General features: G+C 60.1%; 51 protein-coding genes (2 of these 51 only partly in view). 31 read left to right on the top strand and 20 right to left on the bottom strand.

Features of this window, described 5'->3' with window-relative positions:
* Window positions 1-749, top strand: the 3' end of a protein-coding gene (locus ACILSL_RS08465; RefSeq protein WP_395731570.1) for a GTPase domain-containing protein. 790 nt of this gene lie to the left of the window's left edge; only the last 749 of its 1,539 coding nucleotides appear in the window; its start codon lies beyond the left edge, outside the window; its stop codon occupies window positions 747-749.
* Here ACILSL_RS08465 and ACILSL_RS08470 read toward each other — a convergent pair.
* The 4 genes from ACILSL_RS08470 to ACILSL_RS08485 are packed head-to-tail and all read right to left on the bottom strand — an operon-like array spanning window position 671 to window position 3,398.
* Entirely contained in the window at window positions 671-1,477 is an 807-nt protein-coding gene (locus ACILSL_RS08470) for a hypothetical protein (protein WP_395731571.1), read from the bottom strand. The two genes, ACILSL_RS08465 and ACILSL_RS08470, sit on opposite strands and share 79 nt — an antisense overlap.
* Before the next feature lie 20 nt (window positions 1,478-1,497).
* Window positions 1,498-2,394, bottom strand: a complete 897-nt coding sequence (ispH, locus tag ACILSL_RS08475) for a 4-hydroxy-3-methylbut-2-enyl diphosphate reductase (protein ID WP_395731572.1) — start codon at window positions 2,392-2,394, stop codon at window positions 1,498-1,500.
* Between the two features lie 48 nt (window positions 2,395-2,442).
* Window positions 2,443-2,745, bottom strand: coding sequence for a transcriptional regulator (locus ACILSL_RS08480; RefSeq protein WP_395731573.1), 303 nt, complete (start codon window positions 2,743-2,745; stop codon window positions 2,443-2,445).
* On the bottom strand, window positions 2,745-3,398 hold the full coding sequence (locus ACILSL_RS08485; protein WP_395731574.1) for a hypothetical protein: 654 nt from the start codon (window positions 3,396-3,398) through the stop codon (window positions 2,745-2,747). The genes ACILSL_RS08480 and ACILSL_RS08485 overlap by 1 nt, the downstream gene beginning before the upstream one ends.
* Window positions 3,399-3,607: 209 nt before the next feature.
* On the opposite strand from ACILSL_RS08485, the gene ACILSL_RS08490 reads away from it, so the two are divergent.
* The 13 genes from ACILSL_RS08490 to ACILSL_RS08550 all read left to right on the top strand — a co-directional run bounded on the left by ACILSL_RS08490 (window position 3,608) and on the right by ACILSL_RS08550 (window position 14,800).
* Entirely contained in the window at window positions 3,608-4,660 is a 1,053-nt protein-coding gene (locus ACILSL_RS08490) for a CAP domain-containing protein (protein ID WP_395731575.1), read from the top strand.
* A gap of 6 nt (window positions 4,661-4,666) precedes the next feature.
* Entirely contained in the window at window positions 4,667-5,719 is a 1,053-nt protein-coding gene (locus ACILSL_RS08495) for a peroxiredoxin family protein (protein WP_395731576.1), read from the top strand.
* A 163-nt stretch (window positions 5,720-5,882) separates the two neighbouring features.
* A complete protein-coding gene (locus tag ACILSL_RS08500) occupies window positions 5,883-7,652 on the top strand; it encodes a GspE/PulE family protein (protein WP_395731577.1) in 1,770 nt (589 codons plus the stop codon).
* Between the two features lie 3 nt (window positions 7,653-7,655).
* A complete protein-coding gene (locus ACILSL_RS08505; protein ID WP_395731578.1) occupies window positions 7,656-8,909 on the top strand; it encodes a type II secretion system F family protein in 1,254 nt (417 codons plus the stop codon).
* Window positions 8,910-8,933: 24 nt separating this feature from the next.
* Window positions 8,934-9,371, top strand: coding sequence for a type II secretion system major pseudopilin GspG (gspG, locus tag ACILSL_RS08510; protein WP_395731579.1), 438 nt, complete (start codon window positions 8,934-8,936; stop codon window positions 9,369-9,371).
* A 26-nt stretch (window positions 9,372-9,397) separates the two neighbouring features.
* On the top strand, window positions 9,398-9,898 hold the full coding sequence (locus ACILSL_RS08515) for a Tfp pilus assembly protein FimT/FimU (protein WP_395731580.1): 501 nt from the start codon (window positions 9,398-9,400) through the stop codon (window positions 9,896-9,898).
* The gene (locus ACILSL_RS08520; RefSeq protein ID WP_395731581.1) at window positions 9,895-10,308 is read left to right on the top strand and encodes a type II secretion system protein J; all 414 of its coding nucleotides are present in this window, start codon (window positions 9,895-9,897) and stop codon (window positions 10,306-10,308) included. The genes ACILSL_RS08515 and ACILSL_RS08520 overlap by 4 nt, the downstream gene beginning before the upstream one ends.
* Complete coding sequence (locus tag ACILSL_RS08525; RefSeq protein WP_395731582.1) at window positions 10,280-10,948, top strand: type II secretion system protein; 669 nt, start codon at window positions 10,280-10,282, stop codon at window positions 10,946-10,948. Before ACILSL_RS08520 ends, ACILSL_RS08525 begins: the two co-directional genes overlap by 29 nt.
* A gap of 92 nt (window positions 10,949-11,040) precedes the next feature.
* Window positions 11,041-11,868, top strand: a complete 828-nt coding sequence (locus ACILSL_RS08530) for a general secretion pathway protein GspK (protein ID WP_395731583.1) — start codon at window positions 11,041-11,043, stop codon at window positions 11,866-11,868.
* Complete coding sequence (locus tag ACILSL_RS08535) at window positions 11,852-13,069, top strand: hypothetical protein (RefSeq protein ID WP_395731584.1); 1,218 nt, start codon at window positions 11,852-11,854, stop codon at window positions 13,067-13,069. The genes ACILSL_RS08530 and ACILSL_RS08535 overlap by 17 nt, the downstream gene beginning before the upstream one ends.
* Window positions 13,066-13,647: a hypothetical protein gene (locus ACILSL_RS08540; RefSeq protein WP_395731585.1), complete on the top strand. Its 582-nt coding sequence runs from the start codon at window positions 13,066-13,068 to the stop codon at window positions 13,645-13,647. The genes ACILSL_RS08535 and ACILSL_RS08540 overlap by 4 nt, the downstream gene beginning before the upstream one ends.
* Window positions 13,648-13,649: 2 nt before the next feature.
* The gene (locus tag ACILSL_RS08545; protein WP_395731586.1) at window positions 13,650-14,291 is read left to right on the top strand and encodes a hypothetical protein; all 642 of its coding nucleotides are present in this window, start codon (window positions 13,650-13,652) and stop codon (window positions 14,289-14,291) included.
* Window positions 14,292-14,338: 47 nt separating this feature from the next.
* The gene (locus tag ACILSL_RS08550; protein ID WP_395731587.1) at window positions 14,339-14,800 is read left to right on the top strand and encodes a DUF5069 domain-containing protein; all 462 of its coding nucleotides are present in this window, start codon (window positions 14,339-14,341) and stop codon (window positions 14,798-14,800) included.
* A 27-nt stretch (window positions 14,801-14,827) separates the two neighbouring features.
* On the opposite strand, the gene ACILSL_RS08555 is transcribed toward ACILSL_RS08550, so the two are convergent.
* The 5 genes from ACILSL_RS08555 to ACILSL_RS08575 form a co-directional block, all read right to left on the bottom strand.
* Entirely contained in the window at window positions 14,828-17,179 is a 2,352-nt protein-coding gene (locus tag ACILSL_RS08555) for a PSD1 and planctomycete cytochrome C domain-containing protein (protein ID WP_395731588.1), read from the bottom strand.
* Window positions 17,180-17,327: 148 nt separating this feature from the next.
* Window positions 17,328-17,633 carry an EF-hand domain-containing protein gene (locus tag ACILSL_RS08560; RefSeq protein ID WP_395731589.1) on the bottom strand — a complete coding sequence of 102 codons (306 nt, stop codon included), beginning with the start codon at window positions 17,631-17,633 and terminating at the stop codon, window positions 17,328-17,330.
* 225 nt (window positions 17,634-17,858) lie between these two features.
* Window positions 17,859-18,125 carry an EF-hand domain-containing protein gene (locus ACILSL_RS08565; protein ID WP_395731590.1) on the bottom strand — a complete coding sequence of 89 codons (267 nt, stop codon included), beginning with the start codon at window positions 18,123-18,125 and terminating at the stop codon, window positions 17,859-17,861.
* Window positions 18,126-18,271: 146 nt separating this feature from the next.
* The gene (locus ACILSL_RS08570; protein WP_395731591.1) at window positions 18,272-19,735 is read right to left on the bottom strand and encodes a PhoH family protein; all 1,464 of its coding nucleotides are present in this window, start codon (window positions 19,733-19,735) and stop codon (window positions 18,272-18,274) included.
* A gap of 341 nt (window positions 19,736-20,076) precedes the next feature.
* Window positions 20,077-20,520, bottom strand: coding sequence for a pyridoxamine 5'-phosphate oxidase family protein (locus ACILSL_RS08575; RefSeq protein ID WP_395731592.1), 444 nt, complete (start codon window positions 20,518-20,520; stop codon window positions 20,077-20,079).
* A 101-nt stretch (window positions 20,521-20,621) separates the two neighbouring features.
* On the opposite strand from ACILSL_RS08575, the gene ACILSL_RS08580 reads away from it, so the two are divergent.
* Both ACILSL_RS08580 and crcB read left to right on the top strand, forming a co-directional pair.
* Window positions 20,622-21,884 (top strand): AI-2E family transporter, encoded by a 1,263-nt coding sequence (locus ACILSL_RS08580; protein ID WP_395731593.1) that lies wholly within the window; start codon window positions 20,622-20,624, stop codon window positions 21,882-21,884.
* Between the two features lie 19 nt (window positions 21,885-21,903).
* Window positions 21,904-22,281 carry a fluoride efflux transporter CrcB gene (gene crcB, locus ACILSL_RS08585; protein WP_395731594.1) on the top strand — a complete coding sequence of 126 codons (378 nt, stop codon included), beginning with the start codon at window positions 21,904-21,906 and terminating at the stop codon, window positions 22,279-22,281.
* Between the two features lie 5 nt (window positions 22,282-22,286).
* On the opposite strand, the gene ACILSL_RS08590 is transcribed toward crcB, so the two are convergent.
* The 6 genes from ACILSL_RS08590 to ACILSL_RS08615 all read right to left on the bottom strand — a co-directional run bounded on the left by ACILSL_RS08590 (window position 22,287) and on the right by ACILSL_RS08615 (window position 29,305).
* A complete protein-coding gene (locus tag ACILSL_RS08590) occupies window positions 22,287-22,598 on the bottom strand; it encodes a KH domain-containing protein (RefSeq protein ID WP_395731595.1) in 312 nt (103 codons plus the stop codon).
* Window positions 22,599-22,604: 6 nt separating this feature from the next.
* The gene (gene rpsP / locus ACILSL_RS08595) at window positions 22,605-22,856 is read right to left on the bottom strand and encodes a 30S ribosomal protein S16 (protein ID WP_395731596.1); all 252 of its coding nucleotides are present in this window, start codon (window positions 22,854-22,856) and stop codon (window positions 22,605-22,607) included.
* Between the two features lie 98 nt (window positions 22,857-22,954).
* On the bottom strand, window positions 22,955-24,406 hold the full coding sequence (locus ACILSL_RS08600; RefSeq protein WP_395731597.1) for a DUF1501 domain-containing protein: 1,452 nt from the start codon (window positions 24,404-24,406) through the stop codon (window positions 22,955-22,957).
* A gap of 7 nt (window positions 24,407-24,413) precedes the next feature.
* Window positions 24,414-27,758, bottom strand: a complete 3,345-nt coding sequence (locus tag ACILSL_RS08605) for a DUF1553 domain-containing protein (protein WP_395731598.1) — start codon at window positions 27,756-27,758, stop codon at window positions 24,414-24,416.
* On the bottom strand, window positions 27,755-28,459 hold the full coding sequence (locus ACILSL_RS08610; RefSeq protein WP_395731599.1) for a FadR/GntR family transcriptional regulator: 705 nt from the start codon (window positions 28,457-28,459) through the stop codon (window positions 27,755-27,757). The genes ACILSL_RS08605 and ACILSL_RS08610 overlap by 4 nt, the downstream gene beginning before the upstream one ends.
* 69 nt (window positions 28,460-28,528) lie before the next feature.
* A complete protein-coding gene (locus tag ACILSL_RS08615) occupies window positions 28,529-29,305 on the bottom strand; it encodes an SDR family oxidoreductase (RefSeq protein WP_395731600.1) in 777 nt (258 codons plus the stop codon).
* Window positions 29,306-29,408: 103 nt separating this feature from the next.
* Between ACILSL_RS08615 and ACILSL_RS08620 the strand changes: the two genes are divergently transcribed.
* Window positions 29,409-30,128: a hypothetical protein gene (locus ACILSL_RS08620; protein WP_395731601.1), complete on the top strand. Its 720-nt coding sequence runs from the start codon at window positions 29,409-29,411 to the stop codon at window positions 30,126-30,128.
* 1 nt (window position 30,129) lies between these two features.
* On the opposite strand, the gene ACILSL_RS08625 is transcribed toward ACILSL_RS08620, so the two are convergent.
* A complete protein-coding gene (locus ACILSL_RS08625; RefSeq protein WP_395731602.1) occupies window positions 30,130-33,315 on the bottom strand; it encodes a PVC-type heme-binding CxxCH protein in 3,186 nt (1,061 codons plus the stop codon).
* 597 nt (window positions 33,316-33,912) lie between these two features.
* Here ACILSL_RS08625 and ACILSL_RS08630 point away from each other — a divergent pair.
* Entirely contained in the window at window positions 33,913-34,353 is a 441-nt protein-coding gene (locus ACILSL_RS08630) for a DUF5069 domain-containing protein (RefSeq protein WP_395731603.1), read from the top strand.
* Between the two features lie 856 nt (window positions 34,354-35,209).
* Here the strand turns inward: ACILSL_RS08630 and ACILSL_RS08635 are convergent.
* The gene (locus ACILSL_RS08635; RefSeq protein ID WP_395731604.1) at window positions 35,210-35,509 is read right to left on the bottom strand and encodes a hypothetical protein; all 300 of its coding nucleotides are present in this window, start codon (window positions 35,507-35,509) and stop codon (window positions 35,210-35,212) included.
* 26 nt (window positions 35,510-35,535) lie between these two features.
* On the opposite strand from ACILSL_RS08635, the gene ACILSL_RS08640 reads away from it, so the two are divergent.
* The gene (locus ACILSL_RS08640) at window positions 35,536-35,856 is read left to right on the top strand and encodes a hypothetical protein (RefSeq protein ID WP_395731605.1); all 321 of its coding nucleotides are present in this window, start codon (window positions 35,536-35,538) and stop codon (window positions 35,854-35,856) included.
* A 118-nt stretch (window positions 35,857-35,974) separates the two neighbouring features.
* Here ACILSL_RS08640 and ACILSL_RS08645 read toward each other — a convergent pair whose 3' ends face one another.
* A complete protein-coding gene (locus ACILSL_RS08645; protein WP_395731606.1) occupies window positions 35,975-38,362 on the bottom strand; it encodes a serine/threonine-protein kinase in 2,388 nt (795 codons plus the stop codon).
* Between the two features lie 142 nt (window positions 38,363-38,504).
* Between ACILSL_RS08645 and ACILSL_RS08650 the strand changes: the two genes are divergently transcribed.
* Together ACILSL_RS08650 and ACILSL_RS08655 are read left to right on the top strand one after the other, a co-directional pair.
* Entirely contained in the window at window positions 38,505-39,395 is an 891-nt protein-coding gene (locus ACILSL_RS08650; protein WP_395731630.1) for an RluA family pseudouridine synthase, read from the top strand.
* Between the two features lie 231 nt (window positions 39,396-39,626).
* The gene (locus tag ACILSL_RS08655) at window positions 39,627-39,986 is read left to right on the top strand and encodes an arsenate reductase family protein (RefSeq protein ID WP_395731607.1); all 360 of its coding nucleotides are present in this window, start codon (window positions 39,627-39,629) and stop codon (window positions 39,984-39,986) included.
* 28 nt (window positions 39,987-40,014) lie between these two features.
* On the opposite strand, the gene ACILSL_RS08660 is transcribed toward ACILSL_RS08655, so the two are convergent.
* Window positions 40,015-41,217, bottom strand: a complete 1,203-nt coding sequence (locus tag ACILSL_RS08660) for a serine hydrolase domain-containing protein (protein WP_395731608.1) — start codon at window positions 41,215-41,217, stop codon at window positions 40,015-40,017.
* A gap of 89 nt (window positions 41,218-41,306) precedes the next feature.
* Here ACILSL_RS08660 and ACILSL_RS08665 point away from each other — a divergent pair, with 89 nt between their 5' ends.
* The 10 genes from ACILSL_RS08665 (at window position 41,307) to ACILSL_RS08710 (ending at window position 54,615) form a co-directional block, all read left to right on the top strand.
* Entirely contained in the window at window positions 41,307-41,756 is a 450-nt protein-coding gene (locus ACILSL_RS08665) for a cupin domain-containing protein (protein ID WP_395731609.1), read from the top strand.
* 28 nt (window positions 41,757-41,784) lie between these two features.
* The gene (locus tag ACILSL_RS08670; RefSeq protein WP_395731610.1) at window positions 41,785-42,162 is read left to right on the top strand and encodes a hypothetical protein; all 378 of its coding nucleotides are present in this window, start codon (window positions 41,785-41,787) and stop codon (window positions 42,160-42,162) included.
* A gap of 330 nt (window positions 42,163-42,492) precedes the next feature.
* Window positions 42,493-43,509, top strand: coding sequence for an AAA family ATPase (locus ACILSL_RS08675; RefSeq protein ID WP_395731611.1), 1,017 nt, complete (start codon window positions 42,493-42,495; stop codon window positions 43,507-43,509).
* Window positions 43,510-43,565: 56 nt separating this feature from the next.
* Complete coding sequence (locus tag ACILSL_RS08680) at window positions 43,566-43,985, top strand: DUF4288 domain-containing protein (RefSeq protein ID WP_395731612.1); 420 nt, start codon at window positions 43,566-43,568, stop codon at window positions 43,983-43,985.
* Between the two features lie 46 nt (window positions 43,986-44,031).
* Window positions 44,032-44,982, top strand: a complete 951-nt coding sequence (locus ACILSL_RS08685) for a DUF58 domain-containing protein (protein WP_395731613.1) — start codon at window positions 44,032-44,034, stop codon at window positions 44,980-44,982.
* Window positions 44,983-45,118: 136 nt separating this feature from the next.
* A complete protein-coding gene (locus ACILSL_RS08690) occupies window positions 45,119-47,173 on the top strand; it encodes a vWA domain-containing protein (protein ID WP_395731614.1) in 2,055 nt (684 codons plus the stop codon).
* Between the two features lie 40 nt (window positions 47,174-47,213).
* The gene (locus ACILSL_RS08695; RefSeq protein WP_395731615.1) at window positions 47,214-47,873 is read left to right on the top strand and encodes a transposase; all 660 of its coding nucleotides are present in this window, start codon (window positions 47,214-47,216) and stop codon (window positions 47,871-47,873) included.
* Window positions 47,874-48,026: 153 nt separating this feature from the next.
* On the top strand, window positions 48,027-52,178 hold the full coding sequence (locus tag ACILSL_RS08700) for a hypothetical protein (protein ID WP_395731616.1): 4,152 nt from the start codon (window positions 48,027-48,029) through the stop codon (window positions 52,176-52,178).
* A gap of 126 nt (window positions 52,179-52,304) precedes the next feature.
* Window positions 52,305-53,897 carry a hypothetical protein gene (locus ACILSL_RS08705; RefSeq protein ID WP_395731617.1) on the top strand — a complete coding sequence of 531 codons (1,593 nt, stop codon included), beginning with the start codon at window positions 52,305-52,307 and terminating at the stop codon, window positions 53,895-53,897.
* Window positions 53,848-54,615 (top strand): tetratricopeptide repeat protein, encoded by a 768-nt coding sequence (locus ACILSL_RS08710; RefSeq protein ID WP_395731618.1) that lies wholly within the window; start codon window positions 53,848-53,850, stop codon window positions 54,613-54,615. Before ACILSL_RS08705 ends, ACILSL_RS08710 begins: the two co-directional genes overlap by 50 nt.
* A gap of 91 nt (window positions 54,616-54,706) precedes the next feature.
* On the opposite strand, the gene ACILSL_RS08715 is transcribed toward ACILSL_RS08710, so the two are convergent.
* Window positions 54,707-56,803, bottom strand: partial view of a hypothetical protein gene (locus ACILSL_RS08715; protein ID WP_395731619.1) — the 3' portion only. Its footprint extends 978 nt past the window's final position; the window shows 2,097 of its 3,075 coding nt (coding positions 979-3,075); the start codon falls outside the window, past its right edge — the gene reads right to left on this strand; the stop codon is at window positions 54,707-54,709.

Below are 56,803 nucleotides of genomic sequence, written 5' to 3' on the forward strand. Positions count from 1 at the left end.
TCTCAGAGCAGCTCACCGCCGCGCTGTTTGACGGCGTGGATGTTCGCTCTGAAACGTTGCTGGAGCGCGTGGGCTGGCAGCGCGATAACCTGAACCGCGAGTACAACGAGGCACGCCAAAAACTGGCCACGCAGCTCGCGGATCGTACCGAGCAGACAACCAACAATTTGATCGAAGCCCATGGTCTGAAAGGTCAGGCCGGACATGAACTCAACGAGATCGCGCGCGAGCATTTTCATATGCCCCAGGCCGTTTCTGAAAACATCTGGGGTGTGCTTGGAAGCTTCGCCGGTGGTGCCATGGGCGGACTCATTGCCGATCTCAAGCTGGGCGGCATGACCTTCGGTGGTGGTGCGCTGCTGGGCGGCCTTGCTTCCGGCATTGGTGCCTATGCTTTGATCCGCAGCTACAATCTCGTGCGTGGCAGCGACCAGCGCCTGCGCTGGTCACGCGAACATTTTCGTGAGCAGGTCAAACTGGCCTTTCTCACCTACCTTGCCATCTGCCATTTTGGCCGTGGGCGGGGTGAATGGAAGGAAAGTGCACAGCCGCAGCAATGGCAGGAAGTCGTGGATGAAGTGACCGATCTTCACTCCGATGCCTTGGACCATCTGTGGAAGTCCGGCGTGCAAAAAGACACTCAGCCTGCCACGCTTTCACGTCAGTCACGTCAGCTCACCGGAGACTGCATGGTGGCGTTGCTGGAGCGGCTGTACCCGGGTGTTGATCCTTCGTCGTGGCGGGCTTGAGATTCATGCTCATGCAACCGGCGTTCCAGTCGTGACTGGAAGCTCTGCCAGCAGCGCAGGGCGCGGGAGCGGAAGTCGGCGGGAGTGACATTCAAACTGCGCAGGCAGTCGCGGTGATCCCAGGAGACGACACAGGCTGTGGCGAAATGGATGGCCTGAAACTGCCAGCGCCAAAGGCGTTGCACAGCTGGAGTGAGTGTCTTGAGACGTTCGAACAGGAAGTCACGCTGGAAGGAGAGATGACCCATTTCATCGCGCAGGAGTTTTTTGGCGACGGTCTGAACCACGGGATCGCTGCAGCGTAGCGCGAGCAGGCCGAAATAGACTTCGGCAATGAGTTCCGCCGTGAGGAGCACCTGGATGTTGAACTCGAGGTTCACCAGATCGCGCATCCAGCGGAAGATGGAATTGGTCCATTGTTTTTGCAGCAAGGTGCCGCGCAGATGTTTGACGGTGCGGGCCAGCAGCGCGGCATGGCTCTGCTCCTCGGCGACGAAGAGATCGACGGCGCGCTGATAGCCCTGCAGATTTTCCAGCGAGGCGATGCTGCGGGTGTAGCGCCGCAAACGCGTGCCTCCACCGCTTTCGCCCAGTTGGAAAATAGCAAGGGAGCGGGCAAGGGCGCTGCGAACGTGCTCGGGCAGATCGCATGCGGTGTCCGACAGGTGCAGCGCATGATTGAGTCTGGTGTTGGCTTCGAAGTGGCTGATCCAATGTTGAGTGTTCATAAGGATGGCTGGTTTGTGGGTTAGGCGGCGTGGAGCATGGAGCGGAGGAATTCATGGACAGGGTGGCTGCGCATTTCGGCGGCGATCTGGCGGAGGCGTTGCATCACGGCGTCCACCGTTTCATCCAAGGTGGAGGTGCCTGCGGTGACGCCCACGTTGCGGGCTTTGCCAAACCAAGCGGGATCGAGTTCTCCGGCGCCTTCGATCTGGATCGCGGGCAGCCCGTGTGCGGTGGCTTTTTGCAGGAGTTGCCGTGTGTTGTTGCTGTTGCGCCCACCGATGACGACGATGTGATCGCAGCCGCGCAGCAGATCATCCATGGCTGTCTGGCGCTGCTTGGTGGGGTGGCAGATCGTGTCGATGAAACGCACTTCGGAGCTGCGGTGGCGGCGCTTGATCGCATCCACCAGACGCAGGGCGATCTCCACGGGCTGAGTGGTTTGTGAAACGATGCCCAGCCGAGGGTGAACTGGCACACGGTCAAGGTCGGCCTCCTCAAGCACGACCACGGCGGAAGGGAAGTCGCCGATGAGTCCACGCACCTCCACGTGCTGACTCTGGCCGATGACGATGGGCTGGTAGCCTTCGTTCACCAGCATGGCGAGCGCGTGGTGCGCCTTCTTCACAAGAGGGCAGGTGGTGTCGACGACGGTGTGCCCAGCACGCTGCCAGGCCTGTCGATGTCGGTCGGATGCGCCATGGGCGGTGATGGCGACCTGCTGGGTACTGGCGCTGTTCAAATCATCGAGTTCACCGCGCTGCGTACCAAGAGTGGCGAGATGGCGATCAACCAGCGGATTGTGAACCAGTTGACCGAGGATGGTGAGCGGCGCGCGCTGGGCGGCTGCGTGGGTGGTGCGCAGGGCGTCGCGGACGCCGAAGCACATGCCGTGATGTTGAGCGAGGATGATGTTCATGGTGGTGTTAGCTTTGTGAGACAAAGTGAATGGGCAAAAAACGGCGAGTCAGGTCTGCTGAGCGGCTTTGACGATCTCGCCGAGTACTTCGACGTAGTTTTTAAAAGCCGTGCGTCCGGCGGGGGTGAGCTCATAACTGGTGCGCGGGCGGGTGCCGGATTCGTCGCGGGTTTCCTTGATGTACCCGGCCGTGCCGAGGGTGCGGAGATGGGAGATGAGGTTGCCGTCGCTCATGCTGAGTTCTGCCTTGAGGTCCTGAAAGGCCCATTCGCCGCGTGTGGAGAGCAGCGTCATGATGGAGAGCCGGCCCTTTTCGTGAATGAGCTTGTCGATTTGATCGAAGTCGATCATTACGGCTGCACCTCCGCAGGTTGGGCGCTGAAGAAAACGGCCAGGGCGTAAACGACATGCAGCAGGCCGAAGGTGAGCCCCATGACGAGAGACGCCGGGCCGAGATCACTGGAGAGCAGGCGCACATCACTGCAGGCGGCCCAGCCAAAGAAGGTCAGCAGACCCGTGATCACGAAAGCCCAGCCCAGACGGACCAAAGAGCGCGGCGAAAAGCTGGCCGTGCTGAGCAGGGCCAGACCGTAGCAAAGCGCCCAGATCAGTGCGGCGAGGGTGAGATTGTGCAGGAACACGATCAAACCAATGCCCACACTGCCGCCAACAAGCAACGGCGGAACGAAAGCGCGCAATGCCATGCGCATGCCGGCGGAAACGAAAGGCTGGTTGCGGCGTTTGGCCTCTTTCGCAAGCAGGAAGACATTCAAGGCCGAGGAAATGGCTAGAATGATGAGCCAGGTTTCCAGGAAGCACATGTCACACATCGCGGCCTCGCCTTGCATTTTCACGGCATGCCATACCGGCCACCCGGAAGCGATCAGCGCCAGCATACCGCCGGCGAGCGCCGCAGGAGCGGAAACGGCACGATAGATGTGCGCCTTTTCCATCAGGGAACGAATGATGCGGAGATTCTCCAAGGCGGCTTCGGTCGTGCTCATGTGAGTCACTTTGCGCGCCAAAGTGAATGGTGCAAGTAAAACTTTGCGCTGCAAAGTGATGATTCTGTGGATCATGCTTGGCAGTTTAATATAATTACCAAACGTTAAGGGAGGTGAATCAATCCGCGTCAGTTTTGCGAAAAACGACACACCGCTTTTGGCCAGGCTGGTGCGCGGGCGTGTTGTGTGTTTCAGGGCTTCTGCTTGGAATGGCAGGGGCCGCAGATCCCACGGCCGAGCAGCAGTACATGCTGGAACTGACGAACCGATTTCGGAGTGATCCACAGGGCGAGCTGGCCAAGCTGGTCAATTTTTCCTCGCCGGGTGTGTGGGACACCCCCAAGTCCAACGATCCCACTATCGCCTTTGCGCTGAACTTCTTTGGTACCAGCGCCTCTGACCTCGCCACGCAGTTTTCCACTCTCACTGCGGCACCGGCGCTGGCTTGGAGCAGTGCTTTGAACGTGTCGGCCACGACGTATTCCAACCTCATGGTGACTTCAGACCAGCAGGCGCACTCTTTGGATGGCTTGACTCTCGACCAGCGCATCCAGAACAGCGGATACAGTGCCAACTGGCTGGGGGCGGGTGAAAACCTTTTTGCCTCGGCACAGTCGCCCTTTCATTCGCATGCCGCATTTGTGCTCGACTGGGGGGATGGCAATGGCGCGACGGCCGGTTATGGCAACGGCATTCAGAACCCGGCCGGACACCGCGATCTCCTGCTCGATGCAAGCATGAAAGAAATCGGCATCGGCTTCCAAAGCATCTCGATTCCAGGGAGCAACTCCGTTGCCATCGGTCCCTACGTCATCACCGAGCATCTGGCCTCACAGTTTCGGTTTGATGGCACCACGTACTTTTCAGATGCCATTTTGACGGGCTCTGTTTATCAGGACACCCTTCTGGCAGATGCCTTTTACACCCCCGGAGAAGGGCTGGCTGGTGAGGCGATCAATGTTTATGACGACACGACCGGCATCCTCGTGGCCAGCGGATTCAGCAACAGCGCGGGCGGTTTCAACATCCCCCTCACTGGCCTGACCAATGGTGTCGTCTATCGCGTGGAAGCCCCCGACACCGGCCTTGCTGCCAGGACTTTTACGCTCACCGAGCATACAGACAACTACGGTGTCCCCGTGCTCGTGTATGACAATGTCTACGAGTCGTTCGCCGTTGTTCCTGAGCCAGGGAGCCTGCTGCTGTGCCTTGTTGCAGGCCTGTCGCTGCTTGGGTTCCGCTCACGTCCTCCTCTTTGCTGATTCACCATGAGATCCATCGCCATTCTCCTTCTGTCCGTTGTATCCATCCTGGCCCAGGCTCCATCGACACCACTTGCCACGGAGATTCGTTCGATCATTGATGAGTACGAAAACTCCGTGCGTGCCAACACGCAGAAGCTCATCGCAGCCGCCACGGAAGAAGAGAAGAACAAATTCCGCGCCAGCATTCCCAGCGCCGGACCTTATGCCACGAAAATGCTGAAACTGGTGCAGGCAAACCTGGACCAGCCGGATGTAGTCAAAGGAGTGAACTGGCTCGTCACAGGCGCAGCGAATTTTCCCGAAGGACAGGAGGCGCTGAAGATGCTTGGCACCACCTTTGCAGATCACGCGGGCATCGCCGAAGCGGTGAAGCAGCTCGAATACCACGGCCTGCCAGCCGAGCCGGTGCTCAGGGCTGTGATCGAAAAGAACACGCACCGTGACGAAAAAGCCGCCGCGCTCTATGCCCTGGGTGCCATTCACTTCAAAAACTTCGACGCCTCGTCCGATCGCGACTCCGCCGCTGCTTCAAAGACCAAGGCCCTCGAATGTTTTCAGCAGCTCTATGCCGACTACGAGGATGTCACCATCCAGGGCTTCAAGCTCTCGGATTCTGTCGCCAAAATGTTCTTTGAGATGACCAGCCTGCAGGTCGGCTGTGAGGCACCGGAAATCGAGGGCAAGGACGCCGATGGCGTGAGCTTCAAGCTCAGCGACTACCGTGGCAAATATGTGATCGTCATCTTCTGGGGCGGCTGGTGCCATGCCTGCCACGGCACGCTGCCGTTGATGAACCAAGCGGCTGAACAGCTCAAAGACAAAAACGCCGTCGTGATCGGCGTGAACACGGACATCGAAACCGAGGCCAAAAAGGCGCTGGCCGATTACAAGGTGAGCTTCCGCAACGTGCTCGACAACACCAGCAGCGGCCCCAACACCACGCTCTACAACCTGCGCAATTTCCCCACCCTCTATCTCATCGACCCCAAGGGCCTGATCGCGATCAAAAACGGTTCTCTGGACGCGATGGTGGCACAAATCACCGCTGCCAAATAGGTAGCGGGCGGGGAAAATGGCATCCATTGGAAGTCCGTGCCGACGGACAGAGATCTCAACTTTTCGGCTCTCTAAATGGTTTGGAAGTATTAAAAACTTGCCATTTCTATGAAAAACCATAATTATACGGTATTATAAGGCCGAATTTAGGCGCTCCGTCCTCATGCTTCCACTCATCGATCAAATCCTCAAAGACTCGGGTTGTGCCGATCTTCCTGCTGTGCGGCAGGCGGTGGAAGAGGCGTGCTTCAATCAAACCTCCTTTGTGGATGCGGTGCTGGATTGTGAAGGCGTGCGCGAGCGCGATTTCCTTACGGCCCTGGCCAAAACACTCAGCCTGCCATGGTGGGAACCGAAAGATGAAGACCAGCCGACAGAGCAGGGGATGCGCCGCATGCTGCCGGCGGAGATCGCCCTGCGTCATCGCCTGCTGCCAGTCTTCACGGAAGAAACGAAAAACGAGGATGGCACGGAGTCGGAGCGCACGCTGCACATCGCCACCTTTGATCCGCTCAGTCTCGTGGCACATCAGCGAGTGGCTGCGAGTTTGTCGATGCCGGTCGTATGGCATGTGGGGCAGCGCACCCGCATTGTCGAAGGTCTGCAAAAGCTCTACGGCCTCGGCGCAGACACGTTTGAAAAGATCCTGCGCGGTCGTGCCGACTGGGGCGCGGAGGATTTAAAGGATGAAGTGACCGTGCTCGATGAGCCCGAGGACGAAGAGGCCTCGGTGGTGCGCTTCGTGAATCAAATCATCCGCCGTGGTCTGGAACAACGCGCCACGGACATCCACGTGGAGCCGCAGCAGGATCGCCTGCGCATTCGCTACCGCATTGACGGCCGTCTCGAAGAACTGCCGGTGCCTGAGAACATCAAATCGTTGCAGGCCTCGGTGATCGCCCGCCTCAAGATCATGGCCCGTCTCGACATCGCTGAGAAACGTCTCCCGCAGGACGGTCGCATCAATCTCGAACTCGACGGCCTCGCCATCGACGTGCGCGTGGCCACCATCCCTTCGGTCGAAGGTGAGAGCATCAGCCTGCGTCTTCTCGCGCAGCAGCAGGTCACCGTGAACCGGCTTGGCCTGACCGACAACATTCGTCCCGTCGTCGATGAACTGCTGAAACTGCCCAACGGCATCATCCTCATCACCGGCCCGACAGGCAGCGGCAAATCCACCACGCTGTACGCCTTCCTCACCGATCTCAATCAGACCCATCGCCGCATCGTCACCATTGAAGATCCGGTGGAGTACAAGATGCCCGGCATCGTGCAGATCGCGGTGAAGCCCGAGATCGGCCTGACCTTCGGTGCTGGGCTGCGCAGCATTCTGCGCGGTGACCCGAACGTGGTGATGATCGGAGAAATGCGCGACCTTGAAACCACCGAGATCGCCGTGCGCGCCGCTCTCACCGGTCACTTGGTATTCAGCACACTTCACACGAATGACGCCATCGGTGGCATCACACGTCTCATTGACATGGGCGTGGAGCCCTTCCTCGTCTCCAGCGCGGTGCGCGCCTTCTTTGCCCAGCGTCTCGTGCGCAAACTCTGCCCGGTGTGCAAAACACCCACCGAGGTGGAGGAGAGCTACCTCAAGTCCATCGGCTTTCCGTCCCATTTGCCCGGTAAAATCATGCGTGCCGTGGGTTGTGAGGCCTGCCGTGGCAGCGGCTTCCAGGGCCGGCTCTCCATCTATGAAGTCTGTCTCGTCACTCACGCGTTGCAGCATCTCATCAACAGCCGCGCGCACCCTGCCGAGTTTCACAAGCAGGCCCTCAAGGATGGTTACGTCCCCATGCGCGGTTACGGCTTTCAGAAAGTGCTCAGTGGTGAAACCACCATCGAGGAAGTCCTCAGCGTCACCGCCGCCAGTGACCGCAATCACGCGCCGCAGACGACCTCCATGCCTCCCACTCGTTTAGCCGCCTAACCCATGCCCACCTTCGTTTACAGCGCTCACGGTCCTTCCGGTGTCATCACCGGGGAGCTGTCTGCGTCGGATCGCAGCGAAGCGTTTGCACTGCTGGGAAAAAAGAAAATTCAGCCCATCAAGCTTGAAGCCGCAGGTGCCGCCCAGACATCCGCTAGCACTGCTGCTAAGGCTAAACAAAGTGCCGCAGCCGCCGAAACGATCCCGGGTGGTCCCATCAAGCTCAAGCTGCCTCAGGTCGTGCTCTTCATCGAAGAACTCTCCGACCTCGTCGGTGCAGGCATCCAGCTTGAGCCTGCGCTCGCCACCATGGAGCGTCGCCGTGAACTCTCCGGCATCAAAACACTCGCCACGGTGCTGCGCAGCAAAGTGCGCGATGGCATGGCCTTCTCCAAAGCCATCGCAGCTACGAGCCCTAGCTTTGGCAAACTTTTCTGCGCATTGGTTTCGGCAGGTGAAGCCAGCGGTTCGCTGAGCACCATCTTAAAGCGTCAGGCCCAGTACATGCGCTCCTTGCAGGCGCTGAAGTCCAAGGTGCTCTCCGCTCTGCTTTATCCGGCATTTCTAATCGTCGCCGCTGTTGCCGTCACACTGCTGTTCGTCGTCTATCTCATCCCGAAACTCACGGAGATGCTCGATTCGACTGGCGGCTCGCTGCCCTTTGCAGCGCAGATCATCCTGAAGATCAGCGACACCTTTAAGGCCACTTGGTGGATGGTCATCCTTGGCGGCATCGCCACCTACATCATGGGCAAGGCATGGGTCTCGCGCCCCGAGTCGGCCATTCCGTGGGCGCATTTCAAGCTCCGTCTCCCGCTCTTCGGCGGCATCTTTCGCGCACGCTTCTACGTCCAGTTCCTGGAAACGATGGCCAATCTGCTCGGCAACGGCCTCACCATGGTGCAGGCCATGCAGCTCACCCATCAGGCCATCGACAATCCATATTTGCAGCAGGGCTTCGAAAGCGTCATGCGCAATGTGGGCGAAGGCGTCGCACTTTCCCGCGCGCTGGACCGCAGTGCGCAGTTCCCACCGTTGCTCATCGACATGGTGAATGTGGGCGAGCAAACCGGCGACATGCCTGCCGCGCTCGAACGCGCCGCCGAGCGTTTTGACCGTGAGCTCAGCAAGAAGATCGACACGCTCGCTGCGCTCATCCAGCCCCTCATCGTCTGCCTCATGGCCGGCATGGTCGGCCTCATGGCCTACCTCATGATGACCACCATTTTCCAGACCATTTCCAGCATCAACAAATAGCCGCTTCGTTCCCATCCACACCCAATGAAACATACGCAAACCCAACCACGCCACCCGACGTCCGGCTTCACCCTCGTCGAGATGATCCTCGTGCTCGCCATCGTTGCGCTCCTTGTGGGCGCGGCCATCGTCAATTTCGGCGGTGTGCTTGAAGGCGGCAAAAAAACCACTGCAAAGGGCAACATCAGCAGCATCACCTCGGCGCTGCGTGCCTATGAAGTGGACAACATGTTCCTGCCCACCACGGAACAAGGCCTCTCCTCTCTGGTTGAAAAACCCACCAGCCGCCCCGCTCCGCAAAGCTGGAGCCCCAAGCTCAAGAAACTCCCCATCGATCCTTGGGGCAACGCCTACCACTACCGCCGTCCCGGCGTGAAGGACAAGACCGGCTTCGATGTCTATTCAGCCGGGCCGGATGGCGTCGCTGACAACGCGGATGACATTGGCAGCTGGGATCAATAACGACGAGCGAAGCGAATCAAACGAGAATGACGAATTGCCAGTCCATCACCAAGACCTTGCAAACCACGCTGAATTCTCAGCGTGGTGTTCGTCATTCCCGCGCAGCAGGCTTCACCCTGCTGGAGATCATCGTCGCCATGTCGATCACGCTTTTGATCATTGGCATTGCCACCGTCAGCATTTCCGGCGTGCGCGCTGAAGACAAGCTGCGGCGTGCGGCGGCCATGATCGAAACCACCGCCCGGCAAAACATGCTGCAGGCGCTCAACAGCCAGCAGATCGTACGCATGGAGCTTTCCGCCGGTGCCTTTGGCACGAGCGATGAGTTCAGCGGCATGCTGCAGGTGCGCCGCTATGGCGAAGCAGCCTTCCGCAAACCGAAACGCGGCGAAGCCTGGGAGTTCAGCCCCAGCGGCATCTGCGAGCCCATCGAGGTGCGCATCAGCGGCCCGGCAGGGCTGATCGAGATCGGCTTCGATCCGCTCACCGCGTGTGCGAAACGCAAATCCATTCAGGTCAAAGGATGAAACACACCCGTCCATCCTCATCTGTTCATGGTTTCGCTTTGTTCGAAATCATTCTCGCTCTCGCCTTGTTCTCGCTCGTCGCTGTCAGCATGACGCGCGCGATTGAGGAGATCGCCAAGGCATCCACCTCCGCGCGCCAGGAGGCGCAGGTGCTGCGCGTGCTGGAGTCGGTCCTCGCGGAGGTGGCGCATCAGCCCGAGTTCAAAGCCGCCAGCATTTCGTTCAATCCCACCGCCGATCACATCGACGCCAGCGCCACGATCGAGAAGGTTGAACTCATCAACAAAGACAAGGTCAAACTCGACCACATGTTTCGCATCCGCGCCGAAGCATGGATCAATGACGGGCGCACGCGGCGCATGAAACGCAGCATGGAAACCTATGTGTATTCGCCCCACAGTCCGATCTAAGGCCGCGTTCACGCTGCTCGAAGTCATCATGGCCATGGCGCTCATCGGCTTCATCCTGAGCGCCGTTTATGGCGTGGCCAACGGTGCCATGCAGCTGGGCAAATCCATGAGCACCGCCCGCGTGGCCGAGACGCGCATCAGCAACTTCGTCACTCAATGGCGTGACTATCTGGAAACGATGGACCCCGGCATTCAGCTCTCAGCGGGCCTCGAAAAGGCGGCGCGTGGTGCTTCGGGCAATCTGTTCATTGCTGGAGGTCACATGCCTTTCGCTTGGGAACGTCATTTGAAGCTCGCGGATGCCGTTGAGTTTGGCGTTGTGCGCAACCGGGAGACCAAAGACCTGAGCCTCGTGGTGCGTCACTTCAAGATCAATCCCAAGGCCCGCACGCCGGGTGAATACAACCTCATTGCCGAACTGCCCATCCTCGAAGGGCTCAAGCAGATGCAGTGGCAGTTTTATGAGCCGGAGGAAAAGAAGTGGTTCACCAGCTGGGATCCCAAGAAGCGCCCGCAGCCACCGCTTTTCATGAAGCTCAAGTTTGCCTTCACCGCCGACCCGCGTGAGCACGAGTACACGTTTTGGATCGCCAACGACCTCGCCCAGGTCAGCGTGCCGCAGGCACCTCCGCCACAATGACGAATGAAATTCCAGTAACGCAAGGGCTGCGGAGCCGGTCGGCAAGACCCGGCGGCTTCGTCATTCCTTCGTCGTTCTTTCGGGATGCGTCCTTGCAGCGTGGCTCCGCGCTCATTGTCGTGTTTTGGATGATCGCGGTCCTCGGCATGGTGGTGTTTGCAGGTGCGAAGGCATTGCAGGCGGATTCCCAATACACGCGCATGATGCGCGGCCGCATTTTTGCCAAACGTTACGCTGAGATGGGCATCGAGGTGGCGCGCCATCCCGTCATGCGCGAGGACGATCCTCTTCTGCACTTCAACGCCAACGATGGCGGTGGCTACAACGTCAAGCTCGTGGCCGAGGAGGCGCGGCTGAACGCCAATCATCTCATCCAGACGGGTGACAAGGTGCTGCTGCGCCGGCTGTTCACGAGCTGGGGCTTCAAGGAGCAGTTTGTCTCCGCCTTGTGCGATGCGCTGAAGGACTGGGTGGATGCCGACGGCAATGTCAGCCTCAATGGCGCCGAAAAACGTGACTACGTCAACATCGAGCGGCCCGACTGGCGCGAGTGGTTCACGGTTTTTGGTGATGGCCGCGTGGATGTGAACGACGCACGTCCCGAGCTCATCGCTCTGCTGGCCGATCTGCCATTGGAGCGCGTGCAGCCGCTGCTGAAGCTGCGTGCAGGTCGCGATGGCGCGCTGCATACGCAGGATGATGTGCGGCTCAGCAGCGTGCCGCAGGTGGCGCAGTTGCTGGGCGTCTATCAGCCGCAGATTCTTGCGCAGCTCACCCAATGGATTCAGTTCGCCGGTCCCATCCGCCGCATCGAAAGCGTCGGTTCGCTCGGCCCCTTGCAACGCAAACTCATCCTCATCACGCAGGACGGCAAGGCCGTCTGGCGTGGTGAAATACCCGCCCATGGCAAAAACACGTAAACCACCCTGCGAGCTGCTGCTCCCTGGCGCACAAGTCTGGCAAAGCTGGATGGGTGCGGAGGGCGCCGCCTGCCTGCTGTCTGCCGAGCAAAACGCTGAAGGTGCCCGGTTTGGCAAAGACGCCCAGCGTCGGGTGCTCGCACTTCCGGCCGTGCATTTCTGGGCGCTGCCCGCCTGGCTCAAAGGGCAGCCCGAGCACCTGCGCAGCATGGCGCTGCTGCATCTCGAACGCATGGGCATCAAGGCCGAGGATGAAGAATCCACTGTGCAGGTGCGCAACATGCAGGGAAAGGAAGGCGCGTATCTCACCCGCATCCTCGCGCTCAAGGATCTGCCGACACCGCTCGCCGACACCGCACGGCTGCCCGATGAAGTGACGCTTCACGCGCTGTGCTACCCGATGGTGCAAAACAGCCTCACGATTTTCCGTGAGCTGGGGCGTCTTGTTGTCGCCATCACCAGCGGGGCACAGTTGATCTATTGCACCCCGCTGTCCGCGAACAAACTGGATGCCCATGCACTTGCTGAGCTCAACAACATCTGTCTGCAGCTCGGTTTTCAGGGCGTGCTTGGCAGGCTCGAAAGCATTGTGCTGTGGATTGACGAGGGGGACATCACGCAGATCCAGCGTGTCACCGGCCTGGCCGCCTACCGCTGCGACATGCCGGTGCCGACGATGCCTGAGCGTGGCTCCAGCCTGATCATGCCGCAGGATGTCACGGCCGAGCGTCAAAGCCAGATGCGCCGCGCAAAGACACGCTTCATGGCGCTGGCGGCTGGAACAGTGATCGCCGCGGCCATTGCTCTCGTCGCCACGCTCACCTCACTGGCCGTGCAGGAGCGCAACCTGCTGCGTGAAAAAGTTGCCGTTCTCGCGCCGCGTGCCTCGCGTGTCATGGACCACAAAAAAGCGTGGCAGGAGGTCGCACCAGCCGTGGATCCCACCACCTGGCCGCAGCAAATTCTGCTGCACCTTATGGAGCCGGAATCATCCAAGGAGGTTTCCATCACGCATTGGGAATGGACACCGGAGCGCATGAGTCTGCGTGGGCGCATGCCCAACGCAACCCTGGCATTCGAGTACACCCAGGCTCTCAAATCGATCGAAGCACTCGCTCCTTTCGCATTGAATGGCCCGCCGCCGGTCTTCGCCAGCGACAGCAGCGCCAGCTTTGAACTGAAGGGAGGAGCAGGCGAATGAAGAAGAGCGAGAAAGTTCTGCTCGGCGTCTTCGCCTTCCTGTTCCTCGCCATCATCGGCGGTGGCGGGTTCATGTACGCCTTCAACAACTACACGTCCATTCGCGAGGAGAACGACACCCTGCGCGATCGTCTCGCCGATATGAATCTCGCCATCTCACAGGGCGCGGATTGGGCGGACAAGTACGGCTGGCTTGAGGAGCATTGCCCGAACTTCACTAGCCGGCAGGAGGCTTCGGCCAAGCTGCTGGAAGTCATCACTGCCGAAGCGGAAAAAAAGGGCATCAGCATCGGCGGTAAGGAATTCATCGAAGCCGCACGCGTCCTCGGGCCTGACGGTCTGCCATTGGAGGAAAACCTCGGCTACTTTGACAAGGCCACTGTGAAGATCACCCTCGCGGGTATTCAGGAGCAGGCCTTCTTTGGCTGGCTCCACGCACTGCAGCAGCCGCAGAGCTTCCTCGGCATCACCCGCATGCAGATCAATCCCAGCGGCACCAACAAGACCATCAATGCAGAGGTCGAGTTCACGCAGTTCTACCGTGAGAAATCGGCCCCCAAGGTCAGCAAAGCAAACTAGCCATGAAACTTTTCACGCTATCATTCTCTCTGCTGGGACTGGCGATGTTTGCCACTCACGCATCTGCCCAGGAGCCACAGAAAAAAGACGCCACCCCTGTGCCGTTTCCAAAACTGGCGCATTTCACCCCCTTGTGGGAGCGCTCCATCTTCACCACGAAGGATTTGCCCTCACCCGATGCTCCGACGGGGCCGAACTTCGCCGACAACCTCAGCCTCTCCGGCATCTATGAGATTGATGGCGGTGTCGTCGCCGTGCTGGTGGACCGCACCACCTCTCAGGTCATGGAGGCGCGCATCGGTTCGGAAAATGAAATGGGCATCAAGATCCGCGCGGTTAAACCGGGCGAGAGCGTGGACAAGACCCGCATTCAATTGCAGAAGGGAGATCAGGCCGGCTGGATCAGTTTTGCCGATCTCTCCGCCGCACCACCCGTCGAGGTCAGGAGTGCCATTCCCACGCAGCAGTCTGCAGCGCCTAATCAAGTCCGGGGCCTGCCCCAGCGTCAAAACATGAATACCACGCCTGTGCAGACGGGCCTGCCGCCCAATCCGATTCTTCCCCCACCACCCACTCCGGTTCCCGGTGCTGCGCCCATGCCCGCTGCGCCACGGATCAATGACGTGCCGCTGCCACCGCCCTGAGGGTTCACAGCTTGCCAAACAGGAGCATGATGGACAATAGTGACCTCATGCCCCACGTCCCAGGTCTCCGCAGTTGCTACGCCAAGGTCGGCCGTCTCATCTATTTCGGCCGCATGCTCGACAAGATCCGTCTGCATGCCGCGGCTAAACTCCCCGCCGATTACACGGCTCAGCTGGGTGACACGCAGTTTTATACTCTCGATGGTCGCTGCTGCCGTTTCCTCGGCGTCCCTTATTCAGCACTCCAGACACGCGTCCTCGAAGGCGGCACGGATGAGGAAATCCTGAACTGGGTGCATGCCCGCGGCACGGCCCGCACCGATGAGGAATGCCACATGTGGAACCGTTTCATTGCCAAACTCGGCTGGCGTGACGAGCGCTCCGCCGTGCTTCCCCAGCGCATTCAGGACAGCGGGCTCAGCGGCAAGCCCATCGAGACTCTCATTGACCACATCGAGTACGATGAAGGCCGCGATCCCGTGGGCGAGCGCGCTTGGGAAAGCATCTGAGGAATGGCCGGGTGACCGCCTCTGTTTCTACTCCCGCGTGATGGTCTCATCCAGATTCAGCATCACCCGGGCAACCGCCTGCCAGGCTTGAGGCTCAGTGGCGTTCGCTTGACGTTCGGCGGCGAGCAGCCGGGTGAGGGCCTTTCGCTCGTGATCGAGCGGCGGGCGGGAGAGGCAGAGCTGGCAGGCACGATCAATGCGAGTGTCGTCCGTTTTGGCTTCCTTGATCAGGCGTGCAGCCAGAGCCTGGGCAAACTCCACATAGGCACTGTCATTGAGCAGGGTGAGGGCTTGCAGGGGCGTGTTGCTGCGAATGCGGCGGGTGCAGGTGCTGAAACCATCCGGCGCATCAAAGACGCTCAGCGCAGGCGGCGGAGTGGCACGGAAGATGAAGGTGTAAATGCCACGCCTGTAGCGGTCGCTGCCTTTGCTGAGCGGCCAGGCGCGCTTGACCTGCCCCAAGGACATGACGCCCTCAGGGATGGGCGGATAAACGGGCGCTCCGCCCATCTTGGGCGAGAGCAGACCGCTTGCGGCGAGGCAGACATCGCGCACGACCTCCGCATCCAGCCGCAGGCGGTTCTGCCGCCAGAGCAGGTCGTTGTTGGGATCAATGCGGGCTGATGAAGGCCGAATGGTGGAAGCCTGCTGATACGTCGCGCTGGTGACGATGAGCTTGTGCAGGTGCTTGAGGCTCCAGCCGTGCTCCATGAAATCCACAGCGAGCCAGTCGAGCAGTTCGGGGTGGGTGGGCAGGCGGCCCATGGTGCCAAAATCATTTTCCGTCGAGACGAGGCCGCGTCCAAAATACTGTTGCCAGACGCGGTTGACGATGACGCGTGCGGTGAGCGGGTTCTTCGGATCAATGAGCCAGCGTGCAAGGGCGAGGCGGTCCGCTTTGGCTCCCGCTGGTAGCGCAGGCAGCACGGCGAGCACGCCGGGCTGCACCTCTTCAGAAGGGCGCGTGAAATCACCTTTGATGAAGAGCGTCGTTTTGCGCGGCTGTGGCAGTTCCTTCATCACCAGGGTGGTGGTGCCGTTCTTGAAAATATTATCGAGTTCGAGGTGCCGGTCGTAGAGCGGATTGAAGACGCTGTCAGACGTGCCGGTCATGGCTTTGAAAAGAATGCGCTGATCTGCGGCGGCACGTTTGGCGGCAGGCTTGGCCAGGGACTTCAGCGCCTCGGCATCGACCAGCTTCTTGGACTGGTCACCGAGCGTCTTTTCCCATTCCTGCAGGACAGCGATTCTCGCCTTGATGTGCGCATCGATCTGCTTGAGCACCTGCGCGTGCTCGGCCTTCAGCTTGTCGAGATCCTGACCCGGATCAGGCACGGGCAGGGTGGGTTCGTCCTGGTTGTTGAGGAAGGCGAAGAGCTGATAATACTCGCGCTGGCTGATGGGATCAAACTTGTGGTCGTGACACTGCGCGCAGCCGATGGTGAGTCCCAGCCAGACCGTGCCGGTGGTGGCCACGCGATCAAAGATGCTCTCAATGCGGAACTGCTCTTTGTCGATGCCGCCTTCCTGATTGATCTGCGTGTTGCGATGGAAACCCGTGGCGATGAGCTGCTCACGCGAAGGCTTCGGCAGCATGTCGCCCGCGAGTTGTTCCAGCGTGAACTGGTCAAAGGGCTTGTCTTGGTTCAAGGCGTTGACGACATAGTCGCGATACGGCCACATGCTGCGCGGGGCGTCGATGCTGTAGCCATTGCTGTCGCCGTAGCGCGCCTGATCGAGCCACCAGCGGCCCCAGCGTTCGCCATAATGTTTGGAGGCGAGCAGCCGTGCGGCCAGATCCGCAATGGAGGATGCAGACTGTTTGAGAAAAGCAGCCACTTCAGCAGGTGTCGGCGGCAGGCCGGTGAGGTCCAGATGGAGACGGCGGATGAGTGTGGCAGGCGCCGCAGGAGGCGAGGGCTCCAGCCCTGCTTTGCTGAGACTTGAGCGAATGAAGGCATCAATGGGATGCTTGGTGTCACTCTGCGGCAGCGGTGCTTTGACCGGCGCGATGAACGCCCAGTGCCTATCATCGCTCGGAGCTTCCTCCGCGGGAGCCTGCGCGCCCTCGGCAACCCACTGCCTGATGAGCGCGATCTGCGCAGAATCCAGCGGTCCGCGTTTGTAGGGCATCTGCGGGATTTCAGCGTGAGTCCCAGAGACGACCTGCACAAGGAGATCTGGCAATGCCGTGCCATGCTTGCCGCCGGTGCGGGCAGCAGCGGCGGTGTCGAGCTTGAGCTGGGATTTCTGCGTGGTTGCGCCGTGGCATTTCACGCAGTGCTGTTGCAGCAGCGGTTTGATCTGCGTGGTGTAATCCACCGCCGCATGGCTGGAAGCGACGAAAAGCAGGAATGTGATGAAGGTGCAGCGGAGCATTCGAAAAAGGCAAAGCGGGCCGGTCAGAAGGTACGTTGCAGGGCAGGGGGCTTCTTCCGCGTTCTGGCAAACGCATCCACAAAAAAGCCGCACACGCGCGGGGCGGGTGCGGCCTTGATGACTGTGGGAAGTCAAAGAGTCAGACGGCTCAGGCGTCCTTCTTTTTCTTCGGGGTCAGTTCTTCCAGCGTGAGGGAACCGTCGCTGTTCTTGTCCATCTTGCCAAAGCGCTCGGTGGCCTTGGCTTCGTCCTTCTTGGCATTCGGAGAAGCCAGGAATTCTGCTTTGGAGACCTTGCCGTCTTTGTCGGTGTCGAGTCTCTTGAGCATTTCTGCAGGATTCATCTTGGGCTTGCCCTTGTCACCTTCTGGCTTTTTGGGGGCATCACCATCAGCAGCAAAGGTGGTCACTGCGGAGAGCGCCAGGATGGCGAGGAACGAGGTAATAGCTTTCATATGGATCTGTATTGGGTTGTTGACTTAGAGTTCAGGATGCTGGGGACCAGTCCCGTTCGCGCCGGGTTAAACTAGAAGCCGCCCATTTCGTTTCGATAAAAGATGGTTCTTTTTTATTAACCGTATCGGGGACCTCCCTGATGCAGACATAAAAACGCCGCACTCGCGCTGGGCGGGTGCGGCGTGGTGACTTGTGAGAGTCAAAAGTCAGGCGACTTGGTCGCCCTACTTCTTCTTGGGAGCAGCGGTGAACTCTTCCTTGGAAAGGGAGCCATCCTTGTCCTTGTCTTTTTTGGTGAACGTGGCTTCGGCCTTGGCCGCGTCCTTGGCTCCCTTGAGGAATTCTTCCTTGCTGAGCTTGCCGTCCTTGTCGGCGTCTTTCTTGGCGAACATTTCTTCGGGGGTCATCTTGGGCTTCTTGGGGGCGTCAGCTCCGAAGGAGGTGACTGTGGAGATGGCAAGAATGGCCAGGAATGAGGCGATAACTTTCATGTGAGTTAATTTTGAGTTGTGGATATTGAGCGCTGGTTTCTGGAATGCCCAGTCCGGCGTGTGGCGTGTTAAACGAGGCCGTGGCCATTCCATTTCAAAAAATCTCAGAGGAATTTTTTAAGTGCTATTTTCCGTAATCAATGAAGCTACAGCAACCTCGCCGCAGCTTCAGCCAGGGCGCTGCGCTCGCCTTTGACCAGCGGAACGTGGGCCGCAAATTTCTGCCCGCGCATGCGCTGGCGTGTATAAACGAGCCCATTGCTGCGGCTGTCCACGTAGGGATTGTCGATCTGCGCCGGGTCGCCGACGAGGACGAGCTTGGAGCCACGTGACATGCGGGTGACGATCGTCTTGGCCTCCAGCGGCGTGAGCTGCTGCGCTTCGTCTAGGATGAAAAAGCGATCTGGAATGCTGCGGCCACGAATGTAGCAGAGCGCCTCCACTTCAATCACGCCCTGCTGAATCAGCGGATCATAAGGCGCGGCTGGCGTAGCCATCTGCTGCTGCGGTTCGGGCATGAAGCGGTTCTTTTTGCGGGCCGGGCCCTGCTGCGTGCCTTCCATGGGTCGCATCAGGAGATCCAGAGCGTCATAGACGGGCTGCAGCCAGGGGCGCATTTTTTCCTGCAAGGAGCCGGGCAGGAAGCCAACGGTCTGACCCATGGCAACGATGGGACGGCTCACGGTAACACCGTGGTAGGTGCGGTTAAACACCTGCTGCAAGGCAGCCGCGACAGCGAGCAGGGTCTTGCCCGTGCCTGCCTGACCGTAGCAGGTGACGAGGCTGATCTCAGGGTCAAGCAGCGCATCCAGGAAGCAGGCCTGACCCAGATTCATCGGCTTGATGGCACGGCCCTGACCGACCTTGATCGACTCCGGTGTGTGGTGCAGGCGGACGAATTCACCATTCGTGCTCAGCTTCGCAGGCATCGTGGCTTTGTCTCCGGCGGTGAGCAGCGCGTAGTCGTTCACGACCATCCCCACGGTGCGGGTCTCCGGCACGGAAAGACAGCCGCTGCTCGCGAAGCGCTGCAGTTCATGCTGACTGACTTCCACACGGGCGATGTCAAAGTTTGCGACCTCACGCGGCTCCACTTTGTCATGCAGGTAATCTTCGCACTCGATGCCCACGGCTCGTGCCTTGAGCTGCATGTTCAGGTCTTTGCTGACGAGAATGACCGGTGGTGAAACCTGCTCGCTGAGCCAGAGTGTGCAGGCCAGGATGCGGTGGTCGGCTTTGTCCAGATCGTGAAAAATGCGCTCAAATCCCTGCACGCTGGCGTGCTTGCGCGCCTCGGCAGGATCATAGACTGCCACGCGGATGCTGCCGCCACCGTCAGTCGGCACTCCTGTGGTGACGGACGCGCCCTTGTTGGAGAAAATTTTCATCAGCGCCCGATGCACTTCGCGGGCATTGGAGCCGCGCTCAGTCATCTCGTTTTTGAAGCGGTCCAGTTCGCTCAAGACATCGACAGGAATGCAGATGTGATGCTCGGCAAAGCGGTGAATGCAGGCGGGGTCGTGCAGCAGGACGTTGGTGTCGAGGACGAACGTCTTGGTTGCAGTGGGGGCGTTGGCGCGGCGGCGGCGGGAGGAGGAGGCAGAATTCACAGAAACAGGACCAGGGTCAGAAGCGCGGGTGGAAATGACAGAAGAGATTACCGATGCTGGGTGGTCGTCACGGTCCATGGTAGTTTAGTGGGTGTAGTGGTTGCCTGCGTTGAAAAAGGCGGGGACAGCTTTTCGTTGGCGCGGGAGAGAGCCAAACGTACCGATCCCGAAATGTGATTATTTGAATGAATCACGGTAATTGCTGAAGAGTGTCAGAACGTGAAGTGGCTGGCAAGAACTTATTCACAAAGACGAAGTTATTCACATTCCAGGACACGTTCATTGATTCGTCATGCAACGCATACCTCAGGCCAAAAGGATGGGTAACTTTGTGGATGCCTTTAAAAAGGCACTTCAAAATATTCCAAGGCCCACTCGCGCATGTAGCGAACCTGATTGGGAATAAAGCGGTAGATGATCAGCTCAGGATTTTCGATGCTGCCCAGATAGGCGCGCAGCAAGGGGTTCGAATTCCAGATTGCTTCCAGCAGCGGGCACTCGGTGAGGATTTCAGCGGTGGCCGTGATGCGCACCTGATTATCCTGTTCATCCTTGTAGCAAAGCTCGGCCTTCGGATTCACGGCAAGCTCGTGCGTCTTGCCATAGCGGCGCAGATTGGCCACATAGACCGTGAAGCCATCTGTGCGCACTGGTGAGACAGGGCGCAGCCTCGGCTGGTCGCCATCCACGGTGGCCAGCATGGGAAACTTCGCGGCACGCATGGTGGCCTGTGCGAGTTGCGGGAGTTCGGCGGGATCAACAGGCTGGGGCTGAGGGCGTGACATGGTGGGCAACGATACGCGGTGAGATTAAGCTGTCCAATTTGAGGCTATCTTTGGAGTACCCAAACGGCGGTGAACGACTAGTTTGCACTCCATTCTCCCCTATGAAGAATCTTCCCACCGTCTTTCAGCGCAATGCGTTATGGACAGCCATCACTGCCATATCGATCACCGTCATCGGTGCGCTGGCCATCGGGCTGATCTATCTCGCGACGCAGGTCATGGCCTTTCTTCAGCCCATTCTCGTCCCCTTCGCCGTGGCAGGGGTGCTTGCCTACCTGCTGGAGCCCGGCGTGGAGTGGCTGGAGCGGCGCGGCTTAAACAGGCAGCGCTCTGTACTGCTGGCCTTTGCGGTGTTCACGCTGGCCATGGGTGGTTTGGGCTGGTGGATCGTGGTGAAGCTGGACGATCCCGCTCACCATCTGGCAGAGCGCGTGCCCGTCTATTATTCCAAGGCGCAAAAGGCGGTCATCGATTTTTCGGCAAAGTACGATCTCAAGCTGCCTGCCTTGCCGGCGTCAGTGCCAGCACCCTCATCTGGGAGTCAAGCTTCGGCCCCAGCCGCCAAGGAGCAAGTCGATGAGGCCGATGCCGACTTTCAGTCCTTTCTGCGTGGCGACTGGGTGAAGACAACTTTGCCCAAGCTGCCGGGCATTGTCTGGACCTTCCTCAGAACCAGTGTGGGGGGCTTCCTCGGTGTCTTTGGCTTTCTGCTCTCCTTCATCATCGTGCCGTTGTACCTCTACTATTTCCTGATCGAGAGCGCCAATATTCAGGAGCAGTGGTCAGACTACCTGCCACTGAGGGCCTCGGCCTTCAAAGACGAGCTGGTGAGCTGCCTGAACGAGATCAACAGCTACCTCGTGGCCTTCTTCCGCGGCCAGCTTTTTGTCAGTGTGATCAATGGCATCGCCACCGGCATAGGCCTGATGATCGTGGGGCTGGACTTTGGCCTGCTCATCGGCCTGGCGCTCTGTCTGGCAGGAATCATCCCCTATCTGGGCATTGTCCTGTGCTGGATCCCGGCGGTGATCATCGCCTCGGTGCAGGGAGGGAGTGCGTGGATTTCTGCGGACCCTTGGTGGGTCATGCCGCTGGTGGTGACAGGGGTCTTCGCCTTGGTCCAGCAGGTGGATGCCCTGTTCATCACCCCTCGCATTGTCGGTGAAGCCGTGGGACTGCACCCCATGACGGTGATCGCCTCTGTGCTCGTCTGGGGCTTGCTCCTTGGCGGTTTGCTCGGAGCCATCCTGGCGGTGCCTCTCACAGCCTCGGTCAAGGTGCTCTTCCAGCGCTACGTGTGGCGGGCGCGCATCGCACCGCAGACGATCGGCGGCTCCCGACGTGAGGGGGCGGTGGTGGCATGATCACAATCAGCAACCTGCTATGAAGAACATCCTTCTGATCTTTCTCGGTGGCGGCTTCGGTTCGGTGCTGCGGTATGGCACCGTCATCGGCATGGCGCGTCTGCTGCCAAAGGCCGTCTTCCCCTGGGGAGTCCTCGCGGCCAACATCCTCGGCAGTTTCATTCTGGGCTTCCTCTTTGCCCTGCCTGCCATGAAGGAAAAAGGCAGCGGCCCGTGGCTGTTTGCCGCCACAGGCGTGCTTGGGGGCTATACGACCTTCTCCACGCTCGCGAACGACTCGTGGCTGCTGCTGCTGAACCAGCATTCCTGGCTCGCGCTGCTCAATGCCATTGGCAGCATCCTGCTGGGGGTCACCGCCGCAGCCTTCGGCTGGTGGGCAGGCAGCAAGTTGGCCTGATCAGCTCACGCTTCGGCGTGAGTAGCGTCTTCAGCCGCTGCTGCGGCTTCCGCATCGTCTTCACGTGCGGACCCTACTTTGAGGGAAATCTTGATCCCATGCTTGGCGGCTGCTGTGTTCAATAGGGAGCGGATCGCACTGATCGTCATGCCGTTTTTGCCGATAACATGGCGCACATCTTCCGGCGCTAGCTGTACGCGATAAGCCACGGCACCGTTGATATTAGTGCCGATGGCAATGGTCGCCTGCTGCGGGTGGTCGATCAAATTCGCCACCACATAAGAGAGGAACTCGCGGAGGGCTTCCGGCGCGTCCATGGCTGCTTATGCCGGGACTGCGGCTGCGGCGTGCTTGATCAGGCTCTTCACGGTGTCGGAAGGCTTGGCTCCTTGGGAGATCCAGGCATTGACACGGTCAAGCTTCACGATGGCACCTTTGACGCCCTTCTGCGGGTCGTAGGTACCAAGGATTTCGAGGAAACGGCCTTCTTTTGGGAAGCGTTGGTCAGCCGCAACAATACGGAAGACTGGACGGCCTTTTTGGCCTTCTTGACGGAGACGGAGAACAACTGCCATGGTACGTGTACGGGAATGGGGTCAGATTTTGGGGAGGCGCATGGTGGAGACTTTGAGAAGGAAATCAAACGTTTTTTCCCCCTCATTCTCAGGTCGGCTCATGCCAGCACGTCTTTGAGCACGTGCCCATGGACGTCCGTCAGCCGTCTTTCGATGCCGTTGTTGTAGTAGCTCAGGCGCTCGTGGTCGATGCCCAGCAGGTGCAAAAGGGTGGCATGCAGGTCGTAAATGGTGCTCACGCGCTCGGCCGCCTTGTAGCCAAATTCGTCGGTGGCCCCGTAGCTGAAGCCCTTTTTCACCCCGGCACCCGCCAGCCAGACCGTGAAGCCCTTCGGATTGTGATCACGCCCATTCGCCCCCTTCTGAAAGGTCGGCATGCGGCCAAACTCTGTCACAAACGCCACCAGCGTGTCCTGCAGCAGTCCCCGGGCTTTCAAATCCTTCAGCAGTCCGGCCACGGGCTGGTCCAGGATCGGCCCATGCACCGAGTACTGCTGCTCAATGGTCTTGTGCCCGTCCCAGTTGCCCACGCCCTCGCCCATGGCGTAGGAGCCGTTGAAAAGCTGCACAAACCGCACCCCTCGCTCGATCAGGCGCCGCGCCAGCAGGCAGTTCTTGGCGAAACCTGCTTTCGTCTCGTTGCTGTCGTTCACACCGTACAGATCCAGCGTGGCCTTGCTCTCGTTCGACAGGTTGCCGACCTCTGAAGCCGCGATCTGCATCCGTGCCGCCAGTTCGTAGGACGAAATCCGTGCAGCCAAGTCGCTGTCCGCTGGATGCTCCTGCGCCTGTTTCTGATTGAGCAGATTCACAAAAGCACGCGTGTCCCGGTCTGCCGTCTCGCTCACACTCGCGGGGCGCATCAGATTCGGGATCGGCTTGCTGGCGTTGAACGCTGTGCCCTGGAATGCTGCAGGCAGAAAGGCCGAGTTCCAGTGCCGTGGGCCGATCTGCGGCACGCCACGCGGATCTGGGATCGCCACAAAGGCCGGCATGTCATCGCACTCGGAGCCCAGCGCATACGTCACCCAGGAGCCCATGCCGGGGAATCCATCGAGAATGTACCCCGTGCTCATCTGATTCTCCGCCGGTCCGTGCGTGTTCGACTTCGCCGTCATCGAATGGATGAAGCACATGTCATCCGCGAAGCCGGCAATGTTCGGCAGCAGGTCGCTGATCATCTTGCCGCTTTGTCCGCGCGGCTTGAACTCCCAGATGGGTTTGACGAGGTTCCCCTGCGCCCCTTGGAAGGTGATCAAATCCGCGGCTCCTGGCAGCGGCATGCCGTGCCGTTTCACCAGCTCAGGTTTGTAATCAAACGTGTCCACATGGCTCAGTGCTCCGGAGCAGAAAATGACGAGCACGTTCTTCGCACGCGGCTCAAAATGTGGAGGTCTCGGCGAGTAGGGATGCGCCGGATCAATACGCGGGCGAATGGGGTCATTTGCCAGCAGTCCCTTCTGCGCGAGCAGTGAAGTCAAAGCGATGCTGCCCAGCCCGCTGACGCCTTGATTGAGAAAATTCCGACGAGATAAAAGATGGTTTTGCATAACAGGATCAATACAGGGTCATGAACTCGCTCGTGTTGAACAGCGCGCGGCAGAACATCGCCAGCCCGTGTTGTGAGATGAGCTGTGTGGAGGCAGCCAGTTCGTCCGCATTCGGCTCGCGCTGGTAGGCCAGTTGAAAGGCCCGCTTCACCTGTGCCGCAGCGTCCTTGCCCGCGTCCTTTTCGATTCGTGTGGCCAGCAGTTCGCTCTGCTGCATCGCAAAGGTGCTGTTCAGGAAATTCAGCGCCTGCAGCGGCGTCGTGCTTGAGGTGCGGCGCGGGGCGATCTGCCCGGCATCCGGCACATCGAACGCACCAAACGTGTCATCAAGCTGCACGCGTGGCTTGCTCTGGTACACCATGCGCCGGAACGTGTCGGGACCAAACTCCTGCTTCGACTGATACACCTTCACGTAGTTGTCATTCGGCACAAAGAGATCAAAGCCGGGCCCGCCCATCGTCAGATCCAGCACGCCACTCACAGCCAGGATCGTATCGCGCAGGGGCTCCGCTTCGAGCCGCCGTGTCGGAAAGCGCCACAGAAGCCGCGCGCCCGAATCCGCCAGCATTCCGGCATCATTCGCAGCGCTCGACTGCCGGTAAGCCGCTGAGTTCATGATGAGCCGGTGCATCTCCTTCATGCTCCAGCCGCGCTGCATGAACTGTGCGGCCAGCCAGTCGAGTAGTTCCGGGTGTGATGGTTTGCCGCCATTGAAGCCGAGATCGCTCGGCGTATCGACGATGCCCGTGCCGAAATGATAGTGCCAGATTCGGTTCGCCATCACCCGTGACGTCAGCGGATTCTGCGGATTGGTCAGCCACTTCGCCAAAGCCATGCGCCGTTCGGCTTCGGGTGTGTCTTTGGGCAGGTCCAGTTTCGCGCCGATCTGGGTCAGTGCCCCTGGCGTGATTTCTTCCTGCGGTGTCATCGGGTCGCCACGCTGCAAGCGGAAGGTCGGCCCCGGCTGCTCAAACTTGCCCAGGTAGGCCATGGGGAAGCTTGTCATTTCCTTCAGTCTGCGCTGCAGCACCGCACGCTGCTCGCTGTGCTTCTTCACCTCGGCGGCGTTGTCTGCCGAGACTCCGCTCAAGGTCGGAATGTCACGAATGCGGTCCCGGTACTCCACGCCCAGCCGGTCAGCCGATGAAGCCACCGCCTGCCATGTTTTCCCGTCCAGAGAAGTCTCAATCACATAATCCGTGGCGAGACGATCTTCATAGACCTTGCCCTTCTTCTCTCCGCGATCCCGGCTCCAAACCACGCTGCTGATGCTTTCCTCACGCGGCAGTTCGATCTGCAACCAGCCCTTGCCCGCATTCTTGGAAATCCAGCTCTTTGCGTTGCCATACAAACCATCGTTGGCATGTGCGATCTGGTGGATCGGATTCGCGCCATCGCTGAATACATCCGAAGCGGTGACTTTGGCTCCGTGCTTCGCCAGCGCAACATTGCGCGGCTGCTTCCCGGTAGAAAAAACTTCCAGCTCATCAATGCAGGGCTGCCCGCCAGTCGTCCCATGAATCGTGAAGCGCACAAACTTCGCCTTCACTGCATCAAAGCTCTCTCGGTTCGCCAGATGTGTCACAGGCGCGCGCAGATGCGGCTGTGATGCAGGCTGGGTCCCGTCCGCTGCTTCAAACAGCACCGCATCCGCCACGGTGGGCCCGCCGAGTTTGCCGCTGCGCAGGATGAGGATGGAATCCTTCGTCAGCGCATACGTTCCGGCATACTTGAACCCGCTCCAGCGCTTCTGTCCCGGGATCGCTCCACTGCCGTCGGCAAACCTGCTTTGATCCACGCTGGCGATTTCCTGCTGGTCCCCCTTGGTGATCGCATCGCCATCCAGATCGAGGATGTAGCGCGCATCCTTCGCATGCGTGGTCCACGCTCCCCATGAAAGCCAGATGCGCTGTTTGCCTGAGACACGCGGATTCCACGAGAAGAAATCCTGCGCGGCGGCATCCTTCTCCGCCTTCCAGTAGCGGTAGCTTTCGCCGAGATTGGGCAGGCGTGTTGCATCTCCCGGATCTGCTGCCTGGCCCAGCTCTGTGCCTGGAGAATACTCGATGGGCTTGCCATTCGTAGGCTGCTCGATCTGCACGCAGCCGATCGCATCTGGCTTGGTTGGCGGCGGCAGGTCATCATCCACCAGCACACGTTTGGTCAGCTGCGCACGAGGTTGGAAGCGCGCGAGCGCCGCATCCACCTTCGCGATTTCCGTCCGCACGCCTTCGGCTTGCTTCAGTCGTTGTTCAGCATCCGCCGGGCGCAGTTCACGCTCCGCATGCTGCACGCCCTCAAAAATGGCGCGCACGCGATAGTAGTCGGTCTGCAAAATGGGATCAAACTTGTGATCATGGCAGCGTGCGCAGCCAATCGTGAGCCCCAGAAAAGTACTGCCCGTGGTGCTCACGAGGTCATGCATTTCATCCGCCCGTTGATTCGCCCGCAGCACCGGGTCCTGGCCCTTCACCTGATCCCAGGAACCCGCCACAAGAAATCCCGTGCCTTCATCCATGCCCAGCTGATCCCCGGCGATCTGCTCACGCACAAACTGGTCATACGGCTTGTCCTCATTGAATGCACGAATGACGTAATCACGATATGGCCACGCATTGGGCCGCACACGGTTCATCTCAAAGCCATGGCTTTCCGCAAAGCGCACCACATCCAACCAATGCCGTGCCCAACGCTCGCCGTAGCGTGGTGAGGCCAGCAGGCGGTCGATCAAGCTCTTAACAGCCGCTGTTTGGTCCCGGCTGAATTCCTTTTCAAAAGCCGCCGCTTCTTCTGGCGTCGGCGGCAGTCCAGTCAGGTCAAAGCTGGCGCGGCGGATAAACGTACGGGCATCTGCTGGCGCATTCATCGTGAGGTTTTTCTCCTTCAGCTTTTCCGCAATAAACTCGTCGATGGATGCCAGCTTCGATGTCTTCAGCGGCAGCAGTGACCAGTGCGTGACATCCCCCTTGGGCTTCTCCTTGAGCACAATCTCCTGCGGCCACGCCGCGCCCATGTCGATCCAACGTTTGATGAGATCGGTTTCGGCGGTGGAGAGCGCGGGCTTCTTCTTCGGCATCTCCGCCTTCTCACCCGCCGCTTCCGGCACGATCATCGTGTAGAGGGAGGACTCTGCAGATTTGCCCGGAACCAAGGCCAGGCCGTCGTCTCCGCCTTTGAGCACCTCGGCCAGCGTGCTCATGTTCAGGCCGCCTTTGGTCGTCACGTCGTTGTGACATTCCACGCAGTTCTTCACCAGGATTGGGGCCACCTGCTCATGAAACAGCTTGGCTGCATCCGGTTCGACAGCGAGGGCGCTGGTGCTGAACAAAAATAAGTAGGGAAGTGATTTCATGCTGCTTTCTTGGCTTTTGGCAGGGCCAGATCGGTTTCGGCGGTGATGAGATGCTCACGCATGGCTTTCGCTGCGGCGGTGGGATCGCGTTTCTCAATGGCGTTGAGCACCGCTGCATGCTGACGCACTGCATTGTCAGTCGAGGTGCGGCTGTAACCATGCTGGAGACTTGTTTGAATCAGTTCGGAGAGCGAATGCAGCAGCAGGTTCGCAATCTGATTGCCCGATGCCGCCGCGAGCTCCCGGTGAAATGCCATGTCTGCCTCCACCGCTGTCTCAAAATCCTGCGTCTCTGCCAGTTCCTGCAATGCCGCGCGCAACCGGCAAATCTGCGCTGGAGTGGCGTTCTCAGCCGCCAGCCGCGCATTCTCCGGCTCCAGCATGAACCGCACCTGGATGAGCTGTCGCAGCCGCTCTTTGTCATCCGGAATCAGCAGCGCCAGAGACCCGTTCAGCGGCTTGTGCAGCTTGTCCACCACCTTCGTGCCCACACCGTGCTTCACTTCCAGGAGGCCTTGCAGTTCCAGTCGCTTCGTCGCCTCACGCACCACCGGCCTGCTCACACCCAGCTTCAGCGCCAGATCCCGCTCGGGCGGCAGCCAACCGTCGCCGCCGCTGCTGTGATCACGAATTTCCGATGCGATACGCGCACACACCTCCTCGACGAGGCTGCGCTGAGGTTTGATGGATGAAAAAGCCATGTGGTTAGAGGTCTTACCACTGGCTTAAACGGGGGCGTTTTTGCGATTCTATCGCTGGGGATTCAAATCTCAGATCGTCTGCGAAGAATACCCGCCATCCACCACCATCTCATGGCCGGTGATGAAGGAACTGCCGGCACCTGCGAGCAGCAGCGCTGCGGCCACGAGTTCCTTGGCTTCGCCAAAGCGGTTCATCGGCGTGTGGCCCATGATCTTGGCGACGCGGTCGGGCGTGAGTACTTTCTTGTTCTGCTCGGCAGGGAAGAAGCCGGGCACCAAGGTGTTCACACGGATGCCAAGAGGCGCCCATTCACGCGCAAGGTTCTTGCTGAGATTATGCACTGCGCCTTTAGACATGGAGTACGTGAACACGCGGCTCAGCGGCAGCAGGCCGGACATGGAACCGAGATTGATGATGGAGGCTGGCACCTTGTGATCCACGAAGTATTTGCCGAACACCTGACAGGCCAGGAACACGCCCTTGGTGTTGATGTTCATGATCCGGTCGTATTCCTCTTCTGGAATATCGAGGAAAGGCGTGGCAGAATTCACGCCCGCACCATTGATCAGAATGTGGCAGCCGCCGGAACGCTCCAGCACCTGATCCAGCAGAATCTGCAGGTCGGCTTTGCGGCTGGCGTCAGCGGAAACGAAGTAGGCCCGTCCGCCTGCGGCTTGAATGGTCTCCAGGCGCTTGTCGGCCTTGGACTGGTCCCTCCCGACGAGCACGACCTCCGCCCCCGCCGATGCATAGCCTTCGGCAATCGCACCGCAGAGTTCGCCTGTGCCGCCGATCACGACAGCGGTTTTGCCTTGAAGAGAGAAGAGTTCGAAAATGGAGGACATGGTGAGAGGCGCATCTATGGCGTGTCATCCCGCCGCCGCAAGCAGGCTGTCTCGCCACTTTCGTCATCTTGACACCCTGCCCGGGGTGCTCTCACGTACATGCATGCCTTGGGGCCACATCCTGACCTTCCTTGCCGGCGTCCTCATCGGCGCAGCGTCGATTGTGATCTGGAAGCTCCTGCGTTTCGCTGCAGATTTGCGTGCGGCACGGCATGCGCTGGCAAGTTTCGTCTATCCCGAATGCGGTCTGGCGGACGAAAAGGCCCATGCAGCCGTCGAGGCCTGCAAAAACCGCCTGCGCTGGCAGAAGAACCTCAATCCCGAGTGGCTGCCGCCTCTGGTGGATGAAGTGCCGAAGCTGGTGCGCGAGATCGCGGCCATCTACCATCCCGGCAAAGCGGAGGCGCTGCTCGCCCCCGGTCTCAGCCAGTTCTCCCGTGCCGTGCATCTGGCTGCCATGGATGTGGCGGACTTTTTGCAAACTCGCTCCATTGGACGCCTTGTGGATGTCAGTGCCAGCACAGCGCTGAAAACCTGGGAAATGACCCACAAGATCGCCACGCACGAGAGGCTGCAGACGGCCAACAAGTGGTACAAGCGCCTGCTGCCCTACTGGCAGGTGCTGCGCTTCAAATCCCCCATCATGTGGGCTGGCATGGCCGTCTCCAATGTCGCCGCCCGCACTCTCCAGCCTGCCGTGATCGACATCATCGCGAAGCGGGCCATCGACCTCTACAGCGGGCGTCTCGGTAAAAATTCCGGCTCGCCTTCGGCTGTCCCTGTGCCGATGCTGGAAGAAGAACTGCCGCCGGGGCCGATGTGATTTACTTCTTTTTGCCCTTCAGTGCAGCCAGATACGCCACCACGTCACGAATCTGGGGTTTGGTGAGGATGCCGAGCATGGGGGGCATGACGGTCATGGGTGGGGTGATGGTGGCGATTTGGTCGCGGGGGATGTTCTGTGTTTTGCCATCAGGGAGCTTCAAAGTGACATGTTTTGCGTCTTCTTTCCCTAAAACGGCGGATTGAGATTTGCCGTCTTTGGTGGTGAGGGTGACGAGGCCATAGCCGGGGGCGATCTGGGCGAGGGGATTGAGGAGGGATTCGAGGATGTATTTGCGGTCTTTCTGGCTGCCGATGGTTTTGAGGTTGGGGCCGACCTGGCTGCCTTCTTTGGCCTCCACGGTGTGGCAGGCGATGCAGTTGGCGCCGAGGTTGTTGGTAACGATGTCTTTGCCGCGGGTGGCGTCGCCGCCTTCGAGGAGTTCCGTTGCACCCAGTTGCAGGGAAGCGATTTTGAGTTTCAAAGATTCGCGGGTGGCGGCGGCTTCGAGGATGTCGAGCAGGATGGCGGCGGGGGCTTTGTTGTCGATGAGGCGGTCCAGCCATTGGGTGATGACGGTGTCATCTTTGGACGTGGAAAGGAGAGAGAGTGCAAGCTGCTGCGAGGCAGTGTCACCGTCGGCAAGGACGGCGGCGGCTTCGGTGATGGCGCGGTCGGGCTGGTGGGTGAAGAGCTGGCGCAGGGCTTCGCGGCGGAGTTCAGCGGGGGAGGTTTTGGCGAGGGAGAGGTCGAGGGTGGTGGCGAACTCGGGTGTGGCAGCGTGTTGCGAGGCCATGAGTTTCAGTGCTTCTGCGCGCAAGGTGCTGCGAGCGGTGGCATCTGAGATGATCTGCTGGAGAACGGGAGCGGCGACTTGCAACTGGAGCTGGGTGAGGAGTTCGACGGCTTTGGCTTTGAGTGCGCCGTCCTGGATGGCGAGGAGGGCGTTGAGGTGGGGTTGCAGCAAATTGGCGAAGGCTTTGGCATCGCGTGGCGCGGTTTGGTGAGCCATGCCGTCGATGCGGTCGAGGCGTGGGGGATTGGTGAAGGTGAGGAGGACATCCAGTGCTTCTGCTTGCAGCGGGTTGCGCTGTAATGCGGTTTTGATGATGGGTTCGGCGATGCCGAGGCGGAGGCAGGCGTTGAGGCCGCGGCTGGTCTGGCGGGTGGTGAGCTTGGAGAGGGCGGCGGGGATGCCGGTGTCGTCGTGGATGGCGCGTTCGGCTTCGGCGGCGAGGGTCGGATTTGTGAGGAAACCGGCAACGCGTGGCGATTTTTGGCGGGCGAGTGCAAGGAGGCAGCAGAGGGACTGCTTGTCGTTGGTGTGTTTGGCGAGGGTGGCTTCATCGGCACAGCCGGCGAGGCCGGTGACGATGGCGTGGCGCATGTAGGGATCGGCGCTTTCTTTGGTGGCAAGGTTTAGCAAGGCTGTGACAGCGGTGGATTCTTGAAGCTTGCCGAGGGAAATGGCGGCGTGAAAGCGCACGCGCTGGGAGGGATGGGCAAGGAGTGGAACGAGGGGCGCGCCGGAGGTTTTGATGTCGCCGAGCATTTTGAGGACATTCGTGACAATCTCTGTGTCGGATTCGGCAAGAAGCGGGGTGAGAGCGGTGGCTTCGACTTTTTTGGCGCGCATGCCCTGGCCGAGACCCCAGATGGCGTGGATGCGGGCGAGCTGGGCGGCCTTTTTGTCGTGGGCTGTTTTTTGCAGCACGGTGTAATCACCTCTTTTGACTAGGGTGAACTGGGCGTGGAGGCGGACGCGTTGGTCGGGATGGGAGAGGTGGGTGGCGTCGAGGTTGTCGGAATTGAGGAGTTTGTTTGTTTCCTGGCGCTCGGTGCTGTTTTTTCCGGTGGGGTCGTCGGCGAACCAGATGGCGCCCTTTTCATCGAGGGGGTAGCCGCCGTCCCAGTCGGCGATGATGAGTTCGCCGGTGGGAGAGAGGGCGAGGCCGATGCCCATGAGGCCGGAGTGGATGAGGCGCTCGTTCTGCATCTTGAAGGTGCTGCCGGAGGGGACGATCTGGAAGGCGGTCATCTGACCGGAGGGGAACTGGTCGAGGATAAAGTGGCCGCGCAGTGAGGCACCGAGGGCGGTGCCGGGTTCGTGGATGAAGCCGGCGGGGCCGTTGGAGTAGTTGGCCAATGGTGGAGTGATGAAGAGGGGCTGGCCGGGATGGGCGGGCTGCCAGATGCCGTCGCGCATCCAGCGACTGTCGGCTTTCTGATACTGGTGGCTGCAGCGCCAGCCGGAGTCGCTGCGCTCGGTGATGTAAACGAAGCGCTCGCGCTCGCCGGGGAGGTCGGCGTCGTTGTCCACGCCGAACATGTTGCCGAAGTCGTCGAAGGCGATTTCCTGCACGTTGCGCAGGCCGTGGGCGAAGACTTCGAAGTTTGTGCCGTCGGGCTCGCAACGGAGGACGCAGCCTTCGTGGGGGTAGTAGAAGTGTTTGCCTTCCTTGCTGGTGACGTTGGCACCTTTGTCTCCGATGCTCCAGTAGATGCGGCCATCGGGGCCGACGCGGGGGCCGTGCATGTCGTGGCCGGCGTAGGCGATGTGCATGCCGAAGCCGTGGGCGACGATCTCGCGCTCGTCGGCGACGCCGTCGTCATTGGTGTCGCGCAGGCGGACGAGGTCGGGGGCGACGGTGACATAGACCCAGCCGTCGTGGTAGAGGATGCCGGCGGCGATGCCGGTGACGACGCTGTTGAAGCCTTCAGCGAAGACGGTCATTTTGTCGGCGGTGCCGTCGTGGTCGGTGTCGCGGAGCTGGTAGATGCGCTCGCTGTGAACGGTGAGGTCCTTCCAGTCGATGGAGCCGTCTTTGTTGTGGTCGGCGAGGCCGCCGCGAGGGAGGCGTGTTTTGCCGGGGGCGAGCTCGCGTTTGAGGAAGGCTTCTTTTTCATCGACGCTGGTGAGGGCGACGTCATCGGGGATCCATTGGGTGTGCTCGCGGATGTCGAGGTCGGCGACTTTGCGGCGGGTGGTGGCGGAGACGTAGATGCGGCCCTGGGGATCGACGGTGACGGCGACGGGGTCGGGGACGTTGAGGGTGCCGGACCAGCGGTGGAGTTCGAGGGGGGATTTGATGGGAGCCGCCTTGGGTGCCTTGGCGGGCTTTTCGTCAGCGGCGAGGCAGGGGAGGGCGAGGAGAGTGGCCAGCGTGAGGGAAAGGGGGCTTTGCATGCAGAGGGGGGACGGGGTAAATTTATGATTTACGATCTATGATTTCAGAGTGTTTGGCTTCGACTGTCTTGCAGGCTTGGCGGGAGTGGCCGGAGGGGTTTAGGGACGTTCGTTTTTGCCGCAGAGGAGCGGAGAGGCAGAGGGAGCAGAGGTGGGGAGGGGGATGGGAGTTTATGGTGGTTTACGATTGTTGACAGTGGTTGACGGTTGTTTTTTGCCGGAGTTCCGGAGGAGCAGAGGGGATGGCCGAAAGAGTGGAAAGAGGAGGAAAAAGGGGAGGGGATGGTTGGCCGGAGTTCCGGAGGATTGGCCGCAAAGAGGCGCAAGAGGGGCGCAAAAAGGTGAGGAGGGAAAAGAAGGTGATGAGTCGAAAGTTGGGGAGGAGATTTTAAAACGCGAATGGGCGCGAAGGGCCGCGAATTTTTTGGAATGGGGATTGGGAGGTGTGAAAAAATTGCGGGTGTTTGAGGGATAATTGGCTCAAAAAATGTGGATGGAGCGTTTGTTCTTGCTGCTGCTGCGAGGGGCCGTCAAAGTCGGGGGCTCGTTCGCTGTTGCGAATGGTCACTGAATCAAAATCCAACCTACATTCTAATCATGAGCCAGATTGTTCCTCTTATCAGCTCCGGCATCGCCGGTCCCCTTGGTGTTCTTCATCTTCCGCGCCTGTGGCAGAAGGCTTCCCTGGCTGCGGCGGGCAAGCTGCATGCTGATTATCCGGGCATTGGCTGCGGGTATGACCAGATGACGCTGGATGCGCTGGGCATCAACATCGAGACGTTCAAGGCGTTCATCGCGACGAAGCCGAGCTATCCGCAGCTTGAGAGCTGGATCAAGGCGCAGCCGGGTGTGAACCTGACGAAGGGCAACATTTTCAAGCACAACCAGGCGATCTCGGGCTATATCCACAGTGATGAGACGCGGAAGACGATTCTGGATGCGGATGGCATCGCGGATGACGGCAGCGTGAATCCAGGTGCGGTGGATCTGAACAACCTGGACGACTGGCACATCTTCTGGGCGCAGGAGATCAAGTAACCGTGATGCGGTGAAGTGAAGTTTTGAGAACCCCGTTTGTCGTGAGGCAGGCGGGGTTTTGTTTTGGGAGCCGGAGGGGTGGCCGCAATCCGTTCTTCGCTAAAGCTACGAAGGACAGGAGGGGCGCAAAAAGGGGGTGAGAAAAAATGCAAACCCGACTGCTTGATGAGTGCTGGTGCCGGGTCGTGAATGGAACGAGACTTTTTAACCGCTGATTTGACGCTGATGAAACGCTAATGAAGGCATTCAGAAAATGCCGGATTTGGGATGGTGATTGCTGCAAATGAGCGCCTTTGGCCGTGGAGGACGAGCTGTGATCGTGCGGCGGTGTTGTGAAAGGCAAGGGAATGGATTGGCAGAGGAATGGACTGAATTCAGGCCTTGGGAAGGTCAAAAATTTGTCAAGAATTTGCACCCTGACCCCATCTTGAGGCCGTTCAGAATTTTTGGATTAAGCTTGGTGAACTCGTGGCTGAGTTTGATCCTGCTGCTTAACCCGCCAGGGTGGCTGGCTGCAAAGGTGCAACGAAGGGCCATCCGATGAACTCTGTGAAGATCCCGATTCAGCAGAGTCTACAGGCACCGCCACTATACGTTTTGCGCGGCGATGATGGAGCGGATGACCGTGTGAGAACAGCCTCTGGAGAAGTGATGGCAAGAGCCTTGCAGCCATCCCGAAATGGGTAGCCAGCCAGAAAAGAGAGACGGCCCGGCTTCCCCTGAAAGTCAACCGGGACTACGACGCAGATGAGAACAGGGCTGGAGTTCCACTGGCTCTACACACGTCTGCCAACTTTTTGCCGAGACTGACGCGGGTGCCGCGAAGGTGGGTATTTTGGATGCTCCCGCCCGTTTTTCAATCCCACATAGTTACGATGCCGCGCTCGTCCAAGGCGAGCGAGCTTTGACCGCAGCGGGGGCACATTTCGTTTTTGTTCCAGAGCTTGATGGGGTGGAGGCTGCTTTTTTCGCAGCGGGGTTTGATGCGGCGGGCGGGCACAGAAACACGGCATTTCTCCACTGTGGCATCCTGCAGAGTGTCACAGGTTTTGCAGTAGATGGTCGTCGTGGCTGCGATCATTCCGCAGTCCTCGCCACCGGAGACATGCCCCTGTAGGCCGCAGGCCGGGCAGGTGAAATCTTGGAGCATTCCCATGGTGTGTTAGTTGGTGGAGGGGGGGGATGGATCATGCGAATCAGCTTCATCCAGGCTGCGGCAGATTCACTTTTGACGGTTCAGTAAACGGCATCCGGTTCGGTGTTTCACATGAGCTGCACTTCTTCGGAAGTGAGGCCGTAGGCTTGGTTGATAAGGTCGCTGAGGCTGCGTTCGAGCTGGAGCATTTCGGCGGCGAGAGCGCGGGCGGGGGCGATGCTGCGGGTGTGCTTGGCACGAAGGACTCCGAGACTGGCGGCTGTGATCGGCTGGCTTTTGTCACGGGGCTTTTCACTTCGGCGATGCTGGCGTCGGAATCGAGTACGTTCAGGGATGCGAGTTTCTGACTGGGCTTCTCGATGGCGTATTCCACTGGCTTCCCTCTTCGCTAAAGCTACGAAGGACAAGAAAGCCTGAACTACGAACGAATGCGGCGGAGCAGGGAGGATTGCTCGCACTACTTTCTTAGATGCCGGCGGCCATGACTTTCATCCAGCGCATGCGGAAGGAGGAGTTTTCTTCCATGAGCTGGGCGGCGATGGTGGTGGAGAGCTGGAGGAGGCCGGTGAGGCGGGCGAAGGCGGCGGTGTTTTCCTGACGACGGTAGTAGTCGGTGGAGTCGGTGACCTGGGAGCCGAGGGATTGGGCGATCTCGATGAGGGTCTCGGGGGTGAGGCTTTCGAGGGGGAGGGTGAGGGTGCCGCGATCAAGGCTGACGCTGATCTGGGTGCCGGCGGCGTTGCAGGTGATTTTGCCGGTGAGCTGGCCGCCTTCGCGACGGGTGATGGTGCCGGTCCAGCCTTTGGTGGTGAGATCGGTGGTGAGCTGGCGGATGAAGTCGCGGGACTGGGTGTAGAGGTAGAGGCGGCCGTCGAGGGCGGTGCGGACGTCTGCGGTTTCGAGGCGGGTGCCGCTGAGGAGGTCGATGGCGCGGGTGTAGTCGTAGCCCTGGACGAGGGAGGGGACGAGGGCGTTGACTTCGGCAAGGAGCTCGAGATCGGCCTGACGGTGCTTTTGGTCTTCCTTCATCTGGCGCTGCTGCTCTTCGAGGGTCATGCTGGAGATCTCACGCTGGTAGCTGGTCTCGAGGTCGGTGAGGAAGCGGAGGAAGGCGCCGCTGGTCTTGAGGTTTTTGCGGGTCTGCTGGACTTCGGCGAGGGCGGTGCGGAGCTCTGGGATGGTGCCTGAGCGCTTGGGCTGGAGGGCGCCGCGGACGAGGGCGAAGTCGGGCTTGTAGCGGTCTACGAGGGGGCTGTAGAGGGTGAGCCACTCGAGGGTGGCGGCGGAGGCGGCTGTGGGGGGCTGCTGGGTTTCGGCGAGATGTTTCTGGAAGTGCTCGAGCTCCTGGGCGCCGAGGAGGGCATCTCCGAAGTGCCATTCGGCGAGGCCGTGGACGAGGTAGCCGAGGATTTCTTCGTTGGTGGTTTTGTAGTCGAGGGAATGGAGCGGGGTGCCGAGGCCGAAGTCGTGGGACATGCGGTCCTGGATTTTGGCGAAGAAGGGGGCGAGGCCGTTGAGATCCGGGGTGGTGGCGAGCTTGGCGAACTGGTCTGCGGCGTCTTTTTTGCGATCGAGCATGATGCTGCAGAGGGCGGCATTGAAGCGGGCCCAGTTGGCGGTGGGCTGGAGGACGTCTTTGGATTTGGCGAGGGTGACGAACTTGTCTTCGGCGGTGGCGTACTGGCGGCCTTCGAGCATGGCCTGGCGGGCCTCGGTGAAGCGCTCGGAGACGGTTTTTTTGTTGGCTTTGTCTGCGGTGAGGGTGACGCCGGAGCCGTCGAGCTCGCGTTCATTGGCGGTGGCGAGCTGGATGGCGCGGACGTTGCGGCGCTCTCCGCCTTCGCGGAGGAGCCAGCCCATGCCGTAGGCGATGATGATGGCGGCGGCGATGAGGCCGATGAGGCGGGTGCGGCGATTGACGAGGCGGCGGCGGACGCTGCCGCGATCGAGGAGGCCTTCGGCGAGGCGCATTTCATCGACGACTTCGGAGTAGTTGGCGAAGCGGTCTTCGGGATTGAAGGAGAGCATGCCATTGATGACGTGCTCTGTGCGGGGGGAGAAGCGGAGGCCGGACTCGCCAAGGGTGACGCGCTTGGACTTGATGCGGCGGAGGTCTTCGATGGCGCTGGTGTCCGCCTTGTGGGGCGGATTGCCGGTCATGGCGTGATAGAGGGTGGCGCCGAGGGAGAAGATGTCGCTGCGGTAGTCTTCTTTGTTTTCGATGACTTTTTCGGGGGCGACGTAGTAGGGGGTGGCCCACATTTCGCCGGACTGATCGCCGCCGCGATCGACGAAGAGGGCGAGGCCGAAGTCCACGACTTTGGCGGTGCCGGTCTCGGTGAAGAGGATGTTGGCAGGCTTCACATCCCGATGGATGAGGGTGAGCTGCTGGGCGGCGCGGAGGCCTTCGGCGACTTCACGGCCGATGCGGAGGGCTTCGTCTTCTTTGAGGTGGCCTTCGCGGCGGATGCGCTGCTCAAGGGAGCCGCCGCCGACGAGCTCCATGGCGATGTAGAAGTAGCCCTGGTCATAGCCGACGGAGTAGAGCTTGATGACGTTAGGGTGCGTCACATTGGCGGTGATGTGGGCTTCGCGGCGGAACTGCTCGAGGCGGATGGAGTCGCGGGAGTACTGGCGGTTGAGGATTTTGAGGGCGACGCGGCGGCCGAGGGTTTCGTCTTCGGCCTCGAAGACGCGGCTCATGCCGCCTTCGCCGATCTGGCGGACGATCATGAACTGATCGAAGCGGCGGCGGACGCGGACCATCTGGCCGCAGAAGGGGCACTTGAGCTTGGTGAAGGGCTCCAGGGAGGTGACATCAATCTGCTTCTGACACACCGGGCAGGTGCTCAAAAAAGACTGTTCTGGAGGGGCGAGAATCAAGGGGGACGAGTGTTGTCAGTAGCAGGGACGCATTCGATATGCCAGAAATTACAGTTTGCCTTATTAATTCGAATGTTGAGTTTATGCGGTGGATTGGCTCATCAGTGAAACAGTGGATATAGGAGATCGTTTCGACAAACACCTCGCGAGGCGTTTGCCGGATATGTCGCGCTCGCGATTGCAGGACCTGATCAAGGAGGGACACGCAACGCTGAACGGGAAGGCGGTCAAGGCTGGGGCGACGCTCAAATGCGGGGATGCGGTGAGTCTCACGGTGCCGGATGTAGCGGAAGTGGAGATCAAGGCCCAGAACATTCCTTTGACGATTTTGTATGAGGACAGCGACATCGTGGTGCTGGACAAGGCATCGGGGCTGGTCGTTCATCCGGCGGAGGGAAATCCGGACGGGACGCTGGTGAATGCGCTGCTGCACCACATCGAGGATCTGAGCGGGATCGGTGGGGAGATGCGGCCGGGGATCGTGCACCGTCTGGACAAGGACACGAGCGGCTGCATGGTGGTGGCGAAGCATGACATCGCGCACCGGCGGCTGACGGAGGCGTTTTCAGAGAGGCGGATCTCGAAGATCTACCTGGCGGTGGTGAACGGGGTGCCGAAGGAGGAGAGCGGGCGGATCGAGACGTCGATCGGGCGGCATCCGGTGGACCGGAAGCGGATGAGCAATCTGCTGGACGGGGCGGGGAAGAATGCGGTGACGGAGTGGAAGCGGCTGGCGGTGGACGAGGGCTGCGCACTGATCCAGTGCCGACTGCTGACGGGGCGGACGCACCAGATCCGGGTGCATATGCGGGAGTCTTTGCAGTGTGCGATTTTGGGCGATCCGATCTATGCGAATCCGACCAAGCAGCGGGTGCGGGTGCCGCGGCTGATGCTGCATGCGTGGAGGCTTTCGTTTAACCATCCGATCAACGACAAGCCGATGGCGTTTGAGGCGAAGGTGCCGGAGGAGTATGGGCCGTGGATGAAGCTGGTGGTGGGGTAGGCTGGATGCTGGGGCGCGATCAGGAGATGGTTTTTGGCAGGGGAATGGAGAGCAAGGGAATGACGAATGAGTCAATCCGAATGACGAAACAATGGCAAACGACGAAGCCCGAACGACGCCGCGAAATGGCGGCGTGAAGCTGCAAGTTTTGTCATCGGGACTTTGTCATTCGAATTGGCAATGACTCAATCTGCGCTTCTCTCAAAGGCAGGATACAACCTCATTTACACCATGCTCAAAGTTTACGCTTATTCCGGATGTTCGACGTGCAAGAATGCGATCAAGTGGCTGAAGGGCAGGGGGATTGCTTTTGAGGAGATCGCGATCCGGGAGACGCCGCCGAGTGTGGTGGAACTGAAGGGGATGCTGGCGGCGTACGAGGGGGATGTGCGGCGGCTGTTTAATGTGTCGGGGATGGACTACCGGAGCTTGGGGCTGAAGGACACGCTGCCAGGGATGAGCACGGAGGAGGCGCTGGGGCTGCTGGCGGGGAATGGGAATCTGGTGAAGCGGCCGTTTGCGGTGGATGCGGGGAAGAAGGTGTTTTTGGTGGGGTTTAAGGAGGGGGAGTGGGAGAAGGCGCTGCGGTGAGAGCGCGTTGGAGAGTTGAGTGAACTTCTCAGGGCTTAAGCCATGTGGCAGCAGCCGTTTCCTGGAATGCCTGGCGCATGGGGGAGGCATCGCCGTTCTTTAATCCGGCGCGTTGGATGAGGAGGATGTAGATGGATTTGGTGACGGGATCGATCCAGCCCTGGGTGCCGTGAGCGCCGCCGTGGCCGAAGGTGCCGGGACTGAGCATGGCGGTGACGCCGGTGGGCTGGCGCACGATGTGAAAGCCCAGCCCCATGCCCATGCCTTCGGTGAAGCTGGCCTTGAGATCGCCGGTTTGATTGGTGGTCATCTGCTGGAGCGATTTTTCGGAGATGTAGCGCCTGCCGTCGGCTTCGCCGCCGTTGAGCACCATGGTGTAGAATTTGAGGAGATCTGCGGCTGTGGAGAAGAGTCCGCCTGCGGCCAAGGGAGAGCGTTTTTTATTGGAGTAGGGTGCGGTGAGATAGCGGATGGTGGTGGGCTCCAGGCCTTTGCCGTCTGCCGAGGGCTGGTAACTGGTGGCGAGACGTGCGAGCTGCTTTGGGTTTGGCCAGAAGGTGGTGTCGTGCATGCCGAGGGGGTGGAAGAGACGGGTCTCCATGAACTTCGCGTAGTCCTGGCCGCTGACGACTTCGATGATGCGGCCGAGGGTGTTGATGCCGGGATTGCAGTAGGACCATTTGGAGCCGGGTTCGAACTGCAGCGGGGAGAGCGCATAGGTGATCACGGCTTCCTTCAAGGTGAGGACGTCCAGGGCGTTGGCGTCGAGCGGTGAATTGCTGACGAGGCCGCTGGTGTGCGTGAGGAGGTCTTTGATGGTGATGGGGCGTGCTGGTTTGACGAGCACGGTTTGGTCCTTGGTTTTTTCCTTGAGGAGCATCTGGCCTTTGAACTCGGGCAGGTGCTTCATGACGGGGTCGTCAATGCTGAGCTTGCCTTCGTCCTGCAGCATCATGACGGCCAGCGCGGTCATGGGTTTGGTCATGGAGGCGATCCAGAAGAGGCTGTCCTTGGTCATGGGGGACTGGGACGCGATGTCACGCAGGCCGACGGCTTCTTCGCTGACGACTTTGCCGTCGTGGTAGAAGAGAGTGACCGCACCGGAGAGGGAGCCGTCTTTGACGAAGGCCTCCATGCTTTCGCGGATGGGTTTGGCGGCGGGCTTGACCTCGGCGTGGAGGTGGAGGGACAGCGAAAGCAGCAGGCAGGCGGCGAGGCGGAGCGTTCTCATGGTGGAAGGAGTGTACGTCAGAATGGCGGTGGTATGTCAATGGGTTGCGAGCTTGGTGGGTTGCGCTAGGGTCGCGGGATATGAGTACCATGAATGAGGCAGTGCCTGTCATCACCCAGCCCGGGCAGGGCCGGGGGATGGCGGTGTTTGGAGATCAGGTGGAGTTTGTGATCACGGGGGCGCAGTCGGGCGGCCGTTTCACTCAGTGGATCGAGACGACGCATCCGGGTGGCGGACCGCCGCCGCACTACCACACGCGGGAGGATGAGAACTTTTATGTGATCGAGGGCAGTGCGGAGTTTTTTCAGGACGGGCAGTGGACGGCGGTGGTGCCGGGAACGGCGGTGTTTATGCCGAAGGGGGTGGTGCATTGCTTCCGTAATGCAGGGCAGACGCCGCTGAAGATGCTGATCACGACGGTGCCGTCGGGTTTTGAAAACTTCTTTGACCGGTGTGCGGTGGAGTTTGCGAAAGAGGGCGGACCTGATATGGGACGTCTTGTGGAGATCGCCGGCGAGCACGGCATCTTCTTTGTGTAACCGTAACTTCTTTTTTTATCTCTGATTCATGTTCAAGACCGGCCAGCAAGTTGTCTGCATTGATGATCAATTCGATCCCTGGGTTTTTGATCTTTATAAGTCCCTGCCCAAGAAGGATGAGATTTACACGGTGCGCGCGCTGAGGGCGGGGAGATCGAACCCGCAGTTTGTGGTGAATGACGACGCGGAGATCAAGCTGGCGGGGGCGGAGTTTGACCTGCTTCTGCTGCTGAAGGAGCTGAATAATCCGGATGATCCGCATTCGAGTGTGAAGCAGGAGCTGGGGTTTAGGTCGGAGAGGTTTGCGCCGTTGCTGGAGCAGACGGAGGAGGTGGAGGAAGAGGAGCTGATTGGCGTGGGCCACGGGGAGAAGACGTGGGAGCCGGAGCCGGCGTGGTCGAAGTGAGGACTGTGCGTGAATGGCAAGGTGAGAGGGACTGCAAACTGGGAACTGAAAACTGAGAATTGTAAATTGGCCGGAGGCGTGCGGCGGGGCTGAGGGCCGTCGCTGCTGGTGGGCTTGGGATGCGGTGGATTGCTGGGTTTGCTTTCCAGATGGTGTGCGCAGAAACCCAGGGCGGTGCCCTGGGCTACGATAGGTCGCACCTTTGGTGCTGATGAATTGTGCGATTGAGCTGTTCCGCGGCTGCTGAGCGGTCGCTCGTACCAATCTTGTGTTCCTGCGTGGTGGATGAAAACTTGGCATCGTGGGCGCTGTTTGATACAAACACACTCCATGAGCGCTCCTTCTGACCTTCCGCCGTCATCTGCCACTCTTACTGAACGCCAGATCGTCGAGATGCTCTCTACGGCGCGGCAGCGTTTGTTTGCGGAGGTGGGGAAGGTGATTGTGGGGCAGCAGCATGTGATTGATGAGATGCTGATCGCGCTGCTGAGCGGGGGACATTGTTTGATCACGGGGGCACCGGGGCTGGCGAAGACGCTTCTCATTAAGACGGTGGCGGATGTGTGCCATCTGAGCTTTCAGCGGATTCAGTTTACGCCGGATTTGATGCCTTCAGATATTACGGGGACGGAAATTTTGGAGGACAGCCCGGAAGGGAGAAAGCTGGTGTTCAGCCGGGGGCCGGTGTTTGCGAACATGATTCTGGCGGATGAAATCAACCGCACGCCGCCGAAGACGCAGGCGTCTTTGCTGGAGGCGATGCAGGAGCATCAGGTGACGGTGAACGGGAAGACGATGCCTCTGCCGGAGCCGTTCTTTGTGCTGGCGACGCAGAATCCGATCGAGCAGGAGGGGACGTATCCGCTGCCGGAGGCGCAGCTGGACCGCTTCATGCTGAACATCGTGATCGACTACCTCAGTGAGGACGATGAGGTGGCGGTGGTGACGAAGACGACGGCGGGCAAGGGCGAGCCGGTGCAGCGGCTTTTTACCGGAGAGGAGCTGCTGGCGTTTCAGCAGGTGGTGCGGAAGGTGCCGATCGCGGAAGATGTGGCGCGGTATGCGGTGCGGCTTTCGGCGGCGTCACGTCCGGGGCGTGAAGGTGTGCCGGATTTTGTGAACCAATGGGTGAGCTGGGGCGCGGGCACGCGTGCGAGCCAGAACCTGGTGCTGGGGGCGAAGACGCGGGTGCTGCTGCATAACCGGACGCATGTGACCGTGGAGGACATTCGGGCGATGGCGCTGCCGGTGTTTAGGCACCGTATTTTGGTGAATTACAAGGCGGAGGCGGAGGGGGTGACGGTGGAGAAGGTGATTGGGAAGTTGATTGAACACGTGAAGGCGTAGAGGTCAGAATGACGAATGAGTAAACCCGAATGACCACATAATTCCAAATGCCCGAAATGTCTTTTATCAAACCCAGAACGCCGGTGAGCCCAACCGGCTGGTGGCTTGCTGCCTTGATGGAGAGAAGAGAGCCTTCGGCATCACGCGTAGAAAATGGAGAAGGCTCGGCATCCCGCAAAGGTGTCGTGTATTGGGAAAACCATCTGCTCATTCGGGCAACAGATTGGCGTGAAGCATTCCATAAGGCTGTGGCGCTTGGGACTAGAAGTGCAGCCAATGGCAATGAAGCTTTTGATGATCGACCTACTTTTTTAGGCCTTACCGACTTGGTGCCGATCTTTGAACCATTCGAAGATGGCTCAGAAATTCTATGGAGAGAGTTCATCGCAGAAGATTCGGATGAGGAGCCATCCGTGTACACAGAGTCTGAATTGGCGGACATTTACGAACCAGACGAAAACCAGAACTCTCGATAGCTCGCTCGCAGTCTTCAAAACCAATCCTGTATCATTCTGAAATTCTGTGAATCCTGTCCCAACATCCCCCCGCAGTTCACAGGCCTCCTTTCTTGATCCTGCCGCGCTGATGCGCATCAAGTCGCTTGAGTTAAGGGCGAGGGTGGTGGTGGAGGGGCTTTGGAAGGGGATGCACCGGAGTCCGTATCATGGGTTCTCGGTGGAGTTCTCGGAGTATCGGGCGTATGTGCAGGGGGATGATCCGCGGTACATTGACTGGAAGGTGCTGGCGCGGAGTGACCGGACGTACATCAAGAAGTTTGAGGATGAGACGAACCTGCGGTGCCAGCTGGTGATTGATCATAGCAAGTCGATGGGGTTTGGATCGGCGGAGTACACGAAGGCGGATTATGCGGCGACGCTGGCGGCGACGCTGGCTTCGTTTCTGATGAAGCAGGGGGATGCGGCGGGGCTGACGACGTTTGCGGATGGGATTGAGGAGCACTTGCCGCCGAGGAATCGACCGGGGCATCTGCGGCGGATCATCACGGAGCTGGAACGGCCGGCGAAGGCGGCGGGGACGTCGCTGGCGGTGTCGGTGGGACAACTGGCGGAGTTGCTAAGGAAGCGGGGGATGATCTGCCTGATCACGGATCTGCTGGCGCCGGTGGAGCATCTGGAGAAGCAACTGGCGCTGCTGAGTGCGATGGGTCACGACCTGGTGTTGTTTCACCTGATGGACCGGGCGGAGATTGATTTCACGTTTGAGAAGTCGGCGTATTTCCGGGATGCGGAGACGGGGGCGGAGCGGTTCATTGATCCGCAGCTGGTGCGGGAGAACTACTTGAAGCGGCTGCAGGCGCATCGCGAGGCGGTGCTGCAGGCGACGGAGCGGCACAATGTGGAGTATCACTTTTGTCCGACGGACCAGCCGCTGGAGGAGGTGCTGTTCAATTTCCTGAGTGCGCGGCAGAGGAAGAAGGCTTCGAAGTCTGCGGCGGCTAGGGTGGCTGTGTGAAACCTTTCTCCTGCTCTTACTCTTACTTTTCTTCATTCTGCGCGGGCTGCATGTCGCCGGGAGGAAGAGTAGGAGTAAGAGGAAGAGGAGGATTCCGGCCTGAGTTAGCGTTTCACTTTTTGATCATTTAATCTGCATGTCCTGGCTCTTTCCACTCTACCTCGCTGGTGCCGCTGCGATCATCGCGCCGATTTTGCTGCACCTGAGACGCAGGCCACCGCAGGACCGGGTGGAGTTTAGCACGCTGATGTTTCTGGATGCGAGCACGCCGGTGCCGGTGAGCAAGAGGCGGCTGGAGAACTGGCTGCTGCTGGCGCTGCGGTGTCTGGCGCTGATCCTCCTGGCGCTGATGTTTGCGCGGCCGTTTTTGCAGAGTGAAAGTGCTACGGCCTCATCTGCCGACAGGGCGACGCTGATCTTGCTGGATCGCAGTGCTTCGATGAGGCGGGATGATTTGTGGAAGCGGGGGCTGGCGGAGGCGGAGCGGCTTTTTAAAGAGGCGAAAATCACGGACCGGATCGCGCTGGCGGTTTTTGACCGGGAACTCACGCAGGTATGGACGTTTGAGGAGGATCGCAACGCGCCGGCGAATCGCAGTGCGGCGCTGCAAAGCCGTCTGTCTGCGCTGGCGCCGACTTGGAGCGGCACGCAGCTTGATCGTGCGCTAATCGCAGCGGTGCCGTCGTTTGATGCGAGCACGGCGAAGCTGAAGAAGCGGATTCATCTCATCACGGATTTGCAGGAGGGGACGCACCTGGATGCGCTGCGCACGATTGCCTGGCCTGCGGAACTTATGCTCAACGTGCATCGGCTGGAGCCTGCGACGAATGACAATTTGTCGATTGCCCTGGCCGCGCGGGACGAGGAGGGGAATGCGGATGCGCTCATTCGCGTGCGGTTGAGCAACACGCGTGATTCGGCGCTGCGCGACTTCACGCTCGCGTGGGAGAAAGGCCCGCAGACGGACAGCATCACGGCGCAGATCCCGGCGGGGGCTTCGCGCATTCTCACGGCGCCGCCGAATTCCACGAGTGCGACGACGCTGACTCTCACGGGTGACCAATACGATTTCGACAACCGGCTGTTCATCGCCCCGCCGCAGCCGCGTGCGGTGCGGATTCACTTTTTGGGTGATGAGGCCACGAGGGATGAGGCTGCTGCGCCGCTGTATTATCTGGCACGAGCGCTGCAGCCCACGGCCACGCTGGCGCCGGTGCTCACGGCGGGGAAGGCGATGCCGGCGCAGAAGCCGGACGTGCTCGTCATCTCGGGCGCCACGGCGGCTGCTGGGACGCATGCCGCCTTGCGCGACTTTGTCAGTGCGGGCGGGTTTCTGGTGGAGGTCGTCTCTTCTTCTGCCGATGCAGCCCTGCTTCAAACGCTCACTGGGATTGCTGGCATCACCGTCAAGGACGGGGATGCCAATGACGACTACCGCATGCTGGCGGATGTCAAAACGGAGCATCCGCTGCTTAAGCCCTTTGGTGATCCGAAGTTGCGCGACTTTACCAAGCTGCGGTTTTGGAAGCATCGGCAGATCGAGGTCAAAGATGCGGGCAACAAGCTGGAAACTCTGGCGAGCTTTGACAACGGTCAGCCTGCGATCCTCAGCGCCCGCATCGGGAAGGGGACGCTCATTGTCATGGCTTCAGGCTGGCAGCCGAGTGACAGCCAGCTCGCGCTCAGCACGAAGTTTGTGCCGCTGCTGTATGGCTGGCTGGCGGCGGCTGGATTCAGCCATGATCCTGCTGCGACACTGCTGGTGGGGGAAGACCTGCCGCTGGATGCCGCTTCCGCGTACACCATCACGGAGCCGGACGGCAAGACGCACAGTCTCAAGGCTGGCGAGAGTTTTACCACGACTGGGATCGGGCTGTACAAGGTGCAAAGCGCCAGCCATACCCAGGTTCTCGCCGTCAATCTGCCGCCGGATGAAGGGCGTGTGCTGCCACTGGCCGCGCAGAGGCTGGCGGAATATGGCATCAAGCTTTCCAGTGCTGCTGACAGTGGTGCCGCCGGTGAAACCACGGACGAGCGGCTTACGGCGACTGACACGGAGCAGCGGCAGCAGTCGTGGTGGTACATTCTTCTCATGCTGCTGGCTGTTCTTGTGCTGGAAACTTGGGTGGCGGGGCGCGGCGGCTCTCCAAAGTGGTCCGCACAGTCCCTTGTGCGGGACTCCCCAGCTTGACTGGGCTCCGCCTAAACCGTTGGCTTCCTCAATGAATTGCATGACTGCTAGTTTTCAGTTTTTCAATCCGGCTGCGGAGATCACGATGACTCGCGGGCATCTGCCGCATTGGGATCAGGCGCATTCCACATACTTCATCACCTGGCGAACTGCGGATTCAATTCCGCGAGACGTGTGGCTGCGCTGGCGGGAAGATCGTGACAGGTGGCTGCTAGCACATGACATCAACCCCAGCGCCAAAGACTGGAGAATCGATCTCGAAATGCTCGACGATGCCGCAAGGGATGATTTTCGTCAGTTTGCCCGGGCTTTGGAAAATCAGCTGGATGACTGTCATGGGGAGTGCGTTTTGAAGAATTCCGTGGTGGCGTGTCATGTGGTTGAGGCCTTGCATCATTTCGACGGCGGCAGGTATGTGCTGGGTGACTATGTGATCATGCCGAATCATGTGCATCTTCTGGTCGGAGGTCTCGCGAGGGATGCGATGCTCAAGCAGGTTGAGTCATGGAAGAAGTGGACTGCGCTCAAGATCAATCAGTGCTTGCAGCGCAGCGGTCGTTTCTGGCAAGATGAGAGCTTCGATCATCTTGTGCGCAACGAAGCTTCATTTGAGAAGTTTCGTGCTTACATCGCGCGCAATCCTGTGATGGCCGGGCTTAAAACTGACGATTTTGTATTATGGCAGAGAGCCGAAACATAGATGCCGATCTGGCGGCCTCAGTCGCTGGGAGAGGCGTTGGTTTTTTGCGGGGTGGCAGGAGATGGCGGAGCGCCGCACAGGGGACTGTGCGGACCACTTTGCTGGCGCCTGGCTCGCACGATTCCTGCTTCCTACACCGTTAATGACACCACCATGATCGCACGCACCATTCTTGAAGCCCGCATTGCCGAAGTTCGCGAGGCGTTGCGTCTCGCGCGGCTCATGCGTCACCTCGCTGTTGTGTTCGCGCTGGGTGTTGTGGTGAGGGGCGGCTTGCTGCTGGCCACGCTGAATGGTTTTGCTGTTTCGAAGCGGCTTGATCGCTGGTCGATGGTGGGGCTCATCGTGCTTGGGCTGATTGCCTGGATCAAAGGGCGGCGTCACATTTGGAGTGATCGTGACATCGCCCGTGTCATTGAGGAAAAGCATCCATCATTGAATGCGCTGCTGCTGACGGCGATCGAGCATGAGCCGGAGGCTGATGCGCCGACCGGTTTCCTGCATGAGCGGCTCATTGACCGAGCGCTGGCGCATGCGGCGACGCAGAACTGGCCGGTCACGGTGGCCAACAAGCCTTACACGCGTGCGGCGGTGGGGGCGGTGATTGCCATCATCGCTTTTCTGGCCACGGACATGACGCTGCGCTTCCAGTCGGCACAGCACAAAACCGAGGTCGTGAAAAATAAGGTCGATGAAGAAATCCGGCCGACGGAATTTCAAGCGACGCTGACTCCGGGGGATGCGGAGCTGGAACGCGGTTCGCGTCTCATCATTGAAGCTCGTTTTAACGGGCCGGTGCCTGCGGATGCGACGCTGGTGGTGAGCGAGGCGGATGGGAAGGAGCAGGAGCGTCTGCCGATGCGCCTGACGGTGGATGAGCAGGTGTTTGGCGGCATGATCAACAAGGTGGAGCGTGATGCGAAATACCACGTGGAGTTTGCGGATCAGAAATCCCAGGTGCACACGCTGACCGTGTTTGATTTCCCCGTGCTGGTGGGCAGTGATGTGATTGTCACGCCGCCGGAGTACACGAAACTGCCTGCGAAGGAGACGAAGAACACGCGGAAGGTGACGGCGCTGGAGGGCTCGAAGATTGTGTGGAAGATCAAGGTGAACAAGCCGCTGATCGCGAGCGGTGAGGCGGGTGGTGCGGTGAGCAAGGATGTGTCACCTTTTGCGCCGCATCTGACGGCGGCGGAGCTTTTTGGAGAGGACAAGACGGTGATCCCGCTCACGACTTCAGCCGGAGATGCCATGGTGCTGGAAGGCGTCATCATGGCGGAGAAGACGCAGAAGTATCGGCTGCATCTGGTGGATGAGGCGGAGCGGGGGAACAAGAATCCGCCGTGGTTTACGGTGACGGTGCAGTCGAATCAGCTGGCGAAGATCGAGGTGGTGTTTCCGAAGCGTGATTTGCAGGTTTCGAGCATTCAAGAACTGCCGGTGGAGGCGAAGGTCTCGGATGATCTGGGGGTGACGAAATCGGGGGCGGTCTTTAGCATCAACGGCAACAGCAAGGAGATCATTTTCAAGCACCCGGTGACCGCACCGCTGAAGAAGCAGGATGTGCGTGCTGAACTGGCGCTGGAAAAAGAGCACGCGGAACCACGGCAACTGGTGAGCTATTATCTCTGGGCGGAGGACACGGGGCCGAAGGGGGAGGTGCGGCGGAGCATGAGCGACATGTTCTTTGCCGATGTGCGGCATTACGAGGACATCTTTCGAGAGATGGAGGCTCCGCCAAGCGAGCCGGGGAAGCCGAAGGCGCAGAGCGACAAGCTGGTGGACCTGGTGAAACAAATTGTGAATGCGACCTGGAAGATCATTCGCGATACGAATGCCGGGCGGGTGATTGAGGCTGCGACGCCTGACATTGACGTGGTGGATCAGTCGGTGGGCATCGCCTTGGAGCAGGTGAAAGAGGGCATGGAAAAGGCCGAGGACGCGGAAGTGAAGCAGTCGCTGACGGAGGCGTGGAAGAGCCTGAAGGATGCGCAGGGGCCGCTGCAGCAAGCGTCGGCGGAGAAGAAGCGATCGCCGCTGAATCAAGCGCTGAGTTTTGAGCAGACGGCGCTGGAATGGCTGCACCGTGCGCAGAGCCGGGAGCACCAGGTGATCCGCCAAAACAGTCCGCCACCGCCCGGTGCCGGGCAGCAGGCGAACCAGAACCAGATCATGGATCTGGAGCTGAAGCAGAAGGAGCAGCGTTACGAAGAGGAGAAGGCCGCCACCGAGGAGCAGACGGCGGAGCAGCAGGAGAACCTGCAGGTGCTGAACCGGCTGAAGGAACTGGCGCGGCGGCAGGAGGCGCTGGCTGAGAAGATCAAGGAACTTCAAAACCAGATCGCCAAGGCGAAGACGGAGGAGGAGAAGCAGGAACTGGACAACCAGCTCAAGCGTTTGCAGGCGGAGCAGGAACAGCTGCTGAGCGACCTGGATGATCTCAAGGAGCGCATGGAGAAGCCGGAGAACGCACAGAACATGGCGGAGGCGAAGGAGCAGCTGGACAAGACGCGTGAGAAGGTGAGCGAGGCGGCGGAGCAGCTGAAGGAAGAAAAGCTGGCGGATGCGGCGAACTCCGCGACGCGTGCGCAGCGTGAGCTGGAAAAGATGCAGGAGGATTTCCGGCAGAAGACTTCGAAGAAATTTGCCGAGGAGGTGAAGCAGATCCGCCAGCAGGCGCGTGATGCGGCGGAGAACGAGAAGAAGATCAGCGAGACGCTGGAGAACCAGAAGGAGGCGGGGTCTGACATCGAGAAGAACATGCAGAATGCGGCGCAGAGCCGGCAGGTGGCGGAGCAGCAGGAGAAGGTGGAAAAGCTGCTCAACAGCATGAGGCAGCTCAGCGAGCAGGCGGAGGAGAGCGAGCCGCTGCTGCACCGCAATCTTTACGACGCGGTACGCAAGGCGCAGACGAGCGGGCTGGAAGAGAACTTGAAGGAGACGCGGGATCAGCTGCGGTATGGATCGCAGGCGGAAGCCAAGGATGCAGAGCGCAAAGCGGCCAATGCGGTGGAGGAGCTGAGGAAAGGCGTGGAGAAGGCGGCTGAAAGCGTGCTGGGCAGTGAGAGCGAGGCTTTGCGTGTGGCGAAGAATGAGCTGGATAAACTGATCAAGGAAGCGCAGGAGCAGGAGACTGCTGAGAAGGGACAAGAAGGACAAAAGACGGCGGATGCCGGGGAGCCGAACGCTGCTGAGAAGGGAGCCAAGGCGGGAGAGGGGCAGCCGGGGAAAGACGGGCAGCCCAAGGATGGCCAAAGTGCTGAGAAAGGTGAGAAGCCGGGTGCAGGCGAACAGCCCGGAAAAGATGGGCAAGGGCAGGAGCCGGGCAAGGATGGCCAAGGTCAGGGGAAGGAACCGAAGATGGCCGGGGAAGGTCAGCAGCCGGGCAAAGAAGGTGAAGGCAAGAATGGCCAAGGTGAGCCGCAGGATCCGAAGATGGCGGGCGCAGGTCAGAAGCCAGGCGAAGGGGAGCCGAAGCCAGGACAAGGCAAGGAGGGCAAAGCGGGCCAGGGTGAGGCCAAAGGTGAGCAGACTGCTGAGAACGGGCAGAAGCCGGGGCAAGGCATGCAACCTGGGGAGAAGGGGCGGGGCGGACAGCAGCCGAATGCTGATGGAGAAGGCAAAGGTCAGGGGCAAGCATCAGCGCAGCAACCGAAGGGCAGCCAGCCCGGGCAGCAGCCGGGTAAAGATGGGCAAGGCAAAGAGATGGGCCAAGGGCAGGGCGAACCGCAGACGGCGGAGAATGGGCAGCAACCTGGTCAGGGACAGCAACCCGGAGAAGGGAAGAATCAGGGGCGTGGTCAAGGCCGGGGGCAGGCACAGGCGCAGACGGCGGATTCCAACAGGGGGCTTGGCATCACGGGGGATCGTGATTCGGACAATGACCGCCGACGTCCACAGATCAACGGGGGGGCTGTGCCTGAGGCACTGTTCTTTGACGACAGCAAGGAGCAGCCTGACAGCGGGGTCTTTACTGGAAGCGGCTACGAGCAATGGAGCGACCGGCTGCGCAATGTGGAGGAGCTTCTGAACAATCCTGAACTGCGCAATGAGGCGGCGAAGGTGCAGGATCGGGCGCGTGCGCTCCGCATTGAACTCAAACGCAGCAATGAAGCGCCGCAGGTCGCCAACCTGAACACGCGCATCACGCAGCCGCTGATGGAGCTGCGGGACCGTGTGGTGGAGGAGCTTTCGAAGAAGGATGCGGGGAAGAATCTGGCGCCGGTGGATCGTGATCCGGTGCCGGCTGAGTTCCGTGATCTGGTGAAGCGTTACTATCGGGAACTGGGGGCTGGAAAGTAAGGATGTCCTAGGTTGTTTGGTGGAATGCCGACTCGACGCTAAAGGGTTATTTAGCATACTGCTCGGATGGCCTTGGCGGTTCTGACATTGAGTAATCGGGACGGTGAGCATCGGATTTCGTGTCCGATGCATGCGTCGCTGACGTTTGGCTGCGGGCCGGAATGCAATGTGACATTTGAAGGGGAGGGCATCCTGCCGAGGCACTGCGTGCTGTACCGGACGGGAGAGAGGACGTTTCAAATCATCGGCTTGTATGCGGCGGCGCAGTTCTCGGTGAATGGGGTGATTTCGAGCGAGCTGGAGGTGAATGTGCCGTTCAAGTTTGGGATTGGCGGGGAGGTGTTTGACGTGGATCTCGCTGAGGGGGAGGAGGTGCCCTTGCAGGAGCGAACTGAGGTGGAATCTGGTGTGGGAGCCGAAGGGGTGGCTGCCGGGCCGCGACCCAGCCGGCGGGGGTATTTGCTAAAGCCGATCACCTTGAGGCCACGCGCGGGACAGCGGGTGGGGGAGGTGATTTTGGAGGTTGCTTCGTCACCGAATAACGAGGTGCTTCAGCCGTCTCAACCTGCCAGCCTGCCAACTCCGGCGGTGGAGGCGATGGTGGAAGCGACGCCGCCGTCGGATGAGGAGGAATCGTCGAAGCTGGTGCTGGCGGGCTTGCTTCTCTGCGGGGCGATGATCGCGGGCATTGTTTACTGGCCACATCACCTGGATCAGCTCTCTGCGGCGAAACCCGAGGTGGTGCTGCCGCCGGTGGTTGCTGCCGCGCTTGCGCCGGAGGTGACGGTGCGGGCGTGCGAGGACCTGCTGCGTGTGGGGGCTCCGCAACTGGCTGCGCAGATGCTGATGCCGCTGGCGGAGAAGGGGAATCTGGCGGCGATGCATCAGCTGGCGCTGGCGCTGCGGGCTTCGGGCACGTTTGGAGAGGAAGGGGTGGTGCTGCTGCAGAAGGCGGTGGAAGGCGGACGGCGTGAGGCGCTGCGTGATTTTGTGAGTGTGGTGGATGATGAGGAGAATCCGGCGCGCTACACGGAGGGTGCCTTCAAGCAGCTGCAGCTGGCGGCGAAACTGGGGGAGACTTCTGCCTGGATGCCGCTGGGGGAACGCTACGAGCAGGGCAACGGCACGAAGCCTGACATCAAGCTGGCGCTGGCGGCTTTTGAAAAAGCGCGGGTGGCGGGAGACAAGCGTGCTGCGGGGAAGCTCTCCGCCAAGCAGGGGGCGCTGGAGCGTGTGGCGGCGTATGTGCGCTCATGGAACGAGGTGTCGGTGGCCCGGCTGCTGGAGCATGTGGCGGCGGGGCAGGGGAAGTTTTTCACGCTGGATCATCCGCCGATGGAGGTGCTGCTGCGGCAGGAGGAGGAAATGCGGGACCGCTGGCCGCTCCGGCGCATCGGCGTGGTGGCGGGAGCGCAGGCGGAGCTGGAGACGTTTGATCTGATCAAGGTCACGCAGCCGTTTCAATTTGAGGTGCAGCGCGGTGAACGCATTGCCCGGGGGAAGGGGGTGCTGGTCTGCACGGTGCAGCGTGATTTGGCGGACCACTGGAGGATCACGGATGCGAGCGACCGCATTGAGGTGACCGAGCTGCTGCCGACGAAGGAGCAGTTTGTGAGCGCTGCGTCGCTGAGGGAGCTGAAGCCTGCCTTTACGCATGCGGAGCAGGTGGATGACGCATTTCAAGCCGGCGCTCACGGTGCTGGTGAACGCGATGTATGAATTTCCGCAGGACAGTTTCTGGCAGCCGTTTGCGGACAGGCTGTGTGACCGCATGGCGCGGCAGTTGTTCATGAGTGGCAAGTGGCTGGATGCGGCGTGGGCGGAGCCGGTGCATCAGTTTGCCGAGCATGGCAGTGTGTCGGCGATGCTGCTGGAGGGGCATCTGTATGCGGCGGGTTATGGGTTCCAGCGGAATGCGGCGCGCAGTGTGGCGCTGTACCAGAAGGCATTCGAGGCAGGGCAGCGGCGGGATGCGCGCTTCTACTATGCCGAGGCGCTGTTTCAGGGACAAGGGGTGCCGCAGGACATCGAGAAGGCGGGGACGCTGGTGCTGGCGTTCATGAGACGCTCCAGGCATCCGCTGGAGGCGTATCTGGCGGCGCATCTGTTGTGGCGCAAAGCGGAGCATGATCCGGCGCTGTGGCAGGATGTGTACGACACGCTCTCACGCGTGGTGGAGACCTTTCCGCCTGCCAAGAATCTGGCGGGCATGGTGCTCTTAAATCACGGGCAGACGACGAAGGAACGGAGGACTGGCTTTGCGGCGATCAAAGCTGCGGCTGAAGAGGGTGTGGTGGAGGCGATGAAGAGCCTTTCGCAGTGCTATCTGGAAGGTGTGGGCTGTGAGAAAGACCTGCATCAGGCTACGTTTTGGAAGCAGAAGGCGATGGTGACGGAGCCGCCGAGGAGGAGGCATTACACGGAGTTTGAGGAGTGATGGGAGATGCCGGAGGTATGGCCGCAAAGAGGCGCAAAAAGAAGCAAAGATGATGGATGCCGACGGCTTAGCTTTGACTTTGTGAGGTATGCTACTCGCCTGCGCGAAGGAGGTCGCAGGTGATGAAGATGGCCTGCAGGATGTCTTCTTTTTCGAACTCGGGTTTGCCGGTGGGTTTGCAGAGGGAGAGGAGGCGGGTGGTGCCGTCGGGGATGGTGATGCCGGTGGTGATTTTGGTGGTGAAGTAATCGGTGAGTGGAAACTCGAGGGGGCGGCCCTGGGTGTCGGTGAGGTGCTCGCGGTGTTCGAGGGGAGGGGCGGTGTGGGATTCGAGAGTGAGGCTGGGTTCCAACAAGATGCCATCAGCTCCCACGACGGGCTCGAATTCGAGGTGGAGACCGACTTCGCGCATTTTTTGCACGAACGCGGGAACGCCATCTGCATTCACAGTCACGTCGGTCACGGAGGTGTGCTCAACGGCCTGCTCAGAAGTGGCGCGGGTGCCGGACTTGGTTTCGATGCGCGCGGTGTTGAGGTGCTGCACGGTGCCGGATTTGACTGCGGCGAGGGCTTCTTCGAGTTCGATACGGTGATCGCCCTTGCTGGCGGCTTGTGCGGTGAGACGGCGGAGCAGCGTGCCGGGGCCTTGGAGGATGTGGGCGGTCAAGACGATGGTCTTGGGTGCGACTCTGCGAATGGACTCAACGTAGGCATCGATCAAGGCGAGGTTCTCGTTGGTGTTTTTGACAAACAAGATGGATGTGGCGGGATTGAATGAGGCGATGGCTCCTTCGGGGAAGGGAATGCCCGAGGCTTCGAGAATCATCCTGGCTGTTCTCCTTGGGGGTGGTGTCACTGAGCTGACTGAAAGGAAATCTGGCGGGAGGTGATACATCCGGGTGTTCCAGGCTTTGGGGTCGAGCGGGGCCTGTTTTTTCTTTTCAGCGACTTTTTGGCGGGAGATTGGAACCTGTGTGACGAGATCGCATTTCAGAAAGGTGGCCCAAAGGACGTCGGCATCGCCGCGGCCTGTGGGACGGTTGAGCGAGAGGAGCTTGGTGGTGCCCTTGTTCACGGAGAGGCCGGTGACGGTCTTGGCGGAGTGAAAATCGACGACGGGCAGGTCGAAAGGTTTGTTGGAGGAGGGATCGCGAAAGTGTTCGCGGCGTGCTTCGGGAGGGGCGGAATGCAGTTGGTGGGCCAGCGTGATCTCCACGGTGCGGCCATCGCTGCCGACGGTGGGTTCGATTTCAAGGATGGAGCCGACAGGGCGTGTCGCGAAGGCGAGCTTAGGCTGGCCTTTGGCATCGGTGCCAAAGGTGGAAAGATGGGTGTGTTCGCGAACGGATTCGTGGGTGGCGCGGGTGCCGGCTCTGGTCTCGACGAAGAGGGTGTCGATGAAGGTGGCCTCTCCACGAGCGACGGCGGCTTCCACGGCGGCCAGCATGGCGGTATCATCCGCTGTGGTGGCGATCTGGTGTGTGAGTTCACGGAGGAAAGAGGCGGGGGCCTGAAGGGTATGGAGGGTGAATGCGGCCGTCTTGCAGGATCTGCGGAGGCACTCGCCGGTGAGGCGTGCGATGCGTTCGATGTTATCGGAGGTGTTGATGATGGTCAGGACGCTGCCGTTGTGTTCGGCGGTGGCTCCTTTGACAGGAGTGATGCCGTTGGCCTCGAGCCATGTTTGCAGCGGCATGTGTTTCGTGACCAAGGATTGGGGAGGTTGGGATTCCTCGATGAAGGCTTCAAACAAGCCTTCGGGCACATTGAATGTGGCGGTGCTCATGCCTGCGGGTGTCTGAGCGACTTGAGGCTGAGGGGCTGGATTGGAAGAGGGCAGGGACCCGACGTGGCGTACATGGGTGGTGACAAAAGCGGCCCAGAGTATGTCTGCGCTCTGTTTGGAGGTGCCGACAGGTTTGGTGATGCCGAGGAACTTGGTGCTGCCGGGGGTGCTGGTGAAGCCGGTGGTGAAACGCGCCGTGGCGATGTCGGTGGAGGGGAATTCCGCGGTGCCACCGCTGGCCGGCTCTGTGATGGAGACCTGGCGCGAAGCGGGCGGTGCGGGATGCAATTGAATCGAGATCGAGGACTCGATGGTCGTGCGATCCGCGCCGAGAGTCGGTTCCCATTCCAGTGCCAGGCCGATCTGGCGCGTATCATGAGTGACGGAGGCACGGCTTTTTGC

It is taken from the genome of Prosthecobacter sp. (assembly GCF_044222345.1).
Classification (GTDB): domain Bacteria; phylum Verrucomicrobiota; class Verrucomicrobiia; order Verrucomicrobiales; family Verrucomicrobiaceae; genus Prosthecobacter.

Bases quoted from the DNA above. Each gene is read 5' to 3' on its own strand.
- ACILSL_RS08560 (WP_395731589.1), bottom strand. From the start codon at position 17,633: ATGAAAGCTATTACCTCGTTCCTCGCCATCCTGGCGCTCTCCGCAGTG.
- ACILSL_RS08615 (WP_395731600.1), bottom strand. From the start codon at position 29,305: ATGTCCTCCATTTTCGAACTCTTCTCTCTTCAAGGCAAAACCGCTGTC.
- ACILSL_RS08625 (WP_395731602.1), bottom strand. From the start codon at position 33,315: ATGCAAAGCCCCCTTTCCCTCACGCTGGCCACTCTCCTCGCCCTCCCC.
- ACILSL_RS08695 (WP_395731615.1), top strand. From the start codon at position 47,214: ATGACTGCTAGTTTTCAGTTTTTCAATCCGGCTGCGGAGATCACGATG.
- ACILSL_RS08520 (WP_395731581.1), top strand. From the start codon at position 9,895: ATGAAACACACCCGTCCATCCTCATCTGTTCATGGTTTCGCTTTGTTC.
- ACILSL_RS08700 (WP_395731616.1), top strand. From the start codon at position 48,027: ATGATCGCACGCACCATTCTTGAAGCCCGCATTGCCGAAGTTCGCGAG.
- ACILSL_RS08575 (WP_395731592.1), bottom strand. From the start codon at position 20,520: ATGTCACGCCCTCAGCCCCAGCCTGTTGATCCCGCCGAACTCCCGCAA.
- ACILSL_RS08515 (WP_395731580.1), top strand. From the start codon at position 9,398: ATGACGAATTGCCAGTCCATCACCAAGACCTTGCAAACCACGCTGAAT.
- ACILSL_RS08495 (WP_395731576.1), top strand. From the start codon at position 4,667: ATGAGATCCATCGCCATTCTCCTTCTGTCCGTTGTATCCATCCTGGCC.
- ACILSL_RS08525 (WP_395731582.1), top strand. From the start codon at position 10,280: ATGTGTATTCGCCCCACAGTCCGATCTAAGGCCGCGTTCACGCTGCTC.
- ACILSL_RS08705 (WP_395731617.1), top strand. From the start codon at position 52,305: ATGCATGCGTCGCTGACGTTTGGCTGCGGGCCGGAATGCAATGTGACA.
- ACILSL_RS08610 (WP_395731599.1), bottom strand. From the start codon at position 28,459: ATGGCTTTTTCATCCATCAAACCTCAGCGCAGCCTCGTCGAGGAGGTG.
- ACILSL_RS08665 (WP_395731609.1), top strand. From the start codon at position 41,307: ATGAATGAGGCAGTGCCTGTCATCACCCAGCCCGGGCAGGGCCGGGGG.
- ACILSL_RS08550 (WP_395731587.1), top strand. From the start codon at position 14,339: ATGCCCCACGTCCCAGGTCTCCGCAGTTGCTACGCCAAGGTCGGCCGT.
- ACILSL_RS08490 (WP_395731575.1), top strand. From the start codon at position 3,608: ATGGCAGGGGCCGCAGATCCCACGGCCGAGCAGCAGTACATGCTGGAA.
- ACILSL_RS08710 (WP_395731618.1), top strand. From the start codon at position 53,848: ATGACGCATTTCAAGCCGGCGCTCACGGTGCTGGTGAACGCGATGTAT.
- ACILSL_RS08565 (WP_395731590.1), bottom strand. From the start codon at position 18,125: ATGAAAGTTATCGCCTCATTCCTGGCCATTCTTGCCATCTCCACAGTC.
- crcB (WP_395731594.1), top strand. From the start codon at position 21,904: ATGAAGAACATCCTTCTGATCTTTCTCGGTGGCGGCTTCGGTTCGGTG.
- ACILSL_RS08640 (WP_395731605.1), top strand. From the start codon at position 35,536: ATGGATCATGCGAATCAGCTTCATCCAGGCTGCGGCAGATTCACTTTT.
- ACILSL_RS08680 (WP_395731612.1), top strand. From the start codon at position 43,566: ATGTCTTTTATCAAACCCAGAACGCCGGTGAGCCCAACCGGCTGGTGG.
- ACILSL_RS08485 (WP_395731574.1), bottom strand. From the start codon at position 3,398: ATGAGCACGACCGAAGCCGCCTTGGAGAATCTCCGCATCATTCGTTCC.
- ACILSL_RS08675 (WP_395731611.1), top strand. From the start codon at position 42,493: ATGAGCGCTCCTTCTGACCTTCCGCCGTCATCTGCCACTCTTACTGAA.
- ACILSL_RS08480 (WP_395731573.1), bottom strand. From the start codon at position 2,745: ATGATCGACTTCGATCAAATCGACAAGCTCATTCACGAAAAGGGCCGG.
- ACILSL_RS08535 (WP_395731584.1), top strand. From the start codon at position 11,852: ATGGCAAAAACACGTAAACCACCCTGCGAGCTGCTGCTCCCTGGCGCA.
- ACILSL_RS08505 (WP_395731578.1), top strand. From the start codon at position 7,656: ATGCCCACCTTCGTTTACAGCGCTCACGGTCCTTCCGGTGTCATCACC.
- rpsP (WP_395731596.1), bottom strand. From the start codon at position 22,856: ATGGCAGTTGTTCTCCGTCTCCGTCAAGAAGGCCAAAAAGGCCGTCCA.
- ACILSL_RS08635 (WP_395731604.1), bottom strand. From the start codon at position 35,509: ATGGGAATGCTCCAAGATTTCACCTGCCCGGCCTGCGGCCTACAGGGG.
- ACILSL_RS08670 (WP_395731610.1), top strand. From the start codon at position 41,785: ATGTTCAAGACCGGCCAGCAAGTTGTCTGCATTGATGATCAATTCGAT.
- ACILSL_RS08555 (WP_395731588.1), bottom strand. From the start codon at position 17,179: ATGCTCCGCTGCACCTTCATCACATTCCTGCTTTTCGTCGCTTCCAGC.
- ACILSL_RS08590 (WP_395731595.1), bottom strand. From the start codon at position 22,598: ATGGACGCGCCGGAAGCCCTCCGCGAGTTCCTCTCTTATGTGGTGGCG.
- ACILSL_RS08500 (WP_395731577.1), top strand. From the start codon at position 5,883: ATGCTTCCACTCATCGATCAAATCCTCAAAGACTCGGGTTGTGCCGAT.
- ACILSL_RS08470 (WP_395731571.1), bottom strand. From the start codon at position 1,477: ATGAACACTCAACATTGGATCAGCCACTTCGAAGCCAACACCAGACTC.
- ACILSL_RS08655 (WP_395731607.1), top strand. From the start codon at position 39,627: ATGCTCAAAGTTTACGCTTATTCCGGATGTTCGACGTGCAAGAATGCG.
- ACILSL_RS08630 (WP_395731603.1), top strand. From the start codon at position 33,913: ATGAGCCAGATTGTTCCTCTTATCAGCTCCGGCATCGCCGGTCCCCTT.
- ACILSL_RS08545 (WP_395731586.1), top strand. From the start codon at position 13,650: ATGAAACTTTTCACGCTATCATTCTCTCTGCTGGGACTGGCGATGTTT.
- ACILSL_RS08580 (WP_395731593.1), top strand. From the start codon at position 20,622: ATGAAGAATCTTCCCACCGTCTTTCAGCGCAATGCGTTATGGACAGCC.
- ACILSL_RS08620 (WP_395731601.1), top strand. From the start codon at position 29,409: ATGCCTTGGGGCCACATCCTGACCTTCCTTGCCGGCGTCCTCATCGGC.
- ACILSL_RS08540 (WP_395731585.1), top strand. From the start codon at position 13,066: ATGAAGAAGAGCGAGAAAGTTCTGCTCGGCGTCTTCGCCTTCCTGTTC.
- ACILSL_RS08600 (WP_395731597.1), bottom strand. From the start codon at position 24,406: ATGCAAAACCATCTTTTATCTCGTCGGAATTTTCTCAATCAAGGCGTC.
- ACILSL_RS08605 (WP_395731598.1), bottom strand. From the start codon at position 27,758: ATGAAATCACTTCCCTACTTATTTTTGTTCAGCACCAGCGCCCTCGCT.
- gspG (WP_395731579.1), top strand. From the start codon at position 8,934: ATGAAACATACGCAAACCCAACCACGCCACCCGACGTCCGGCTTCACC.
- ACILSL_RS08660 (WP_395731608.1), bottom strand. From the start codon at position 41,217: ATGAGAACGCTCCGCCTCGCCGCCTGCCTGCTGCTTTCGCTGTCCCTC.
- ispH (WP_395731572.1), bottom strand. From the start codon at position 2,394: ATGAACATCATCCTCGCTCAACATCACGGCATGTGCTTCGGCGTCCGC.
- ACILSL_RS08690 (WP_395731614.1), top strand. From the start codon at position 45,119: ATGTCCTGGCTCTTTCCACTCTACCTCGCTGGTGCCGCTGCGATCATC.